This window comes from Mesorhizobium sp. M0139 (assembly GCF_040322455.1).
GTDB lineage: Bacteria > Pseudomonadota > Alphaproteobacteria > Rhizobiales > Rhizobiaceae > Mesorhizobium.
Map to the genome: position 1 here is coordinate 52,999 of NZ_JAMYTN010000016.1, position 54,949 is coordinate 107,947.

The window sequence follows — 54,949 nt, forward strand, 5'->3', positions numbered from 1 at the left end:
ATCGGCTTTACCGGGGCCGACCTTGCGCGCGACGGGCTGAAGACGGCGCTCGGCACCGATCCGGTGGTGTTTTGTCCGGGCGGCCATGACGTGCACGGCAATGCGGCCAAGCTCGATCTGTCGGGGCTGGAAGCAGCACTCCCTGAACTCGGCGCCTCGGTGTCGGGCTTTGCCGTGTGCGCCTATTTCGCCACCCGCAACCCGGCGCATGAACTCGCCGCGCGCGACCTCATCCGCGAAAAGACCGGCCTGCCGGTGACCGCCAGCCATGAATTGTCGGCCAAGCTCGGCGGTCCGCGTCGCGCGCTCACCACCTTGCTCAACGCCAGGCTGATCTCGATGATCGACCGGCTGGTGGCGGCAACCGAAGGATTTTTGGAAGCCCGCAACATCGCAGCGCCCCTGATGGTGGTGCGCGGCGATGGCGCGCTGGTTTCGGCGGCCTTTGCCCGCCAGCGGCCGATCGAGACCATCCTCTCCGGCCCGGCCGCCAGCCTGGTCGGCGCCCGCCACATGACGGGCCTGGACAACGCCATGGTGTCCGACATTGGCGGCACCACCACCGATGTCGCCGTGCTCGACGGCGGCCGTCCCCGGCTCGATCCCGAAGGCGCCACCGTCGGCGGCTTCCGCACCATGGTCGAGGCGGTCGCCATGCGCACCTTCGGCCTCGGCGGCGATTCCGAAGTGGCGCTGGAAGATGGCGCGCTCAACCCGAAAATCCTGCTCGGGCCGCGCCGCCTGGTGCCACTGGCGCTGGCCGGCATGATGCATGGTGTTTCCGTGACATCGGAGCTCGAGCGCCAGCTCAGGGCGCCCAATCCCGGCCGCATGGACGGCCGCTTTGCGTTGCGCACCGGCGTGCCGGACAGGCTCGCCGCCGGCCTGACCGCGCCCGAGGCGAAACTGTATGAACTCATTGGTGCCGTGCCGCTCGCCATCGACAGGCTGCTCACCTCGAACGCCCAGAACGCCACGCTGAACCGGCTGGTCTCGCGCGGTCTTGTGCATATCTCGGGCTTCACCCCTTCGGACGCCGCCCATGTGCTCGGCAAGCAGGCCAACTGGGACCCGCTTGCGGCCCGGCTCGGCGCCGAACTGTTTGCCCGCAAGCGTGATGGGCGAGGCCAGTACATCGCGCCGTCTCCGGAGGTGATTTCCGAACGGGTGCTGCTGACGCTGACGCGCTGGTCGGCCGAATACATTCTGGAGACCGCCTTTGCCGAAGACGGGCTGGATGGCGCCGCCACCGTCGCGCATGCGCTGGTGCAGCGCGCCGTCGATTCCCATCCCGGCATCGCAAGGCTCAGCGTCGCGCTCGATCGTCCGGTCATCGGCCTCGGCGCCTCGGCGCCGCTGCACTATGCCGGCTTGGCCGAGCTGGTCGGTAATGAGTGCGTGGTGCCGGAGGATACCGACGTCGCCAACGCACTCGGCGCCGTCGTCGGCCAGGTCCGCGTCTCGGCCGAAGCCCGCGTCAGCCAGCCTAAGGAAGGTTTGTTTCGTATGGCGTCGGGGCAAACGGTGCGCGACTTCACGGACGAGGCCAAGGCGATCGCGGCAGCGGAGGCTGATGTGCGGGCGATCGTAGCCGAGCGGGCGAAGGATGCCGGCACGGATAATGCCGAGATCGACGTTTCGACCGAGTTCAAGGTGTCTACCGTTGAGGCCCAACGGATGTTTATCGAAGCGCATGTGGTGGCGGTTGCATCGGGTCGGCCGAGGATTGCGGTTTAGGTAATCTCCCCCCTTGGGGTCCCCTTGGGGGGAGATCAGCAGCTTCAAAATCCCCGCCTTCACCCTAAGCTGAATTGACCCTTCACCCCTGACATGCCAAAGGCCGCAAAGCCTTTCATCTGGAGAAGCCCTGATGACCGATCGCGTCGAGATCGCCGGATTGCGGATTGCCCGCGAACTGCATGACTTTGTCGGCGAAGCGCTGCCGGGTACCGGTATTGCCGCCGACGCCTTCTGGAACGGCTTTTCGTCCATCGTCCATGATCTCGCGCCGAAGAACCGGGCGCTGTTGGCCAAACGCGACGCCATGCAGGAACAGATCGACGCCTGGTACCGCGCCAATGGCGCGCCCATCGACATGGAGGCCTACAAAACCTTCTTGCGTGAGATCGGCTATCTCGTGCCCGAAGGGCTGGCCTTCTCCGTGTCGACCGACAATGTCGACCCCGAGATCGCCAGCGTTGCCGGGCCGCAGCTGGTGGTGCCGGTGATGAATGCGCGTTATGCGATCAACGCCGCCAATGCCCGCTGGGGCTCGCTCTACGATGCGCTCTACGGCACCGACGCCATTGCCGAGACCGGTGGCGCCGAGAAGGGTAAAAGCTTCAACCCCGTGCGCGGCGCCAAGGTGGTTGCCTGGGCGAGGAGTTTTCTGGACGAGTCCGTGCCGCTCACCTCGGGCAAATGGGCCGGCGTGAACGGGCTGACGGTTTCGGGTGGCACCTTGCGGCTCGGCGCCGGCGCCGGCGGCACCACGCTGGCCAACCCGAAACAATTTGCCGGCTATCGCGGCGACGGTGCCAACCCGGAAGCCATCCTGCTGGTCCAGAACGGCCTGCACATCGAGATCCTCATCGACCGCACCAACCAGATCGGCCGCACCGACCCGGCCGGCATTGCCGACGTGATCCTGGAATCGGCGCTGACCACCATCCAGGACTGCGAGGATTCGGTCGCGGCGGTGGATGCCGAGGACAAGGTCATCGTCTACCGCAACTGGCTCGGCCTGATGAAGGGCGATCTGGCGGAGGAAATCAGCAAGGGCGGCAAAACCTTCACGCGCAAGCTCAATCCGGACCGCGCCTGGACCGCGCCCAGTGGTGGCGCGCTGAGGTTGCCTGGCCGCTCGCTGATGCTGGTGCGAAACGTCGGTCACCTCATGACCAATCCGGCCATCCTCGACCGCGATGGCAACGAGGTGCCGGAAGGCATCTTGGATGCGGCGATGACGGCGCTGATCGCGCTGCACGATGTCGGCGCCAACGGGCGTCGGATGAATTCCCGCGCGGGCTCGATGTATGTGGTGAAGCCGAAGATGCATGGGCCGGAGGAAGTCGCCTTCGCAGTCGAGATTTTCGACCGCGTCGAAGCGCTGCTCGGTATGGCGGCAAACACCATCAAGATGGGCATCATGGACGAGGAGCGGCGCACCACCGTCAACCTCAAGGAGGCGATCCGCGCCGCCAGGGAACGCGTCGTGTTCATCAACACCGGCTTCCTCGACCGCACCGGCGACGAGATCCACACCTCGATGGAAGCCGGCCCGATGATCCGCAAGGGCGACATGAAGCAGGCCGCCTGGATTTCCGCCTATGAGGCGTGGAATGTCGACGCCGGGCTCGAATGCGGGCTGGCCGGTCATGCCCAGATCGGCAAGGGCATGTGGGCGATGCCCGATCTGATGGCGGCGATGCTGGAACAGAAGATCGCACATCCCAAGGCCGGCGCCAACACCGCCTGGGTGCCGTCGCCGACGGCGGCGACGTTGCACGCCACGCACTATCACAAGGTCGATGTCCATGCCGTCCAGGCGGCGCTCAAGAGCCGGCCGAAGGCGAAGCTCGATGATATATTGTCGGTGCCGGTGGCGGTGCGGCCGAACTGGACCCCCGACGAGATCCAGCGCGAGCTCGACAACAATGCGCAAGGCATTCTGGGCTATGTCGTGCGCTGGATCGACCAGGGCGTCGGCTGCTCGAAAGTGCCCGACATCAACGATGTCGGCCTGATGGAAGACCGCGCCACGCTGCGCATCTCCTCGCAACACATCGCCAACTGGCTGCACCACAAGGTTTGCTCCGAAATTCAGGTGATGGATTCGCTGCGGCGCATGGCGGCGATCGTCGACCTCCAAAATGTCGGCGACCCGCTCTACCGCCCGATGGCCGCCGATTTCGACAATTCCATCGCCTTCCAGGCCGCCTGCGACCTGGTGTTCAAGGGCCGCGAGCAGCCGAACGGCTATACGGAGCCGGTGCTGCACGCGCGGAGGCTGGAGCTGAAGGCGAAAGAGCGGGCGAATTAGCGCCTGCATTTCCCTCCCCCTTGAGGGGAGGGTGGCCCGAAGGGCCGGGTGGGGTCCTGCGTGAAGTGCGGCGACTCCCTTCGGACGACACTACAAGCAATGTCATTGCAGAGGCCCTTTCTCGGCTCGGCTCCAAAAAGATCGACCATTCTTCGGCGACCCCCACCCTGCCGCTTCGGGGCCACCTTCCCCTCAAGGAGGAGCGTTACGCCGCCTGCGCCACCCGCTCCGACATCATGCGGTAGGAAATCGCCTCGGCCAGGTGAATGCGGCCGACGGTTTCGCTGGCGTCGAGGTCGGCCAGTGTGCGCGCCACTTTAAGCACGCGGTGATAGGCGCGCGCAGAAAAGCCGAGTTTCTCGCTGGCGTCTTTCAGCAGCGACAGGCCGGCTGCGTCCGGCGCGGCGATGTCCTCGATGACAGAAGGCGAGCAATGGGCGTTGGTGGTGGCGCTGGTGACGCCCAGCCGCTCGAAACGTTCGCGCTGGATGGTGCGGGCGCGCGCCACGCGCTGGGCGACGGCTGCACTTTTCTCCGCCCGGTCGGGCCGGATCAGGTCGGCGGCCGAGACCGCCGGCACTTCGATCCTGAGATCGATGCGGTCGAGCAGCGGGCCGGAGATGCGCGCCTGGTAGTCGGTGCGGCAGCGCTCGCCGCGCAGGCAGCGATAGCCGGGCTCGCCGGCCATGCCGCAACGGCACGGGTTCATCGCCGCCACCAGCTGGATGCGCGCTGGATAGGTGACGCGGTGGTTGGCGCGCGCGATCATGCAGTCGCCGGTCTCCAGCGGCTGGCGCAGCGCATCCAAGGTCTGCGGCGTGAATTCGGGAAACTCGTCGAGGAACAGGACGCCGTTATGGGCAAGCGATACTTCGCCCGGCCGCGCCCTGATGCCGCCGCCGACCATTGCCGCCATCGAAGCCGAATGGTGCGGTGCGCGGAACGGCCGCCGGTCGGTGAGCTTGCCTTCGCCGAGCTCGCCGGCCACCGAGGCGATCATCGAGACTTCAAGAAGTTCCTTGGGCGCCAGTGGTGGCAGAATTGAAGGCAGCCTCTGCGCCAGCATCGATTTTCCCGAGCCGGGAGGCCCGACCATCAACAGATTGTGGCCGCCGGCCGCCGCCACTTCCAGCGCCCGCTTGGCGCTTTCCTGGCCCTTGATGTCGGAAAGGTCGGGCAGGTCGCGCGCCGAGACATGGATGCCGGGCTCGGGCCGCGACAGCACCTGCGTGCCGCGAAAATGATTGGCGATGGCAATCAGGCTGCGCGGCGCCAATATGTCGAAATCCTTGCCCGCCCAGGCCGCTTCCGGCCCGCAGCCGAACGGGCAGATCAGGCCTTTTCCCTCGGCATTGGCGCCGATCGCCGCCGGCAGCGCACCGGCGACCGTGGCAATGGTGCCGTCGAGCGACAATTCTCCGAGCACGACATAGGAGGCCAGCATGTCGCCCGGAATGGCGCCGAGTGCAGCCATCAGGCCGAGCGCGATCGGCAGATCGTAATGGCTGCCTTCCTTGGGAAGATCGGCAGGCGCCAGGTTGACCGTCACCTTCTTCGACGGCATCGACAGCCCCGACGCATGCAGTGCCGCCTGCACGCGCTCGCGGCTTTCGGCCACCGCCTTGTCGGCCAGCCCGACGATCTGCATGCCGACCTTGCCCGGCGCGATCATCACCTGGACATCGACCGGCACGGCCTCGATGCCCTGGAAAGCTACCGTGCGAACCCGCGCCACCATCTTGCTCTGCCCCCGGATACCGGCTCGCCTCGGCCTTGTGGTTCAGACCGCGAGCGACGTCAGGACAAGACAACCATAGATTTTAGGCCAAGGCAAGAACATTACAGGAACATGCATTCGTGGTGGTTGCAGCGCGCTGTGCCGGTTGCAAAAACGGAAGATGGTTAAGCAAAATGGAACGGCTGCTCCGCCTCCTCGACCGCGTTTAACAAGGGCGACTAGGCCCTTCGGCAATCTGAGGGTGTTGCTTCTAAGCGGTGATGAAGGCATCGACCGAACCTGAAAGCGATCGATCGATCGCGACCTGTGGTGGAAGCCACTCCATGACAGGATATCTGAAAGGCCAAGGCAGGGCGATCCGGCGCGAAGAGCCGCTCTCCAGAAAAATCTCGTTTACAAGGTCTATGAACCGCCCGCGGTCTCGTTCGATTCGTTTCAAAGTTTGCGAACGAATGTAATCCCGGGGAATTCGTCGCTCCTTCAGCGCTAAGACAGCCTCCGCGATGGATCGAGGATCGGGTGGAACTGTAAGCGAATAGTCATCATCCAGATAAAGGTCTCGGCCGCCATGGTTCGGCGTCGTGACCACTGGAAGCCCCGCGAGAAGATATTCCGTGCTTGCGAACATTGGTCCTTCCAGGTGAGAGAGACAGATTCCCACGGCTGCACGATTTAGATGCGTGTTCACCTGAGCCGGTGCCAATCGGACAGGCTTGCCGGTGCCGTCAAACTCGTTGATAAAGACGTGATGCGGCGCGAGCTCCCTATGCCGATTTATTCGCGCTCTTTCCGACTCCGTCGTGGAGGATCCGCTTGAATCTCGATAGAAGACAAATGCGCAACGCTGGATGCCAAGCGACAAGTCATGGCGCTTCCACGGAGCCAGCTGCGCATTGTAGATTGCATCAAATTCTACAGGGACGTCATCGAGAGGCCTGAATATGTGTTCGGAGGTTGTTGACGTCTTGTTGTGCAGGACGGCGGCCTCGCCGGACTGGTTCAACAGATCAGCCTCTGCCTGAGTGTTGGATAGGAAGATTAGCGAGTGACGGGGGTTCTTGAGTCTATGCAGAACGGCATAGGTCCGGATGGTTTTGACGCTAGCACTGTTTTCGATGGACCAGGTTGGCGAGATGAGAAACCAGGCGCGGTGGCTGCGTGGACGGAAAGGCATATGACTTGCTAATCCGAGCGGCGTACCGGACATTCCCGAATAGGATATGAACGGATCGTCCGACAGCAAACTGGCCTGAAGAGCAGGTTGCGACTTCGCGGAAGGGTGCCCTTTTCTGAGGTTGTGGCCATGACGCAGCATGGCTCTGACAATCTCGAATTTGGTAGGAGGGCGATACCCGTGCTGTAGGGTCAACATGCGGCAATTGCGATCTTGAGTGCGGAGAAAAACTCGCTTCGATAGAGAGAAATTTGGCAAAGAAACACCGCCATCTGATCGACGGAATATCTCAGGCGATCAAATCTGGTGTACGGAGAAGCGCCTCTTGAAAGAAAACATCGTCCCAAGCGGAGCTGGTTCTCACATCGCGCTACCAACCGTATCCGTTTGCGTAGGCTGTTTCAATCAAGAGGCATTCATCGACACTGCGATCCGATCCGTAGCGGCGCAGACATACACTGCGTTCGAATGCGTGGTGGTCGATGATTTTTCGACCGACGGTTCCCGCCGAAGGATTGAAGAGTGTCTGTCCCAGCTTGGCGACAGTCGTTTCCGCTTTCTGCCCCGACTGCAAAATGGCGGGCAGTTGACAGCAATGATGACCGGGCTTGACGCGACAGCCGGGCCCCTGATCTCCTTTCTTGACGGTGACGATGCTTGGCATCCTAACTTCATAGAATGCCATGTGAGAGCGCATCTCAGCCAAACCCGTATCGCGGCAATGTCGAGCTCCGATGAGGTGGTGATAGATACGGGCGGCAACCTGCTTGCGGGCGGTCATCCCGTATTCCACCTGAACGACCCGCGATCGATGCCGAAAATGAGCGGCTACCTGCATGTCGACACCGAAGCTGACCCGACATTATTATTTATTGATCGGGGTACCGTGGGTTGGTTTTGGTCAACCACATCGGGGATGATGTTTCGTCGAGCTCCGCTTGAAATCATGCGTCCATCCGATCCGGACGAAATAAGGATATGTGCCGATGGTTATATGGCTCGTGCCGCCCATATGATCGGCGGAACCGTGAGGATTGGGCGGGCTCTTGGCAGTTATCGGCTTCACGGCGGCAATGGCTGGGCGGACGGGCGCATCCTGGGTACCGGAGTTGGCCTCGGCAGGATGTCGCCTGATACTGAAATAGCGATACGGCGGGCACTGGCCAATCGTTGGTGCGAAGTGGCGCCGGGACTGGCGCATTTAATCTCCCGCCACTCAATGCGCAGGACCTTGGTCGACCTGATCGGACTGTCTGCGGCTTTTGCATTGCTGGAAAAGAACTCCGATGCGGGTTTTCTGCTGAAAGACTGGGCAACACCACAGCGAAAATTGCAGACCAGACTTATCGGTCTCCTTCCTCCGAAACTGAGGCCTCGGCGCTTCCGGGACATAGTTTGATTTGATGAGCCGCTTGCTCGGCAGTCTTACCCGATAAAGAGCATCTTTCGATGCTTCTCTGGACCCACCAAAGTCCTCCGTAGCAACGCACACTACGCGGCCAAATTCCGCCGCTTCGCCTCTACCGCGTCCCAGAACAGGCTGGCGATATCCGCGCCACCAAAGCGTTGCACTTCGCGCACGCCGGTTGGCGAGGTCACGTTGATCTCGGTCATATAGTCGCCGATCACGTCGATGCCGACCAGGATGAAGCCGCGCTCTTTCAGCGACGGGCCGATGCGGGCGCAAATCTCGCGTTCGCGCTCCGTCAGCTCGGTCTTTTCGGCGCGGCCGCCGACATGCATGTTGGAGCGGGAATCGTGGTCGGCCGGCACGCGGTTGATGGCGCCGACCGCCTCGCCGTCGATCAGGATGATGCGCTTGTCGCCCTTGCGCACATCCTTCAGATAGCGCTGGACGATATACGGCTCGCGTGACAGCTGGGCGAACATTTCGAGCAGTGAGGCGAGGTTGCGATCGTCTCCCTTGAGATGGAAGATGCCGGCGCCGCCATTGCCATAGAGCGGCTTGACGATGATGTCGCCGAATTCCTTGCGGAAGGCCGCGACCTCCTGGGGATCCTTGGTGATCAGCGTTTCGGGCATCAGATCGGGGAATTCGGTGACGAAGATCTTTTCCGGGCTGTTGCGCACCCAGGCCGGGTCGTTGACGACCAGTGTCTTCGGGTGAATGCGCTCCAGAATGTGCGTGGTGGTGATGTAATTCATGTCGAAGGGCGGATCCTGGCGCAGCAGGATCACATCCATCTCCGACAGGTCGGTGCGCACCTTGTCGCCCAGCGTATAATGATTGCCCTTCTCGTCGCGGAGCTTCATCTCTTCGATGCGGGCAAACACCTTGCCGCCCAGCATCGACAGCCGGTCGGGCGTGTAGTGGAACAATTGGTGGCCGCGCCGCTGCGCCTCCAGCGACAGCGCAAAAGACGTGTCGCCGGCAATCGAGACGGTGGAGACATGGTCCATCTGGACGGCGATCTTCAGGGTCATCTTTTGGTCTCCAGCGGGTCGAGCAAGTCCAGGAAAAGTGCGTAGCGGTTTTCCGTCCGGAATTGCGGCAAGGCAAGTCGCCGATATACGGAACTTGGCGGCTTCTGCCAATCGCGCTTGCTTGGCCCAGACCTTTACCGGTCGAAGACCAGCCGGGAGTAACCGAGGAAGGACAGCGCCACGGCGACCAGCGAGGCGACGGCAAGTGCCGCCAGCGGCGGCATTGCCGGCAGCGCGAACAGGATGGCGCAGTAGACGAGATAGTTGACAATGCTGGTGGCGATGCCGACGCCGCCATAGCGCGCGCCCTCCTGCGCCACGCCGCGGCTCGACGGCGAAAAGGTCAGGTGCCGGTTGATCTGCCAGGTGACGCACAGCGCAAAGCCGATCGACAGGACACGGGCGACGAAGGGACCGAGCGGCGTCACCGCCAAGAGCAGCCAGAGCACCGCGGCATCGGCGACGAAACCAACGCCGCCGGCCAGGACGAAGCGGGCGAGCCGGCTCACGGCCTCAGGCGGCCCGGGGCGTCTTGCCCGGTTCGGCCTTCGCTGTTTCGCTCGTGCGTTCGCGCCGTTCGACCCGGCCCGACGGAACCGAGAGATAGAAAATGCGTTTCTGCTCGGCGCGTCCGCGCGATACCGAATCGAGGATCAGTCCGGTCACCATCGCAAGCATCGAGAGCAGCAGCAGGCCGACCGACAGCACCCAGGTCGGCATGCGCGGCACGAGGCCGGTCTGGGCGAATTCGATCAGCACCGGCGTCATCAGGGCAAGGCTCGACGCCAGGAAGAAAATCGCGAAGGCGCCGAAGAAGCGCAGCGGCTGCGTTTCCTTCATCAGCATGGCGAACATCCACAGGATCCTGGCGCCGTCGCGATAGGTCGACAGCTTCGACGACGATCCCTCAGGCCGGCGGCCATAATCGAGCGCGATCTCGCTCACCGGCAGTTTGAGCTGCGAGGCATGCACCGACATTTCGGTCTCGATCTCGAAGCCGCCGGAAACCGCGGGAAAGCTCTTGACGAAACGCCTCGAGAAGACGCGGTAGCCGGAGAAGATGTCGGTGAAGTCGGCGCCGAACAGCCGCTTGTAGAGGCTGTTGAAGATGCGGTTGCCGAAGGCATGGCCGGAACGGCCGGCATCGTCGGTGACGCCGCGCCTGGTGCCAACCACCATGTCGCAGCGCTCGGTCTGCAGGATGTTGATCAGCAGCGAGGCATCTTCCGGCGCATAGGTGCCGTCGCCATCGGCCATCAGATAGATGTCCGCATCGATGTCGGCGAACATGCGCCGCACGACATTGCCCTTGCCCTGGCGCGGCTCGCGGACGACGATGGCGCCCGCTGCGCGCGCCTTGAGCGCGGTCAAATCCCTGGAATTGTTGTCATAGACATAGATCTCGGCCGATGGCAGCGTCTCGCGAAAGCGCCGCACCACCTCGGCGATGGTCAGTTCCTCATTGTAGCAAGGCAGGAGCACGGCAATGGCCGGCTCATGGCGGACTTCGTGCGGCATTTCCGTCTCCCGACACCCGGCGGAGCCTCCGGCCGCGCTCATATGCGGCCTCGCTCAGGCGACTTTACTATTTATTGAAGCTGTTAAGGCTAGGTTTAAGGCCGCAGTCTTTCCGACGAAGGTCATGATGATGAACGCAGCCAAGGCGGGTGCTTCCTCCTGGAAGTCCGATATGACGCTGGCGCTGCTTGCCATGCTGGTGGTGCTGGCCGTCAATGCCGCCACGGGCTTTCGCGAATTGAGCAATGCCGGCGGCGACAATGACAGCCTGCTGCGGCTGGTCGAGGTTCGCGACATGCTGGCCGGCCAGGGCTGGTTCGACCTGCATCAGTACAGGATGGGGCCGGAAGGCGGTTTCGTCATGCACTGGTCGCGGCTGGTCGACGCACCGCTCGCCGCCATCATCCTCGCCGCCTCGGCGCTGACCGGCAGCATGGCCATGGCCGAAGTGATCGCACAGGTGCTGTGGCCGTCGCTGCTGTTTTGCCTGGCGGTGTTTTTTACAGCCCGTGCGGCACGCAGCTTCGCCGGCGTCGGCGCCGTGCTGCCCGCTATCGTCATCGGCGCGGCGGCGCTGCATTTCATCGGCATTTTCTTGCCGGGTGCGCTCGATCATCACAATGTCCAGCTGACGCTGACCATGGCCAGCCTCAGCCTGCTGCTCGAGGCGCCGACGCGTCGCTGGGCGACCCTGACTTCCGGCCTGTGCGCGGCCCTGACGCTGGCCGTCGGCATGGAAACCGCGCCCTATGTCGCCACCATCGGCGCCTGCATCGCTTTGCTGTTCGTCGTCGATCCCGGCGGCGAACGCCGGATCGCCAGGGATTTCGGTCTCGGCTTTGCCGGGGTTTCAGCCCTCGTCTTCGTCACCACCATCCCGCCATCGGCCATGGGCCAGCCGCAGTGCGATGCCTTCTCGGCTGTGCAGTTCGTGGTGGCGGCAATCGCCGGACTGGGGCTTGCCGCCGTGACGTCGCTCACGGTGTCCAATGGCACGGCCAGCCGCCGCCTGATCTCGCTTAGCCTGCTCGCGCTTGGGCTGGGCGTCGTCATCGTGGCGCTGTTTCCGCAATGCCTTGCGGCTCCCTACGCAAACCTCGATCCGCGCCTCAAGGAATTGTGGCTCGATCACATCGACGAGGCGCAGTCGCTGTTCAGTATTGCCGTCAATGAGCCGGCGTCGCTGGCGGCGCGCTATGTCACGCCGCTGGTGGCGATCGCGCTGATGGCGCTTCGCCTGCGCGGACCATGGCGCCGCCAGGACATCCTCGTCGGCGCCTTGCTGGTCGGCGCCTTCATCGTCAGCGCCTGGCAGGTCCGCGGCTCGACATTCTCGATCGCCTTTGCCGTCATCCCGCTGTCGGCCTGGATCGCAAGCTGGCGCGAACGGGCGAGGATCAGCCCTGCGCGCAGCGTATCGCTGCGCATGGCGGCGGTCTGGCTGGTGTCGGTGAATGCCGTCTGGGCCGGCGCTGCCGCCGCGACGTCGAACGTATTCGAGGCCAGCAAGGTCTCGGTCGAGGCACAGGACACCGACAGCGATCCGTCCTGCGAGCGCAAGGCCTCCTTCGCGGCGTTGGCCCGGCTGCCGGACACCACGGTGCTTGCCATTTCCAATCTCGGCTCGCCCATCCTTGCATATTCCGGGCACCGCGTCTTTGCCGGCCCCTATCATCGCAACATCGCCGGCGATCTGCTTGCGCTCGATGCCTTCCTCGGATCGGCGGACCAGGCGGGGACGATCGCAGCGGCTCATCACGTCGGCCTGGTGGCGCTGTGCCGCGGCAGCGCCGAAAGCAAGGTGCTCGCCGCCAAGGCGCCGCAAGGCTTCCTGGCCGGGCTGATGCAGGGAAGCGTCCCCGATTGGCTCGAACCGATGGCCGAAACGCGCGGAGACCCGATCGAACTCTACCGCGTCCGCTAAAGCATCATTCGCCAGCGAAAAATCGATTTCGCGATACGCTTCCTAAACGCTTTGCTGCCAGTCTCAGCCTAAATTTCGGGCGTCACAAACAGGGATACCGATGCAAACGACGTTTGGCACCGGGCAGGCAAGCAGGGAAAACTCGGATCTGGCGTTCACCGATGCGCTGACCGGGCTTGGCAACCATCGCCGCTTCTTCGACAAGGTCGATCGCCTGATCAGCGACCGTGCGGACGATCCCGCGCCGTTCACGGTCGGCATTCTCGACCTCGACGGCTTCAAGCCGATCAACGATCTGTTCGGCCACAAGGCCGGCGACGACATCTTGATCCAGGTGGCAATGCGGCTGCGCGCTTCGATGGACAGCCACTCCACCGTTTGCCGCATCGGCGCCGACGAATTCGCCTTCCTGTATCCGATGGTGTTCTCGGAGGAAGCGGCGGCCGAGAAGTCGCGCATGATGATCGAAATCCTGTCGGCGCCCTACGATGTCGGCGAACGCACCGCCAGGCTTTCGGCCTCGGTCGGCTGCTCGCTCTTTTATTCCGGCGACGAAACCACGGAAATCCTCGTCAACAAGGCCGAAACGGCGCTCTACCACGCCAAGCGTTCGGGCCGTGGCCGGGTCGTCGTCTACACCCGCGAAATGGAAGAGGCGGCCAAGCGCGTCACCCGCATCGAACAGGCGCTGCGCCGTGCCGTCTCGGCCGGTGAGGTCGAACCGCATTTCCAGCCCATCGTCGATTTGACCACCCGCCGCACCATCGGCTTCGAGACGCTGGCGCGCTGGACCGATCGCGACCTCGGCGTGGTGCCGCCGACCGTGTTCATCCCGATCGCCGAAGAGCGCGGCATCATCGGCCCGCTATCGCAGCTGGTGCTGCGCAAGGCGACCGAAGCGGCGCGCAGCTGGCCGAAGGACCTGTTCCTGTCCTTCAACCTGTCGCCCTCGCAGCTCGTCGACCAGAACACTGGCCTGCACATATTGTCGATCCTCGACCGCACCGGCTTCGATCCGCGACGGCTGGAGATCGAGATCACCGAAACCGGCCTGATGAACGATCCGGCCTCGGCCGAGAAGATCGTCGAGGACCTGCGTCGCGTCGGCATCCGAGTCTCGCTCGACGATTTCGGCACCGGCCAGTCCTCGCTCGGCCGCTTGCGCGAATTCCATTTCGACAAGCTCAAGATCGACCGCGCCTTCGTCTCCTCGATCCTCGACGACCGACCGTCGGAACACATCATCCGCGCCATTCTGGCCATGTGTGAAGGGCTCGGCATGGATGTCGTCGCCGAAGGCATCGAGGAGGAGGCGCAGGCCGACCGCCTCGTTCAGTTCGGCTGCGCCGGCGGCCAGGGCTATCTCTTCGGCAAACCGGTCGATGCCGACGCCACGCTCGGCTACCTCCGCGATTCCTATCGCGGCGCCCTCTACGCCAAGGCAGTCTGACCGGCGGTCTGGCCTGCGTCGAGCAAGTCAGCGGCGCGAGCCAAGATCGACTGTGGCCGCCATCTTGCGGCCTTTTGTCTGACATAAGCCAATCAAATCGCCGTTTTCGCCCTTGCTCCCCGGACTTGGCTGGATAGGATGCGCGCCGACCGGACCGGGAGATGAAGATATGATGCCATCGGCGGATTTTGCCGACCTCAGGGGAGCCTCGGTGCTGATCACCGGCGGCGGTTCCGGAATTGGTGCGGCACTGACCGAGGGCTTCGTTCGCCAGGGCGCCCATGTCGCCTTCATCGACATCGCCGATGGCCCAAGCACGCTGCTTGCCGACCGCGTCGAAAAAGAACTTGGCCGGCGACCGCTCTACCTCAAGACCGATTTGCGCGACGTCGAGGCGTTGCGCGCTTCGGCCGCCAAAGCGGCTGAGGCACATGGCGACGTCACCGTGCTGGTCAACAATGCCGCCTGGGACGAACGCCACGACGTCGCTGACGTTACCGTCGAGTTCTGGGACAACAATCTCGCCGTCAATCTGCGCCCGCATTTCTTCACCGCACAGGCGGTGGCGCCGGGCATGAAGCGGGCCGGCGGCGGTTCGATCATCAACTTCACCTCAACCTCCTATCTCATCAACCACCCCGATATGCCGGCCTACACCGCCGCCAAGGCCGGCATACTCGGCCTCACCAAAGGTCTCGCCGGCAAGCTTGGGGTCGATGGCATCCGCGTCAATGCGATTGCGCCGGGCTGGGTGATCACCGAGCGGCAGCGGGAACTCTGGGTCACCGAGCAGGGGCTCGCCGCCCATGTCGCCAAGCAAAGCATCAAGCAGGTCATGCAGCCCGACGACATCGTCGGCACGGTGCTGTTCCTGGCCTCCGACGCCTCGCGTATGCTGACGGCGCAGATGTTGATCGTCGACGGGGGTTTCCTGTGAGCCCGGTGAATCAAAATCCGGCAAAAGGCACGCCGGCAGTCGCCGCCGTCGACTGGGGCACGACCCGCATGCGGGTCTGGCTGGTCGACGAGGCGGGCGGGGTGCTTGCCGAGCGTCGCGGCGATGATGGGCTGATCACCGCGCAGCAAAAAGGCTTTTCGACCATCCTCGAAGGCCATCTCGCGGCGCTCGGCGCGCCTGACACACTGCCAGTCATCATCTGCGGCATGGCCGGCTCGCGCCAGGGTTGGCTGGAAGCGCCTTACATCACCGTGCCGGCGCCGCTCAGTGCCATCCTCGCGGGGGCCGCCCGCATTCCCGGCCAGAGCCGCGACATCCGCATCGTGCCTGGCCTGGCGCAGCGCCTGGAAGATGCGCCGGATGTAATGCGCGGCGAGGAAACCCAGCTTGCCGGCGCCGGTTTGCCGGCAAAAGGTCGCCATCTCGTCTGCATGCCCGGCACCCATTCGAAATGGGTTCTGGTCGAAGACGGCGCGGTCGACGGCTTCTGCACCTGGCCGACCGGCGAGCTGTTTTCGGTGCTGGCCACTCACTCGATCCTGCGCCATTCGCTGGGCGAGAGCCCGAAGCCGGTCATTCCGGACAATCCCTCCTTCCAGGAATGGTGCCGCAAGGCTTTGGCTGAGGGCGGCGATGTCACCTCGCGGCTGTTCTCGATCCGCGCCGCCGGCCTGCTGCAGGACCTCAAGGCCGACGATGCCGCCGCTTGCCTGTCCGGCCTGCTGATCGGCGGCGAGATCGCCTCGGCGGGCCGCCGCTATGGCGAAAGCACCACTGCAATCGTGCTGGTCGCCTCGGGGTCGCTAGCAGCCCTCTACCGCCAGGCGCTCGACCTTGCAGCGCTTGCCGTCAGGACGGTCGACGCCGACGAGGCGGTGCGTGCCGGCCTTATCGAGGCGGCGCGAGAAAATGGCATGATCGCCAAATGACTCACCAGAGTGGAGTGATAGCGTGACCCAGACCGCACCCTTCCCGAAGCTCAAGCGTGGTCTTGTCGCCATTCTGCGCGGCCTCAAACCCAGCGAGGCGGTTGCCATCGGCCAGGCGCTGTTTGACGCCGGCATCGAAGCCATCGAGGTGCCGCTCAATTCGCCGGAACCGTTTTCATCGATCGCCAGCATTGTCACCGCTTTGCCCAAGACAGCGCTGGTCGGCGCCGGCACGGTGCTGACTTCAGCCGATGTCGACACCTTGGCCAAGGCCGGCGGGCGCTTGCTGGTCAGCCCCAACATCGATGCCGACGTCATGGCCCGCGCCATGCACCATGGCATGGTGACGATGCCAGGCGTGTTCACCCCCACCGAAGCTTTTCAGGCGATTAGGCTTGGGGCTTCGGCGCTCAAATTCTTCCCGGCAAGCGTGCTCGGGCCTAGCGGCATTTCGGCGATGCGGGCCGTGCTGCCGGCCGATACCGTGGTCGGCGCCGTCGGCGGCGTTTCCGACAAAGACTTTGCCGGCTACAAAGCCGCTGGGGTGACTGCTTTTGGTCTTGGCTCCAGCCTGTTCAAACCCGGCATGAGCGTCGACGAGGTGGCCTCGCGCGCGCAGGCGGCGGTGACGGCCTGGGATGCGGCCTTCGGCGGAGCGGCATGATGGAAAACGTTTCGGTTTTCTCGGACCATGTCTGCGAACTCGGCGAGGGGCCGAGCTACGATCCCGCCACCGATACGCTGTTCTGGTTCGACATCGTCAACGGCCTTCTGCTGGAGCAGGGCGTCGCTTCCGGCGCGCTGAAGGTCCACGACCTCGGCCAGATGGCCAGCGCCATCGCCATCATCGACGACCATCGCCAGCTCATCGCCACCGAGACCGGCCTGCATGTCCGCGACGTCTCGACCGGCAAGCTGACGCTGCATACGCCCATCGAGGCCGACAATGCGCTGACCCGCTCCAACGATTCGCGCGTCCACCCTTGTGGCGCCTTCTGGGTCGGCACGATGGGCAAGGGTGAGGAGAAGGGCGCGGGCGCCATCTACTGGTTCTTCAAGGGCGAATTGCGCACGCTTTACACCGGCATCACCGTGTCGAACTCGATCTGTTTCTCGCAGGATGGAACGATCGCCTACTACACCGATACCGCGACCGGCCTGTTGATGCGCGTCGCCTGCGATCCGGCGACGGGCCTGCCGGTCGGCGAGTCCAAAGTGTTCGTCGACCATCGCTCGTCGCGGGGCTATGTCGACGGCTCGGTTGTCGACCGTGACGGCGTGCTGTGGAACGCGGTCTGGGGCGGCAAGGCAGTGAAGGCTTATGCGCCGGACGGCACATTGTTGCGCGAGATTGCCGTGCCGGCGGGGCAGTCCTCGTGCCCGGCCTTTGTCGGCGCCAAGGCCGATCGGCTGGCGGTGACCTCGGCCTGGAAAGGCAAGGACGACAAGCAGCGCAAGCTCGACCCACAGGCCGGCATGACCTTCCTGCTCGACATCCCCGTCAACGGCCGCTTCGAGCCGCGCGTGCTGATCGCCTGAGCGTACCGGTTGTCGTGCAGGCGGCGGGCGCGGGTCGATTTCGCGCAAGCCGATCGCATTGGCCGTGCGATGGTGTGGCTGCATCACCGAGAAGCTTTGACCCATGCCGCGCCCGACCTTGATCCTCGTCTACGAGCCTGAAAAGGCCTGTTTCGACAGGCTGGCCGCCGATGGTTTTCCTGCCGAGCGTGCCTTGGAAATCTCGTCCTATCTGGCGCAATCGACCGATCTCGCGCCCGAATTCGATGAAATCACCGCCGCTTGCGGGCGGCGCGGCCTCGCCTTCATGCCGGTTGCACTCGACGATGCGTCAAGCGCGCTGGCGAAGGCCGATCCCGCAACCACGCTTGTCTGGACGCTGACCGACGGCATTGCCTATTTCCGCGGTGCTGCAGCGCCCGCACTTGCCAGGCTGAATGGGCTTAGAACCATCGGAGCCGACGATGCGCTGTTCGCGCTTTGCCAGGACAAGTTCCGCTCCGGCGCCGTGCTTTGCGCGCTCGGCCTGCCGGCGCCGCAGGCAGGCCTGGCCCGCGACGGCCGCTGGCTGGCCGCCCCGCCAGCTTCGGAAGCCGGCTGGTTCGTCAAGCCGAACCGGCTCGGCTCTAAGGTAGGCATCTGGCCGGATTCACGCTGCAACGACCTGGCCCATGCGCTGGAGCTTAGCCGGCGGGTCTATGCCGCTTATCGCGACGATGTCGTCGTCCAGCCCTATGTCGGCGGTCGCAATGTCCGCGCCAGCTTCCTTGGGCTGCAAACGGATGCCGGGGCGGAAGCGCTCGGCATTGCGTTCGTCGACTCCGGCGGCGATTTCCAGACCATGGCGGACTCGATGGCGCTTTACGGCGACACCGGCGAGGCCGCCAAGGCGGCTGGACTATACAGCGAGCCGGTGCTGGAGGCGGTTGCCGACACCCAGCCGGCAGCCGCGGCAACCATCCGCCGCATCGCCGAGCGGCTGGTCAGCGGACTTGGCCTGCGCGACGTGTTTTCCATCGATTTCAGGGTCGAGGCCACCGATCATGCCCACCTCATCGAGTTCGAAGTCTGTCCCGGCCTGCCCTGCTTCGATTTCCGCGCCTATTGCCGGCTGCAATGGAGCATGACGCTGGCCGATGCGGTTGCCGAGACGGCGGCGAACCGACTGAACCGACAGGCGATCTGAAAGGCCGCGGGGACCGGCACGACCTACCGCGCCTTGACGGCTTTTGCTCCACCTTTAGTGTCGCGGGACAGTCCTCAGGCAAGGCCGCGCGATGAGCACACCAGCAAGCTCCCTCCATCATCACATAAGGCGCATGGCCGGGCGCGATCCGCATGAGGCGCATCGCGTCGCCACGCCGCTCGAGCTGCTGTTCGATCTGACCTTCGTCACCGCCTTCAGCCTTGCCTCGTCGCAACTGGCGCATGCCTTGGCCGAGGGCCACTACGCGGCGGCGCTGATCGGCTTCGGCTTTGCCAGCTTCGCGATCTGCTGGGCGTGGATCAATTTCTCCTGGTTTTCCTCCGCCTATGACACCGACGATTGGATCTTCCGCCTCGTCACCATGGTGCAGATGATCGGCGTGCTGGTGCTGGCCATCGGCCTGCCGCGCATGTTCGCCTCGATCGAGCATGGCGAACACCTCAACAATTCGGTGATGGTGCTGGGCTACGTCATCATGCGCGTCGCCATGATCTTCCAATGGCTGCGCGCGGCGCGGCAGGACCCTGGGCGGCGGCGTGCCTGTCTCACCTATGCCATCGCCATCGCGATCGCCCAGATCGGCTGGGTGGTGCAGATCCTGGTCGATTTCTCGCTGGCGACGAGCCTGGCTTTCGGCGCGGTCCTGCTTCTCATCGAGCTTGCCGGACCGGTCATCGCCGAACGCCGGGATGGCGGCACGCCCTGGCACGCGCATCACGTCGCCGAGCGCTACAGCCTCTTCGCCATCATCGCGCTGGGCGAAGGGGTGGTCGGCACGCTGGCGACGCTGTCGGCCGTGGTCGAGGAGCAGGGCTGGAACCTCGATGCCGCCTTGATCGGCATTGCCGGAATGGGTCTCACCTTCGGCATGTGGTGGGTCTATTACATGCTGCCCTCGGGGACAGTGCTGCACCAGCACCGCAATCGCTCTTTTGTCTGGGGCTATGGCCAGATGCTGATCGTGGCGGCCATCGTCGCCACCGGCGCCGGGCTGCATGTCGCGGCCTATTTCATCGAGCACAAGGCCCATATCGGCCCGGTAGCGACCCTGCTCTCGGTCGCCATTCCGCTAGGCGTGTTCCTGGGGGCGATCTACGCGCTGTATTATTATCTCGTCCAGCGCTTCGATCCCCTCCATGTCTGGCTGCTGGCGGGAACGGCTGCGGTCGTCGCACTTGCCATCATCGCCGCCCTTGCCGGCGTCGACATGGCGGTCTGCCTCATCTTACTCACGCTAGCGCCGGCCGTCACCGTTGTCGGCTATGAGCTGTCGGGGCACCGCCATCAACTGGAGGTGCTGGCGCAGGAGGAAGCGCCGCACTGAGCAGAGCAGCTTCGCGCGTCAGATACCCTCGACCAGCACGATCTCGCCATCGGCTACTTTCTGACGGATGGCCACGGCGCGCTGGTACTCCGGCGAGTGGTAGCAATCGTGCGCCGCGCTGAGCGATTCGAACTCGATAATGACATTGCGGGCGCGGCCAGGCCCCTCGGCCTTTTCATGCTCACCGCCACGGGCAAGGAACTTCACGTCGAAACGGTCGAAAGCGAGCTTGGCGGCAGCGACATAGTCCTTGTAGCCTTCGGCGTCGCGCACATCGACGCGGGCTATCCAGTATCCCTTGGGCATTTTCTTCTCCTCGTTACGCGGCGCGCATCTCTTCCAGTATGGCTTCCGCCGCCGCGCGCCTGTCGCTTGCCGCCACGATTGGCCGGCCCACAACAAGATGGCTGGAGCCGTTGCGGATCGCCTGGCCGGGCGTCACCACGCGTTTCTGGTCGCCATGGTCGCTGCCCTTGGGCCGTATCCCCGGTGTCACCACCGCCAGGTCGGGTCCGACGATGCGGCGCACCGCTTCCGCCTCCTCGGCCGAGCAGACGACGCCGCCCATGCCGGCATGCAACGCCTGTTCGGCGCGTCTCAGCACCAGCGTGTGAGGGTCGTATTCATAGCCGGCGTCGATCACGTCCTGCTCGTCCATCGAGGTCAGCACGCTGACCGCCAGCAGGCAGAGGTCGCTGCCCCTGGCGGCCTCCACCGCGGCTCGCATCGCCTTGGGATAGGCGTGGATGGTCAGCATGGTCATGCCCATGCGCACGATGTTCTCGACACCCTTCGCCACCGTGTGGTCGATGTCGAGCAGCTTCATGTCGAGGAAGATTTTCGTGCCGCCGCTGGCCAACTCCCTGGCGAAGTCGAGCCCGCCGGCGAAGGCCAGCTGATAGCCGATCTTGTAGAAGGAGACGACGCCGTCGAGCTCCTGCACCGCCTGTTCGGCCTCTTTCACCGTCGGCACGTCGAGGCCGACGATCAGCCTTTCTCTCATGGTATGGGCCTGCATGGCTGTGGAAATCATGCCCCGGTCCGGGTCGACAGCATGCGCGAGGTTTCGATCAGCGTGCGGCATAGGTGCTCCATCGATTTGGTCAGTCTCTCATCCCTGAAATTGCCGTCGCCGTCGAAGGCACTGCCGCCATCGGATACCGAGCATTCCGGCGTCACCATCTCCAACTGGCAGCGCACCAGCACGGCGCGCAGATGGTTGATGCAGCGGATCCCGGCGAAATGTCCGTTGGAAGACGAGCACAGGCCGGCGACCTTGCCGACAAGCGGCCTCACCGGCCAGCCGCCATCGAGGCGCACCCGGCTTACCCAGTCGATCGTGTTCTTGAGCAGTGGCGGGATCGAGCCATTATATTCCGGCGTCGCGATCAGTAGCCCGTCATGGGCGGCGATCAGCCGGCCGAGCTTCACGGCGTTGTCGGGAACGCCTTTTTCCTTTTCGAGGTCCTCGTCGATGATCGGCAGCGGATAGTCGGCCAGCGAAATGCGCGTCACCTCGGCGCCTTGCATGGCCAGCTCCTTCTGCGCCACATCGGCGGTCCTGCCGCTGAAGGCGCCGCTGCGCACCGAGCCGGCGAAGACGAGGATTTTCGCGATCACAGCCATTGGCCACTCTTGTTCCCGGACAGGTACAGCCAGAGGCTGCGCAAATCAACGCACTGGCTCAAAAAACGGAAACGATCGGGGGGCAGGCGCGCGAAGGTGTGCCGAGCAGCTGGGCTATTGCTAGTGGGTGACCGCAATTCTTGCACTCAGCGCGATGAGTGCAACTCCGAGCAAGGCATCTATCGGCCTGCGGACGCTGCCATATACCGACCGAACCCTTCTTGTGGAGAACATTAGCGCGACAAGCCCAAACCACGCCATCGCGACCAGCCCGATTATGGCCAGCGACACTGCCTGGACCCAGATCGGAGCCTGCATCGGCAATACCGATATGAACAGGCTCGCGAAGAACGCGGCCGTCTTCGGATTTGTAATTCCGACAACGAATCCGCTTCGCCAAGGAGCCGTGGTCTCTGCGCCACCGACGGCCAGCGGTGGCCGCGCCTGCCAAGCCGACAAAAGGATCTTGCTGCCCAGGTAACCGAGATACACGGCACCGGCGATCCGGACGGCAAGGTGAGCCCATGCAATCTGCGTCAGTACGAGGCCCAGGCCACACATCGCGAGAGCCGCCCACACCATGATCGCTGCGGCAATGCCAAGCGCCACATGGAACCCCGCGCGACGGCTGATCAGCGCATGGGAAGTCACGGCTACAAAATCGGGTCCTGGGCTCATGGCGCCGAGCAGGAAGACCGAAGCAAGGGTCAGGAATTGCGGAAGGTAGCTCATGCGATACTCCAGTTTCAGTCTCGTCGTACCGCACGCCTGCATGCCGGAGAGGCCAGGAAAGCCGCTCGCCGATTTCGAGGGTCGTTTCCCTCACCTTCACAAAACCTACAGCGCTCTTTAATATGAGCGAAATGAAAGATATTTCGGCAGCCATGAACAAAGCTAATATCAACATCACGATGGTGCGCGTCCTGACATCGCTCAGCGAGACGCGCAGCTTCACCAAAACCGCCGAGCGGCTCTGTCTTTCTCAATCGGCCATAAGCCATGCAATGAAGGCGCTGGAGGAGATCGTTGGCGCGCCCCTCGTCATACGTGATCGGCGCGGTGTCGCTTTCACCGCAACCGGCGAGGCGGCTTTGGACGCGGCGCGCGCCGCTTTGCATGCTTTAGGCCGTCTTGTCGGCCTACGGGAACACTCCATCAAAGGCAGAGTACGGCTCGCGCTGGTCAGCAGCGCCTCGGTAAAGATTGCTCCATATGCGTTGAACATTACTTCCGTCCGGCACCCGGAGCTTGCTGTCGAACTGCTCTTGGGCACGGATACCGAGGTGGCGGAGTGGGTCGATCGCGGTGCCGCCGATATTGGACTGTCCTACATCGCCGGCAATTGCCAAGCCGAGGAACTTGTCGACGACGAACTCTTTGTGGCGTCATCGCAAAAGAACTCAGTCCAAGGCGGGTCATTTCCGATCCGCGCTCTCGACGGCCAGCCATTCATTATGTCGAGCGGCGGCTGCGGACCAATGCTTGCCGAATTGTTCCAGGATTTTGGCGTTGCGCCAGTTGTCATCCTGTCGGCGAGCGATATGGCGGCGCTGCTTGCTCTGGTTGGGGCCGGGCGCGGTTTGTCGATTGCGCCAGGCCTGGCGTTTCCGGCCGATTGGCAGCGAACCGTCGCGAGGCGTCCTCTTGAGCCGCGTGCGCGTCGGCCTCTGCTGCTTCTGTTCTCCAGCAGCGCCGAAGCAACGGCCGTGCGGGCCATGTGCGCGGCGATCAGAGAGGTCGCCACGAGTTTGCGAGGCGGATAACAGTCAAGGATGTGGATCGACCCTCAATCGAGCTTCCTTCGGGAGACGTCGATCCTTTACAAGGCGCCAGAGACTTCTCCCGCCCCCAATACCAGCTAATGCGCTTCGCGCCGGTAGATCCACAGCTGCGTCGGCGGGATGTTGCGGAAGATGAAGTCGAAATGCTTGACCGTGTAATTGCCGCGGCCGGGCGGGATCGGCGACAACGGCCCATAGGTCAGCTGCACGATCGGCCGTCCAACCGGGATGCGGTCTAGCAGGCTTTCAATATAGGCGATCCGCTGTGCGACCGGAAAATTGAGCAGCGGCACGCCGGAGACGACGGAATCGAAAATCATCCCGCTCTTCTCCCCAAGCGTGGCGTTGAGATTGAAGGCATCACCCTCGATGACGTTGACGCCGGGATAGAGCTGGCGCAGATGGCGCACGAAATCGGTGGAATATTCGACCGCGTAGAGGTTTTCGGGCTTAACGCCCTGGGCGAGGATTGCACGCGTGATGACGCCTGTGCCGGGGCCGACTTCAAGCACCGGCAGGCCAGACTTCGGATTGACGATGGAAGCCATCTTGCGGGCGGTGACGGAGCTTGTCGGCACGATCGAACCGACCGACTTCGGCTTGTCGATCCAGCCTTTGAAGAATTTGAGTTCGTCGTCGAACTTTTCCGCCAGCGCCTTCCGCAATCCCGGACCACGTGCCATGCAAGTTCTCCTCAACACTCCCCGAACGCTACTTAGCAGCTAACAGGTCCAAGGCAAGGCGCGATCTGGCATAAGATGTTGATGACGTTCGGGAAGCGTGGCGGCCTTGGTTTGGGTTCAGTGCTCGCCGAAGGATTCGAAAAAGTCCTTCATGCGGGCGAAAAAGCCGCTCGACTGGGGCGAATTGTCCTTCGACGACAGCTGCTCGAACTCTTCCAGCAGCTCGCGCTGGCGGCGCGACAGGTTTTGCGGCGTTTCGACCGCGGTCTGGATGTAGAGGTCGCCGACATTGGGCTGGCGCAGCACCGGCATGCCCTTGCCCTTGAGGCGGAACTGGCGGCCGTTCTGCGTGCCTTCGGTCACTTTCACCTTGGTCTGGCTGCCGTCCAGCGTCGTCACCTCGAACGAGCCGCCAAGGGCGGCCGTCGTCATCGATATCGGCACCTTGCAGTAGAGATCGGCGCCATCGCGCTGGAAGAATTCATGCGGCTTCACCGCCAGAAAAATATAGAGGTCGCCCGATGGGCCGCCGCGCAGGCCCGCCTCGCCCTCATTGGCAAGCCGGATGCGGGTGCCATCCTCGATGCCGGCCGGGATATTGACCGACAGCGAGCGTTCCTCAGTGACGCGGCCCTGGCCGGCGCATTTCGGGCACGGGTCCTTGATCGTCTGCCCGCGGCCTTGGCATTGCGGGCAGGTACGCTCGATCGAGAAGAAGCCTTGCGTCGCCCGTACCTTGCCGTGGCCATGGCACATCGAGCAGGTCACCGGCTGGGTGCCGGGCTTGGCGCCGGTCCCGGAGCATTCCGTGCATGAGATCGAGGCCGGCACGCGGATTTGCGCGGTCTTGCCGGCAAACGCTTCTTCCAGCGTGATTTCCATATTGTAGCGCAAATCGGCGCCGCGTTCGCGGCCGCCCGACGAGCGGCGCTGGCGCCCGCCCATCATGTCGCCGAAAATATCTTCGAAAATGTCGGCGAAGCCGCCGGCGCCAAAACCTTGCGCGCCGCCATTCATGCCGCCCTGCTCGAAGGCGGCGTGACCGAAACGGTCATAGGCCGCGCGCTTCTGCGGGTCCTTCAGCGTTTCGTAGGCTTCGTTGATTTCCTTGAACTTATGCTCGCATGAGTGATCGCCGGGATTGCGGTCGGGATGGAACTGCATGGCCAGCTTGCGGAAAGCGCTCTTGAGCTCCTTCTCGTCGGCGCCCTTTTGCACGCCCAGCGTCTCGTAGAAATCAGCTTTCATCTTTTCCCGCAGTCCGGATGCTCAACGTCTTGATGCATGTTGCGTCGTTTGCCGGCACGTTGTCTCGATTTAGGAGCGGTGCTGCCCGGATGCTAGGGCCGGCGCGCTTGTGCCTGTGTTTTTCAGTGACTTTTTCGGCAAGGCCCGCACTTTTTCAGCGAGGGTTGCAAAAAAGCCCGGCTTTGCGCCGGGCTTTCCGCTTTATTTGCCGTCAACCGGTCAGGCCGACTTCTTCTTCTCGTCGTTTTCGTCGATTTCCTCGAAATCGGCGTCGACCACATCGCTATCCTTGGCCGCGTCCGCCTTGGCGTCGGCTTCCGCCGCTTCCTTCTGCGAAGCTTCGTACATGGCCTGGCCGAGCTTCATGGATGCTTCGGCAAGCGTCTGCGACTTGGCCTCGATGTCGGCGGCATCGTCGCCTTCGGCAGCAGCCTTCAGCGCCGTGATAGCCTCCGATATCGCCGTGCGCTCGGTTTCCGAAACCTTGTCGCCATATTCTTTCAGCGACTTCTCGGAGGAGTGCACCAGCGCCTCGGCCTGGTTGCGGGCCTCGACCAAGGCGCGCCGCTGCTTGTCGGTCTCGGCATTGGCTTCGGCGTCCTTGACCATCTTCTCGATGTCGGCGTCCGAAAGGCCACCAGAGGCCTGGATGCGGATCTGGTGCTCCTTGCCGGTGCCCTTGTCCTTGGCCGAAACGTTGACGATGCCGTTGGCGTCGATGTCGAAAGTGACCTCGATCTGCGGCACGCCGCGCGGCGCCGGCGGAATGCCGACCAGGTCGAACTGGCCGAGCGCCTTGTTGTCGGCAGCCATTTCACGCTCGCCCTGGAAGACGCGGATGGTCACGGCCGACTGACTGTCTTCAGCGGTCGAGAACACCTGGCTCTTCTTGGTCGGGATGGTCGTGTTGCGTTCGATCAGGCGGGTAAACACGCCACCCAGCGTCTCGATGCCGAGCGACAGCGGCGTCACGTCGAGCAGCAGCACGTCCTTCACGTCGCCCTGCAGCACGCCGGCCTGGATTGCGGCGCCGAGTGCGACGACCTCATCCGGGTTGACGCCCTTGTGCGGCTCCTTGCCGAAGAACTGCTTCACGATCTCCTGGATCTTGGGCATGCGGGTCATGCCGCCGACCAGGACCACTTCGTCGATCTCGCCAGCCTTCAGCCCGGCATCCTTGAGCGCTGCCTTGCAGGGCTCGATGGTGCGCTGGACGAGATCGTCGACCAGCTGCTCGAACTTGGCACGGGTCAGCTTCAGTGTCAGGTGCTTGGGGCCGGTCGCGTCGGCGGTGATGAAGGGCAGGTTGATTTCGGTCTGCGTCGTCGACGACAGCTCGATTTTGGCCTTTTCAGCCGCCTCCTTGAGGCGCTGCAGCGCAAGCTTGTCGTTCTTCAGGTCGATGCCCTGTTCCTTCTTGAACTCGGCCGCCAGGTATTCGACGAGACGCATGTCGAAATCCTCGCCGCCGAGGAAGGTGTCGCCATTGGTCGACTTCACTTCGAACACGCCGTCGCCGATTTCGAGCACCGAAATGTCGAACGTGCCGCCGCCAAGGTCATAGACGGCAATGGTCTTGCCATCCTTCTTGTCGAGGCCGTAGGCAAGTGCTGCAGCCGTCGGCTCGTTGATGATGCGCAGCACCTCAAGGCCGGCGATCTTGCCGGCGTCCTTGGTGGCCTGGCGCTGGGCGTCATTGAAATAGGCCGGAACGGTGATGACCGCCTTCTCGACCTTCTCGCCGAGATAGGCCTCCGCCGTTTCCTTCATCTTCTGCAGGATCATGGCCGAGATCTGGCTGGGCGACTGCTTCTTGCCGCCGGCCTCGACCCAGGCATCGCCATTGTCGCCCTTGACGATCTTGTAGGGGACAAGCTTCTTGTCCTTCTCCGTCACCGGGTCGTCATAGCGGCGGCCGATCAGGCGCTTGACCGCGAAGATGGTGTTTTCAGGATTGGTGACCGCCTGGCGCTTGGCCGGCTGGCCGACGAGACGTTCGCCGTCGCCCGAGATGGCGACGATGGAAGGCGTCGTGCGCGCGCCTTCCGCATTTTCAATGACCTTGGGCTCCTTGCCATCCATGATGGCGATGCAGGAGTTGGTGGTGCCGAGATCGATACCGATTACTTTTGCCATTTTTCTAGTCTCTCCGCTAAGCAGGCTCTCAGGACCCGTAAGGCGTTCCGACGAAAGCCCCTGTTCACAAGAAATTCCGCTCCGGCAACCGGCATTCCGGCACTGGGCGGCTTGGCGCGTATATAAGAACAGGCGGCATCGGGCGCAAGCATTCTGCGCATGGCATCCACCGCGCCGCGCTTGGCGCCCTTGAACAGCCGCCCGGCGGCCCGGATGTGCTCAAACCGCGCTCAAAGCCCCAGGATCTGCGCGATCCCCCGGCGAAGCGCCCAGTCAGGGCTTCGAAACCACAAGAAAACGTCACCTATGCGTGAGAGAGGCGGCTCCTGGCTGAGGAAGGCGCCTGCCCACAGCAGACACAGGCAAAAGCGTCACGCGGCCTGCGACAGCGATTTATGCGCCTCGGCCAGGATTTCGAACGAGCGCACGCGTGCCGCATGGTCGAAGATCTGCGCGGTCACCATCAGCTCGTCTGCGCCGGTGCGGCGCACGAACGCGTCTATGCCTTGCCGGACGGTTTCGGGAGAGCCGACGACGGCGCAGGACAGCGCCTGCGAAATCATGGTTTTTGCCATCGGCTCGAGCGTCTGGTCATAGCCCTCGACCGGCGGCGGCAGGCGGCCGGCCCGCCCCGTGCGCAGATTGACGAAGGCCTGCTGCAGCGAGGTGAACAGCAGTTTGGCCTCAGAGTCGGTCGGTGCGGCGAAAACGTTGAGGCCGAGCATGACATAGGGCTTGTCCAGCTGTTCCGAGGGCTGGAAGCGCGAACGGTAGATCTCCAGCGCATGGTCCAGTTCGGCCGGCGCGAAATGCGAGGCGAAGGCATAGGGCAGGCCGAGCATGGCGGCGAGCTGCGCGCCATAGAGGCTGGAACCGAGGATCCAGACCGGCACCTTCTGGCCTTCGCCGGGCACGGCGTGGATACGCTGGCCTTCCGCGGCCGGCTGGAAATAGCCCATCAGCTCGACGACATCCTGGGGGAAATTGTCTGACGCCTCGAGATTGCGGCGCAGCGCGCGCGCTGTTCCCATATCGGTGCCGGGCGCGCGGCCGAGGCCGAGGTCGATGCGGCCGGGGTGCAGTGCCGCCAGCGTGCCGAACTGCTCGGCAATCACCAGCGGCGCATGGTTGGGCAGCATGATGCCACCGGCGCCGACGCGGATCGTCTTGGTGCCGCCGGCGACATGGGCGATGACCACGGCGGTCGCCGCGCTTGCGATGCCCGGCATGTTGTGGTGCTCGGCCAGCCAGTAGCGCCTGTAGCCGAGCCGCTCGGCATGGCGGGCCAGGTCGAGCGAATTTGCCAGCGATTGCGAGGCGTCGCTGCCTTCGACGATCGGCGACAGGTCGAGAACGGAAAGTGCGGTCATGGGCTTCAAGCCTTTACGATGTTCAACTGCCTGACCCTAGTTTCGAAGGCGCGGGCGGGAATGACGATGTCGAGCTGGTGCCAAGCAACGGGTCCAGATTCTCGAACGGGATCGCCTGCGGATGCTGGCGATGCAGCGCGCTCAGCTTGTCGAGCGACGCATCGATCGGACCGCGATAGCCAATGCGGTCGACATAGGAATCGAGGTCGAAGGAGGCATCGTTCATCGCAGGGTCCGGCTTGACCGGCTCGATATAGGCACTCCGCCTGAAGACAACAAATGCGCGATGACGGACAGGCGCGGCAAGCTTATGCCGCTGCCTTTCCGTTCTCTTCGGCCGCTTCCTCCTCCACCACGGCCGTCTGCTGTGCGGCGAGAAAATTGCCGACATGGCTGAGGCCATCGAAATGATCGCAGAACACTTTGACGACGACCAGCAGCGGCACCGCCATCAGCGCGCCGACAAAGCCCCAAAGCCAGGACCAGAAGGCGATGGCGATGAAGATCGCCACGGCGTTGATCTCGAGGCGTCGGCCGACAACCATTGGCGTAACGAACTGGCCTTCGACGATGTCGCACAAAAGCACGAAGCCCGGCGCCAAAAGGGCGTAGGTGATCGAGTCGAAGCTGATCATCGCAATGACGCTGACCAGCACGATGGTGATCAGCGCGCCGACATAGGGCAGGAAGTTGAGCAGCGCCGCCATGGTTCCCCAGACCAGCGGGTTGGGCATGCCGAGCGCCCACAGGCCAAGGCCGATAACCGCGCCGAGACCGGCATTGATGACGGTGACGGTGAGCAGATAATGCGAGATTTCGCGCTCGACGTCATAGACGACGCGCAAGGCCCGCTTCTTCTCGCTGAGGCTGGCGAAGGACTGGATGATCTTCTCATAGAACATCGTGCCCGACGCCAGCAGGAACAGCGACAGCACGAAGATGATGGTCAGGCTTGTCCCCGCCGACAGGACGTTGCTGGCGGCGGCCGACAGGACGCCGGACTGCGCCATCGCCACCTTCTGGATGCCCGGCTCCTGCGAGGTCTCCGTCATCTGCTCGATCTGATGCGAGATCTGCATGATCCTCTCGAGCGGACGCCGCAATTGCGCCAGCCGCTCGGTGAGTTGTTGGCCGATCGACGAGGTGTTGTTGAGAAGATCGATGACCGGGCCGCTGAGCAGATAGCCGGCAACGCCGAAGACGCAGATCGACAGCACGACCAACATTGTCGCCGAAATCACTTCCGGAATGCCGCGCTTGCGCAGGAAGCGCACGATCGGTGTCAGCGTCAGCGTCAGCAGGAAGGCGAGGATGACCGGCATGAAGAAAGCACGCGCAAAATACAGCGCGTAGATGGCCATGAACAGGAAGATCCCGATGAGCAGCGAACGCATCAGATGCGTGTCGGCACGCGCCACAACTCTCGCCTCTTCGGTCTCGGCAAGGCCAGCACCCAAAGCGGCGGGTTCGGCTTTCATGATTTTCCCTCAGCGGCGCACCGCAATTGGTGCATTCCCCTGACGGAAACGCCTCTGCAAGCCCAAGGTTCCGTTAGCCGGCAAGGCCCTCAATCCGGGCCGCCCGTCGCTCAGGCGGCTGGCGCTGCGACGGCGACGCCGGGCTTGGCGGTCTCCTTGCGCACGATCGGCGCCACCTTGGTGCCGTAGAGTTCGATCGCCTTCATGATCTTGGCGTGCGGCAGGGCGCCGATCGCCATCTGCAGCAGGAAGCGGTCATTGTTGAAGATCTTGTGCTGGGCGACGATCTTTTCCGCCACCTGCTCCGGATTACCGACGAACAGCGCGCCGTTCGGACCACGCGACTGATCGAAATGCGCCCGCGAGGTCGGGCCCCAGCCGCGCTCGCGGCCGATGCGGTTCATCACTTCGGCCTGCGGGCCGTAGAAATCGTCGGCCGCCTGTTCAGTGGTCCCGGCGATGAAGCCGTGCACATTGATGGTGGTGGCAAGGCCCGAGGGGTCGGTACCGGCCCGCCTGGCGGCATCGCGATAAATGTCGAACAGCGGTGCAAACCGCGCCGGCTCACCGCCGATGATGGCCAGCGCCAGCGGCAGGCCGAGCACCCCCGCGCGGGCAGCAGACTGCGGCGTTCCACCTATTGCGATCCAGATCGGCAATTTGTCCTGCAGCGGCCGCGGATAGACGCCGCGGTCGTTGATCGGCGCGCGCAGATTGCCGGACCAGGTAACTTTGACGCTGTCGCGTATAGCCAGCAGCAAATCGAGCTTTTCGGCGAACAGCTCGTCATAGTCCTCGAGATTGTAGCCGAACAGCGGGAAGGATTCGATGAACGAGCCGCGCCCGGCCATGATCTCGGCCCGGCCGCCCGACAAAAGGTCGAGCGTTCCGAACTGCTGGAAGACGCGAACCGGATCGTCGGAGGACAGCACGGTGACCGCGCTGGTCAGCTTGATGCGCTTGGTGCGTTCGGCGGCAGCGGCCAGCGCCAGCGCGGACGCGGCATAGTCGGGGCGGTGATGTTCGCCCAGACCAAAGACGTCGAGGCCGACCTGGTCGGCCAGATCGACCTCCTCGATCAGATTGCGTAGTCGCTGATGCGGGGCGATCGCGCCGGGGCCGGGCTCCGGGCTGACGTCGGCGAAAGTGTAGAGACCGAGTTCCATGGCATGTCATCCAAATGTTCTGATTTGCCGCTAGAGGTAGCGGCGAGCCGCCCCGGCCGCCAGAGGGGCGGGTAGTGAACAGTGCATGTCGGTTTCGACCGGCTTTGTTTCAGGGAAAACGCGTCTCCCGGCTGCAACAGCATAAACTTTCATGGCTGGCATACCGTTTTGGCGCTTGAACTCTCGGTTTTCGCGCGTATGTAAGCGTCGCGAATTGACTTCAGGGAAGTGGACTTGGCTATCTACAGGGAAAAAGACATTTTCGAGCGGCGCAATGCCGCGAACGAGGCAAAGAAGGCGCTTCTGGAGCGCTTCAAGTCAAAGCCGGCGGCTGATGATCCTGCGGTTCTGGCCAAACAGGCCGAACGCAAGGCGATTCTTGAGGCTCGCGAAATACGCGAGGCCGAAAAGGCCAGGCTGAAGCAGGAAAAGCTGGCACGCGAGGCGGTCGAGAAGGCCGAGCGCGAGGCAGCAGCCGAAGCGGCGCGTATTGCGGCCGAAGAGGCAGCGCAGGCTGAAGCGAAGATCAAGGAAGCCGAAGAAAACGAGCGCATTGCCCGTTTGCTGGCAGACGAAGCCGAACGCAAGGCCAAGCGCGACGCACGCTATGCGGCGCGCAAGCAGCGTACCGGCAGGACGCCTCCGGGCTTCTCCGCCCGCTAACGCTTCGATCGAAACGATTGGACATCAGGGTCGCCTTCCAGCGGCCCTGAATGTGTTTGTGCGTCGATTTCCTTGGTTGCTTTGCTCAGGCGGCGAGCTTCAGCCCCATAATGCCGCAGACGATAAGCGCAATGCAGGCGAGCCGGATGGCCGTCGCAGGCTCGCCCAGCAGCCAGATGCCAAGAAGCGCCGTGCCGACCGTGCCGATGCCGGTCCACACCGCATAGGCCGTCCCGACAGGCAGCGTCTTGAGCGCCAGGCCGAGCAACCCGAGGCTGATGATCATCGAGGCGACAGTGAGCACCGTCGGCAGCGGCTTCGAGAAGCCGTCAGTGTATTTGAGGCCGATCGCCCAGCCGATTTCGAACAGACCGGCGAAGAACAGAAAAATCCACGACATCGGGATGCACTCCTTCCACGAGGATGGCGGGTCGTCCCGGCCGGATTTTTGAGAAAGGCACGAGGTCGTCCTCGCCGCCTCGAAATAAGCGGCTGCGTCGGTCCGATCAACAAAACACCGGCAGCATCGTTCATGCCGCCGGTGTCAAATCTGCGCCGAAACGGTTTGCCCGGGTTTCAACCGTCCCAAGATCTTGACGATCCAAGGCGGGATTACTTTTCCTTGAGCCTCATCGCCTTGACGGGCGGCGCCTTCAGCGCCGGAGTTGCGGCGGGCTTCTTGGCGTCTTTCTTCGGCTTCCGAGCTTCCTTGCCCGCCTTCATCGCACCTTTAGCCATGATTCGTTCCTCCAGTTGCTGGGAGGCCAAGTGAAACAAGAGAAACGCCGGACTGCAAGAGGGCTGGCGTCTGTCGCCGGCGCCGGCGGGCCGCTTTCAACCGGTTTCTAATTTGCTCGTAAACCATTGCGGTCCGTGCCATGGTTGTCTTCGCACTGCAGCATCGGCCATGCCTTCGCCCGGCGATGATCAGGCGGTGCGGTCAGGACGACAATGCGAATCCACATCGGCAGCGAGATGAGTTTCGATTTTCCGCAGGAAACGCCGCTGATCGCGATGCTCAATGTCCACTACTCCAGGGCCTCCGATCTCGAGCGCCCGGATTTCCTGACCTCCAACCCGCCGGTGCCGATCCAGAGCTACCGCGACAGTTTCGGCAATTGGTGCAACCGTTTCGTCGCCCCGCCCGGGCGCTTCACCTTCGGCACCGATTCGGTAATCCGCGACCCCGGTACCTTCGAGATGGGCGACCTGATGGCCTGGCAGCATGAGGTGCGCGACCTGCCGTCGGACACATTGCTGTTCCTGTTGCCGAGCCGCTTTTGCGAGAGCGATCTGCTGGCCAGCGAAGCCTGGCGGCTGTTCGGGCATACGCCGCTTGGCATTGCGCGCGTCCAGGCGGTCTGCGACTTGGTCCACAACCACATCGTCTTCAGCTACGGCAATGCGCGGCCGACCCGCACCGCGGCGGAAGCCTATCGCGAGCAAAGCGGCGTCTGCCGCGACTTTGCCCACCTTGCGGTCACCTTCTGCCGTGCGCTCAATATCCCGACCCGCTACTGCACCGGCTACATCAGCGACATCGGCCTGCCCAAACCTTGGGCGAGCATGGATTTCGCAGCCTGGATGGAGGTCTATCTCGGTGGCCGCTGGCATGTCTTCGATCCGCGGAACAATTCGCCACGCATCGGCCGCATCCTGATCGCGTCGGGTCGCGACGCCGCCGACGTGCCGCTGACCCACATCTTCGGACCGGGCACGCTGGCTGGTTTCAAGGTGTGGACGGACGAGATCATCGAATAGGGGCGTCTTTCCGCAAGCTGGCCTACAAGACCCTGAACGACCGGGCGATTCGTGCGTTGTGATGCCTGTGGAGCTCAGGGGCGTTACATCAGGTTCCTTGGAGGGACAGCATGGCAGCACATGGCGGGTCGAAGACGGTCATCTACGCGGCGCTCGCCGGTAATCTCGCTATTGCTGTGACCAAATTCGTCGCCGCCTTCTTCACCGGCAGCTCGGCGATGCTGTCGGAAGGCGTGCACTCGCTGGTGGATACCGGCAATGGCGGGCTGCTGCTTTACGGCATGCACCGCGCCGCCCGTCCGCCGGACCGCACCCATCCGCTCGGCCATGGCCGCGAGCTCTATTTCTGGAGCTTCATTGTCGCCCTGCTCGTCTTTGCGCTCGGCGCCGGCGTGTCCTTCTATGAAGGCGTCGTCCACATCATGGCGCCTGAGCCGGTCGCCAATCCCAAAATCAACTACATCGTGCTTGGCCTCTCGATGCTGTTCGAGGGCAGCTCCTGGTACGTGGCGCTGAAGGAGTTCCGCCAGCAGAAGGGCAAGCAAGGCTGGCTGCAGGCCGTGCAATCGAGCAAGGATCCGAGCGTCTACACGATCCTGTTCGAGGACAGCGCCGCCCTGCTCGGTCTGTTCGTCGCCTTCGCCGGCATATTGGCGGCCGAACTCCTCGACATGCCCGAACTCGACGGCGTCGCCTCGATCGGCATCGCGATGATCCTCGGCGCCACCGCCATCTTTCTGGCGCGCGAAAGCAAGGGATTGCTCATCGGTGAGCCCGCCTCGCCGGAAGTGCAGGCCAAGGTGCTGGCCAGCGCCCAGCAGGATCCGGCAGTGCAGCGGGCCAACGGCGTTCTCACCGTCCATCTCGGCCCGCAACAGATCGTCGCTGGGCTGAGCATCGAATTCGAGGACCATCTGGCGGCGCCTGAGATCGAAGCCTGTGTCGAGCGAATCGAGGCGCTCTTGAAAAAAGAAATGCCGGAGATCACCAGACTGTTCGTCAAGCCGCAGACGACCGGAACGTGGGAGCACCGGCGCAAGCAGGTCGAGGCGGCGTCGGACTAGTTCTGGACCAGCAGTGCACCGTTGGCCCCATCGCCTGGTCCCGCTAAGATCACCCGACGGATTTCGGAGAATCAACCATGAAAATCGATGGTGGGTGCCATTGCGGCGCCATAACTTATGAAGCAGACGTCGACCCGGAAAAGACCTCTATCTGTCATTGCACCGACTGCCAGCAACTGACCGGTACCGCCTTTCGTGTCACTGTTCCCGCGCCTGAGGATCATTATAGGATCACAAAGGGCACACCGAAGGTTTATATCAAGACGGGATCGAGCGGCGCCAAGCGTGCCCAGGCGTTCTGCGGCGAATGCGGTTCGCATCTTTACGCAACGTCGGTTGGCGACGGGCCGAAGGTCTATGGGATCAGGGCGGGGACCGCGCGGCAACGCGAGGATCTCGTTCCGACCCAACAGAAATGGCACCGATCGGCCCTGCACTGGCTTCCGGAATTCGAGGGCGTAAGCATCGTAGAGGCGCAGTAGCACCTGCCTCCCGGTTAAACGCGGCCCAAACCAGACAATATGTGCTAGGCTCGCCATCAAACGGATGGCGGGGGATAGCAATGTCGGAAACGGACAAGGTGTTTGCCGGCTCGATTCCGGAAAACTACGACCGCTACATGGTGCCGTTGATCTTCGAGCCGTTCGCCGCGGATTTGGCACGACGGGCAGCGTCCTTGTCGCCCGGCGCCGTCCTGGAAGTCGCCGCCGGCACCGGCGTTGTTACCCGCGCATTCGCGCCAAAACTGTCCCCTGGCGCAAGCTATGTCGTGACCGACCTCAACCAGCCTATGCTCGACTACGCGGCCTCGCGACAAGCTCCCGACAGTCGCATACAATGGCGTCAGGCGGATGCTCTGGCGCTCCCGTTCGAAGATGCGGCTTTCGATCTCGTTTGCTGTCAGTTCGGCGCGATGTTCTTTCCCGACCGAGCCGCTGGCTATCGCGAAGCAAAGCGGGTCCTGAAGACCGGCGGCCATTTCCTGTTCAACGTGTGGGATCGCATTGAAGAGAATGTATTCGCCAATGATGTGACGAATGCTCTTGCGGAGATTTTTCCGAACGATCCGCCCCGCTTTCTCGCCCGCACGCCGCACGGCTACAATGACATTGCATTGATCCGCGGCGAGTTGGAAGCCGCAGGTTTCTCCCGTGTGGTGATCGACACGAGGGCCGAACAAAGCCGTGCCTCCTCGCCGCGCCTTCCGGCGGTTGCCTATTGCCAGGGAACTCCGCTTCGCAATGAAATCGAGGCCCGAGGAAAATTGGAAGCCGCAACCGATCACGCCGCGTCCGTGATTGCAGCCAGACACGGCAGCGGCGAGGTTGCGGCCAAGATCCAGGCACACGTGATCGTGGCTACGGTCTAATGCATGGCGCCAGAAGTGTGCCGCGGTTCTGGGGCAACGACATGCATCAAAACAAAGACTTAAGGCGCGTCGTATGAATCCGTTTCAGCGCGACGCGCTTTAATCGTCGCCTTCGACGACACGTAGCCTGAGCTGCCCCGTCTTGGAATCCGCCACCCGCACCCCTGCTTCGGCCTTGGCGGGTCCGCCACCGCGCACTTCGGCTTCGCTTTCGCCAAACTCCAGCGCTTCGATCTTTTGGCCGCGCTTGGTCACCTTCGACGTCGACACCAGTATCTCGTCGATATCCTTGGCCGACTGGCCAAAATGCGTCTGCAACCGGCGCACGCGTTCGTCGACGCGCGCGACGTCCTCCATCAGCCGGATCACCTCGCCCTGGATCAGATGCGCCTGTTCGCGCATGCGGGCGTCCTTGAGGATGGCCTGGATGACCTGGATCGACAGCATCAAAAGCGACGGCGAGACGATGATGACACGCGCCCGGTGCGCCTTCTGGACCACGGCGTCGAAATTCTCGTGGATTTCGGCGAACACCGATTCGGACGGCACGAACATGAAGGCCGTGTCCTGCGTCTCGCCCTGGATCAGGTATTTTTCCGAGATATCGCGGACGTGAATTTCGATGTCGCGGCGGAAAGCCTGGGCCGCGATCTTCTGTTGTTCGGCGCCATCGGCGGCGCGGATGGCGTTCCAGGCTTCCAGCGGAAACTTGGCGTCGATGGCAAGCTGCGGCGCACCGTTCGGCATCCTGACCAGGCAGTCGGGACGGCTGCCGTTTGACAGCGTTGCCTGGAACTCGTAGGCGCCCATCGGAAGGCCGTCGGCGACGATCGCCTCCATGCGCGACTGGCCGAAGGCGCCGCGCGTCTGCTTGTTGGACAGGATCGCCTGCAATTGCACGACCTGGCCGGCCAGCGACTGGATGTTGCCTTGCGCGGTGTCGATGACCGCCAGCCGTTCCTGCAGTTTGGCGAGGCTCTCATGCGTCGATTTTGTCTGTTCGGTCATGGTTTGACCGAGCCGGCCGGTCATGGCGTCGAGGCGCTGGCCGATCGACTGGTTGAGTTCGGCCTGCCTTGCGCCGAACACGTCGGCGATGGCGCCCATGCGGCCCTGCATCTCGGCCTGGCTTTGCAAAATGCCGGCCATCCGCGCCTCGGCGTCGCGGGCGTGGTCGGCGGCTTCCGCCGCGGCGATGGTGCGCGCCTTGGCCGATCGCCACAGCGCCACGACAAGCGCCAGGAACAGGCCGAGAAACACCAGCGCGCCGAGGGCCAGTGCATGGCCGAGCGTGATCGTCGTGGCGCCAAGCCGGGCAACGGGTTCGGAAAGGATGGTGCTCAGGTCGTTCATCCCGCCAGCATAGCCGATTCGCAGACCTGGCACAGATCAAAACGTGAACGAGACCGATTCGCACCGGTTGACGCTTCTCCTGCGACGTTTTAGGTGAGGCGCCATGTCGATCAAGCCGCTCATCATCCTTCCCGATCCTATCCTGCGCCAGGTTTCCAAACCGGTCGAACGCGTCGACGCGCCTTTGCGCAAACTGGCCGACGACATGCTGGCGACGATGTATGATGCGCCGGGCATCGGCTTGGCCGCAATCCAGATCGGCGAGCCGCTGCGCATGCTGGTCATCGACCTCGCCAAGGAAGACGAGCCGCCGGCGCCGCATGTCTTCATCAATCCCGAAATCCTCGAAAGCGCCGACGCTCGCTCGGTCTACGAGGAAGGCTGCCTGTCGATCCCGGACTATTACGCCGAGGTCGAGCGTCCCGCCTCGGTGCGCGTGAAATATCTCGACCGCGACGGCAAGCTGCAGGAGATCGAGGCCGAAGGCCTGATGGCGACCTGCCTGCAGCACGAGATCGACCATCTCAACGGTGTGCTGTTCATCGACCACATCTCGAAGCTGAAGCGCGACATGGTGGTCAAGAAGTTCAAGAAGCTCGCCAAGGACAAGGCGCCGGGCAAGCTGGTGGGATAGGCCCTGCTTTCGGCGACTCGCACAAAATCCCGTCTCGACCCGCCCCTATTGAGAGACGCTTCCTGGCGTGATATCATTGATATCAGACTGGAGACTCAGATGGGCGATATGTTGATCAGAGATATTCCCGAGCCGTTGAAGCGTGAAATCGAGCATGCGGCACGCAAGGGCGGCCAAAGCCTCTCGATCAAGGCGATCGATTTATTGCGAAAAGGCATGGTTGCGGAAAAAGAAGGCAAGGCCGAGCCTGGACTCACGGCTTGGGATGCGATTCGCGCTGCCTTCGCCTCGGAAAATGCAATCAGCGACGAATTTGCGCAGATGATGGATGAGATCGAAGCGGAACGGAAACGCGACTTTGGCCGCACCATTGAGAATTTCGAGTGATAATCCTCGATACCAATGTCGTCTCGGAAGCGAGCCGGCCCGCGCCCGATCCAAACGTCGCTAAGTGGTTTCGCAGACAGGACCTGCTCGACCTCTATCTCTGCGGTCCTGTTGTCATGGAGCAGTCCTTTGGAGCCGAAAGGTTTCTCAACAAGACCGGCTCGGACCGCCACGTCCGTGCACTTGACCACCTGGTTTCGAAGCAGTTTTCGGGACGTGTCGTCGAATTTGCCGGTCCCATTCCCCGTCTGGCGGGCAAGCTCCGGGCAATGCGGGAAACTATCGGCCGGCCGATCAGCCTTTCCGATGCCATGATCGCTGCCATCTGCCTGTCGCACGACGCTATGCTGGCGACGCGCAATATTAAGGACTTCGAAGAGCTTGACCTCAAGATCGTAAACCCGTTTGAAGCAGACGCTTGAGCGGACTGCCGCGCGCAGAACAGGATACTGGACGAAAAATGCCGCTTCGCGTCATCTTCATGGGCACGCCGGAGTTTTCGGTGCCGGTGCTGCGCGCGATTGCCGAGGCCGGGCACGAGATAGCAGCCGTCTACACCCAGCCGCCGCGCGCCGCGGGCCGCCGCGGGCTGGAGCTGACACCGTCGCCGGTGCAGCGCGAGGCTGAGCGGCTGGGCATCGAAGTGCGCACGCCGCTGTCGCTGAAGGGCGAGGCCGAGCAAGCTGCTTTCTATGCGTTGCGTGCCGATGTCGCGGTCGTCGTCGCGTATGGTTTGCTGTTGCCGAAGGGTATTTTGGAGGCTCCGCGCCTCGGCTGCCTCAACGGCCACGCCTCGCTTTTGCCGCGTTGGCGTGGTGCAGCTCCCATCCAGCGCGCCATTATGGCCGGCGACGTCGAAACCGGCATGATGGTGATGCGCATGGAAGAGGGCCTGGACACCGGTCCGGTGGCACTGGTTGAAAAATGCGCCATAGAGCCCGACATGACCGCCGGCGATCTGCACGACCGCTTGATGAATATTGCTGCCACGCTGATGGTGGAAGCGCTGTCCCGATTGGAGACAAATACCCTGGCATCGACTTTGCAGGCGGCTGACAGGGTGACCTACGCCAGGAAAATCGATAAGTCGGAGACACGTGTGGACTGGACGCGCCCGGCTGCGGAGGTCCACAATCACATTCGCGGCCTGTCGCCATTCCCGGGCGCCTGGTGCGAGGCCGACATCGGCGGCCGCACGGAACGGCTGAAACTGCTTCGCTCGACCCTTTCTGAAGGTACGCTTTCTAAAAGCATGGGCGAGTCGGGAGGAATTCTCGATGACCGGCTGACGGTCGCCTGCGGGTCGGGCGCGGTCAGGCTGGTCGAAGTTCAACGGGCGGGCGGAAAGCCTGCTGCCGCGCAGGAGTTTCTGCGCGGGGCCAAGATCGAAAAGGGAATGAAGTTCTCATGAGCATGATGTCGATACGCGGCGCGACGCCGCGGGACCGCGAGGCTATACGCCTCGTCGAGGAACACGCATTCGGCCAGCAGGCGGAGGCCGGGCTGGTCGACGCTCTGGTCACCGGCGGCGACGCCGTTGTCGAACTGGTGGCGGAAGAAGACGGCCAGGTGGTCGGCCACATCCTGTTTTCCAGGCTGTTCGTTCAGAACGGCGGCAAGCAGTTTGCAGCCGTGGCGCTGGCGCCGTTGGCGGTGGAACCTTCGTTCCACGGCTCGGGCATTGGCGGTGCGCTGATCCGCGAGGCGCATATCCGCCTCAGGGATGCCGGCGAGACGCTCGCCGTTGTGTTGGGCGATCCGGCCTATTACGGCCGCTTCGGCTACAATCATGCGCGGGCCGAAAAGTTCGAGAGCGAATATCAGGGCGAAGCGCTGCAGGCGCTGGCCTGGGGTGACGCACCCGAAAAAGGCAAACTGGTCTACGCCCAGGCCTTTACCGCACTCGCCGCCTGAACGAAGGGTGTATGCCGCGTTTTCGTCTCGATATCGAATATGACGGCAGCCTCTTCGCCGGCTGGCAACACCAGGCGGATCAGCCTTCGGTGCAGCAGGCGATAGAGCAGGCGATCGAGAAATTCTGCGGTGAGGCGGTGCGGATACGCGCCGCCGGCCGCACCGACGCCGGGGTGCATGCGACCGCCCAGGTGGCGCATGTCGACCTCGCCAAGGCATGGCCAAACGACAAGGTGCGCGACGCCGTCAACGCGCACCTGCAGGCGGCGGGCGCGCGCATCGCCATCCTGCAGGCGACGGTTGTCCTCAATGAGTTCGACGCCCGTTTCTCGGCCAGCGGACGGCACTATCTCTACCGCATCCTCAACCGGCGCGCGCCTGCAGCGATGGAAAAGGGCAAGGTCTGGTGGGTGCCGAAGCGGCTCGATGCGGACGCCATGCACGAAGCGGCGAAAGTCCTGCTCGGCCGACATGACTTTACCACCTTCCGCTCGACGCAATGCCAGGCCAACAGTCCGGTGCGGACGCTGGAGCTGCTCGATGTAAGCCGCCAGGGCGACCTGATCGAAGTCAGGGCCTCGGCGCGCTCTTTCCTGCACAACCAGGTGCGCTCCATGGTCGGTTCGCTGAAACGCGTCGGCGACGGCGGCTGGACCGCCGCCGACCTCAAGGCCGCGCTCGCGGCGCAAGACCGCGCCGCCTGCGGCCAGGTGGCGCCGCCCGACGGGCTTTTTCTCGTCGGTGTAGACTATCCGGAAAAGTTCTAAGCCGGAGCGGCGGTTGGCACAGTGATGCCGAGCAGCGCCACCAGGCCGAACAAGACGGCCAGAGACACCACCAACATGCCTGCGAACACGGCGCTGCCGACAGCCGCGCCCTTGCCGATCGTGGCGTTGGTCATCCGCCAGGAGAGTACCAGCGAAAGCACCACCAGAACCAGCCACACCAATTCGGCAACCGGGTTGCCGGACGGCAGGAAAAGCCTGATCAGCGCTGAAGGCAGCAGCATCCAGGCGGTGATCGCTGACGCCCAGTTGCTGGCGACGACATAGTGGACGAAGCGGTCGCCGATGCCGGCGCGCGATGCGACCAGGGCAAGCACAACCAGGGGCAGCAGCCACGAGCCGAGGTCGACGGTCGCCAGGCGAACCAACATGCCCAGCCGACCTGCGAACGCATTGGGATCGCCGATCTCGTTGGCCGTGCCGACCCAGCCGACGATCATCGCCGGCGCGGCGACGACGATGGCGAAGAAGGAATTCCAGAAGCCGTCCGCCGAAAGGTCGAGCAGCCGCAAGCCGTCGGCCTTTCCGAGCATCAGCCGCCAGGCGCCGTTAAGCGATGAAGAGGTCTCGTCAACCGAAAGCATGATCAGCCCTGCTCGAACCAGTCATCGATGAAGCGCTGGTAGATTTGGGTCAGCGTCTCGAGGTCGGCCAGTGCGACGCGCTCGTCGACCATGTGCATGGTCTTGCCGACGAGGCCGAACTCGACCACCGGGCAATAGTCCTTGATGAAACGCGCATCCGAGGTTCCGCCCGAGGTGGACAGCGCCGGCTCCTTGCCGACCGTCGCCTTGATCGACCCGCGCAGCGTCCCGATCAGCTTGTCGTCGCGCGTCAGGAAGACATGGCTCGGCCGGTCGCGCCAGATCAACTCGTAGTCGACCGGCGTCTTGCCGGTCCGGTATTTCTTGCGCTTCGCCGCCTGGTCGAGGCGGTTATGGATCTCGGCCTGCACCGTCTCGGCAGTCCATGTGTCGTTGAAGCGGATGTTGAAGGTGGCTGTCGCCTTGGCCGGAATAACATTGGTCGCCGGGTTGCCGACATCAATCGAGGTCACTTCCAGATTGGTCGGCTGAAAATCCTTCGTGCCCTTGTCGAAGACGGGCGACAGCAAGGCGTCGACCAGGCTGATCAGGCCGCGCACCGGATTGTCGGCGAGCAATGGATAGGCGACATGGCCCTGGCGGCCGTTGACCGTGACACTGCCCGACATCGAGCCACGCCGGCCGATCTTGATCATGTCGCCGAGCGTGTCCGGATTGGTCGGCTCGCCGACGATCGCGGCGTCCCATCTCTCGCCCCTGGCCGCCGCCCAGTCGAGCAGTTTTGTCGTCCCGTTGATGGCCGGCCCCTCCTCGTCGCCGGTAATCAGCAGCGAGACCGAGCCTTTCGGACCACCCTTGTTCTCGACATGGCGCGCCACGGCAGCGATGAAACAGGCAATGCCGCCCTTCATGTCGACGGCGCCGCGGCCGTACATCTCGCCCTTGGCGATCTCAGCGGCAAAGGGCGGATGCGTCCACGACGCCTCGTCGCCCGCCGGCACCACGTCGGTATGGCCGGCAAACATCAGATGCGGCCCATTACCGGAGCGGCGCGCGTAGAGGTTCTCGATGTCGGGGGTGCCGTGTTCGGAAAACACCGGGCGTTCGACGGAAAAGCCGAACGGCTTCAGCATGCCTTCCAGGGCAGCCAGCGCGCCGCCCTCGGCGGGCGTTACGGAGGCGCAGCGTATGAGGGTCGCGAGGTTGGCGGCGGGATCGGTCGGCAGTTTCATGGGCAAAGCGATAATCGAAAGCGAAAGGCCTGTCACGGCCAGAGATGATGACCGGTCTGCAGCCGACATTATGGTTTTCATGTCGTATAGTGCAGGCCAACACGAGATAATCGCATGGCCAACGCCGAAAAGACCATCGTCATTGCCGGCGCCGGCAGCATCGGCTGCTATGTCGGCGGTTGCCTGGCGCTGGCCGGACGCAAGGTGGTGTTTTTGGCGCGGCCAGGCATCGCGACGGCCTTGCTGGACGGTGGCCTGCGCATCACCGATCTTGATGGTCGCGACCGATCCATCCGGCCGGAGTCCGTCACCACCGATCCCGCCGCTGCCCTGGCCAGCGCCGACGTGGTGCTGGTGACGGTCAAGAACGGCGCTACCGACGAGATGGCGTCGCTTGTTGCCGGACATGCGCGCGGCGAAGTCGTGGTGGTCAGCCTCCAGAACGGCGTCGGCAATGCCGACCGGTTACGCGCCGGGCTCGGTGGACGGACTGTGCTCGCCGGCATGGTGCCGTTCAATGTCGTCCAGTCGGCCATAGGCAATTTGCCGCTTCACGTGCATCGCGCCAGCAACGGCAAGGTCATGATCGAAGATGGCGTGACCGGCCTTGCCGGCCTTCTCGATGTCGAAGGGCTTGGCGTGGAAACCCATCCCGACATGAAAGCCGTTCAGTGGGGCAAGCTGCTGATCAACCTCAACAACGCGCTTGTCGCCTTGTCCGGCCTGCCGCTGGCGAGCGAACTTGCCGACCGCCGCTGGCGGCGGATCCTGGCCGGTCAGATCGACGAGGCCTTGGCGGCGATGAAGGCGTTACATATCGCGCCGGCGCGGATCGGCGGCTTGCGTCCCGGCCTGCTGCCGAAGCTGCTCCGGCTGTCGGACTGGCTGTTCCGGCTGGTCGCCCGCCGCATGCTCGCCATCGACCCGCAGGCGCGCTCGTCGATGTGGGACGACCTCCAGCGCGGTCGGCCGACCGAGATCGGTGACCTGCAGGGGGCCGTCCTGAGCCTCGCCGAAAAGGCCGGCACGCCGGCGCCTCTGCTGAAGCGGGTCACCGCGCTGGTGCGGCAGGCCGAGCGGGAAACGCGCGGCTCACCCGGGCTGACGCCGGAAGCCGTCACTGGATAGTCTACTTGCCGCGAGCCTCGGGCCTTGGCCCGCATAGCCCGAAAACAGGCGCGTGGGCCCGCCGCGTCACAGCTTTGGTGCGCGCCTCGGAGCCGGCGCTTTGCTTGCCGGGCCTGGCGCCGGCACGGGCTGCGCCGCCGGGTGGTTCTCGATCAGCGTGATCTTCTGCCAGATCTTGCGCGACAGGTTGGACGCCAGGTTCTCGACGTCGTTGACGCCGTCGATGACCACATCGTCATTGACGGACTGCGCAAACAGCGCCGCGATCTTGCCGGTGATCGACAGCATTTCCGAGCAATAGTCGAGGTAGCGCGCCAGGTCGGCGGCATTGGTGATGCGAGCCGGCGAATGCGCGGTCGGCCTGAAATTGGCGGACAATGCTGCCGGATCCTTGGTCAGCTGGTGCATGTCGATGACATGGATCAGCGATCTCAACCCATGCAGCTGGCGAAACACCCGCTTGCGCTTGATGCGCTCCTCGGTGCGGATCAGCGCCAGCAGGCCGAGCACGGCAAGGATCATCATGTTGATCGTGGCTTCGATGCCTTGCACCGACTGCACCGCATCGTCGGCCTGCGAGATATGGATGAGCGGCAGGATGGTGCCGACGAATAGGAAGGTCAGCGCGCCGGCGGCAACAGCGGCGACGATGGCGCCGCGCAGCCACCAGATCGGCGCTTCCAGCGCCTGCGCCGCCTTGGCCAGGTCGCGCGACAGCGACACCAGTTCGGCGGCGACGCCGCGCAGGCCGGCATCGGGAAAACGCTCGGCGACGCGCTCTTCCAGCCGCTCGGCGGTGTCGATGATCAGTTTCGGATCAAGCGTGCGGTAGCGCATGGCGAGATATCCGGTCGGCGCTCATGGTTCAGCCGGCGCGTTGCTGCGTTTGCCGTAGCGGTTCGGACCGGGGTCACCCCGGAAACACGCTAGAACGATGAGAAGAATGGGGCCGATGACAAGAGAGATCAACGCGTAATAAGTCGGCTTGCCGAAATCATGAAACCGCTTTGCGGTTACCGCAAAGCTCGACCATGTCGAGATGAGCAAAACGACCCAGAACACAAGTGCCCAGTTCTGGCTGGTTGCGGTGCCGGGTTCCAGTCTCGACAACTGGTAGAGCGGGAAAAACTGTGCAAGCACCAGCAGCAGCCCGGCGAGCACGTAGGCACTTGGGCTGACGCGCCCTGAGAGGCTGAAGAAAAGCCAGGGAAGTGGTGGTGTGTTGGGCAATCTGGAGCGCTCTGGTTGCTCGGACAGGATCAATCACGCAGCAGTTCGTTGATCGAGGTTTTCGACCGGGTCTTGGCATCGACGCGCTTGACGATGACGGCGCAGTAGAGGCCAGGGCCCGGCTCGTTGTTCGGAAAGGCCTTGCCCGGCATCGAGCCGGCGACGACGACCGAATTCGGCGGCACCTCGCCATAAAACACTTCGCCGGTGGCGCGGTCGACGATCTTGGTCGACTGGCCGATGAACACACCCATTCCGAGCACCGAGCCTTCGCGCACGATGCAGCCCTCGACCACTTCGGAGCGCGCGCCGATGAAGCAATTGTCCTCGATGATGGTCGGGCCGGCCTGCATCGGCTCCAGCACCCCGCCGATGCCGACGCCGCCCGAGAGGTGCACATTCTTGCCGATCTGGGCGCAGGAGCCGACCGAGGCCCAGGTGTCGACCATGGTGCCGCTATCGACATAGGCGCCGACATTGACGAAGGACGGCATCAGCACCGCGCCCGGCGCGACATAGGCCGAGCGGCGCACGATCGAAGACGGCACGGCGCGGAAGCCTGCCTTCTCGAAATCGACCGCGCTCCAGCCGTCGAACTTCGACGCCACCTTGTCCCACCAGACCGCCTGGCCGGGGCCGCCCTTGATGATCTCCATCGGATAGAGCCGGAACGAGAGCAGCACCGCCTTCTTCAGCCATTGGTTGACATGCCATTTGCCATCGGCCTGGCGCTCGGCAACGCGCACGGTGCCACGGTCGAGCAGGTCGAGTGAGGACTGGATGGCGTCGCGCGTTTCGCCCCGGGTCGCGGTCGAAATCGTGTCGCGCTCCTCGAAGGCCTTCTCGATCGTCTTTTCGAGGCTGGCCAGATCAGGCTTCGACATGAATTCGCTCCGTTACCACGCTGTTAAGGCCGTCGGCCTTAACCTTGTTTTGAAAGTCGCGCGGACCCTATGTTAAGGCGTATTGGGGGTCAATCGCGCGTGCGCCATGGGACGGCGCAAGTGAACTGTTGGGACGGGTAGAAAGCATATGACTCCTATGGAAAAGGCGGGATGGACGCCGCTGCCGCATTCGGACGAGGATCTGGAGCGCTCGAAAAGCGTTCCCGACACGCCGCAGACGCGCGCCGAAACCTACCGGCTGGCCTGGAACGATCCCGACTTCATGACGCGCCGGGAATTGCGCGCTGTGCGCTTGCAGCTTGAGCTCTTGAAACCCGAAATGATCCTGGCCGAGCGCGGCATCCGCTCGACGGTCATCCTGTTCGGCGGCGCGCGTATTCCCGAGCCCGGCGGCGAGGCCTGGGCCGCCAAGAACGAGACGCAGAAGAAAAACCTCGAGGAAAACAGCAAATATTACGAGGAGGCGCGCAAATTCGCCCGCCTCTGCTCACAGCAATCGGCCACGTCCTACTACCGCGAATTCGTCGTCGTCACCGGTGGCGGCCCAGGCGTGATGGAGGCGGGAAATCGCGGCGCCGACGATGTCGGCGCGCCGTCGATCGGCCTCAACATCGTCCTGCCGCACGAGCAGGCGCCGAACGCCTATGTGACCCCGGAGCTGTGCTTCAACTTCCACTATTTCGCCATCCGCAAAATGCATTTCGTGATGCGCGCCAAGGCCGTCGCGGTGTTTCCGGGCGGCTTCGGCACCATGGACGAGTTCTTCGAGACGCTGACGTTGATCCAGACCGGCCGCATGGAACGCGTGCCGGTGATCCTGTTCGGCAAGGCGTTCTGGCAGCGCGCGATCGACCTCGATTTCCTGGCCGAACAAGGCACCATCACGCCCGGCGACCAGGATATCATCGACTTTGTCGACACCGCCGACGAGGCCTGGGGGATCATCAGCCGCTTCTACAAGTTGGGGGAGTAGGGGAACCGGGAATTGAGGAACTGAAGAATTGAGGAAAAGGAGGTCCGGATCGGTCTTCCTTTCACCAGTTCTTCAATTCTTCAGCTCCTCAATTCCTCCACCCCCTCCACTATCCCCGTCAGAAACGTCGCCAGATCGTCGGTGACGAAATCGACGTCGTCCTCATTGGCCGGATCGCGTTCCCAGATTTCGGCAAAGGTCGGCTCGAAATTGCGCGGCACCACCAGCACCGTGGTCATGCCCAGTGATTTCGGCACCTCGAGGTTGCGGGCGAGATCCTCGAACATCACCGCATTGTGTCCGGTGACGGCGTGCAGTTCGGCAAACTTCTCATAGGTCTGCCGCGACGGCTTCGGCGTCAGTCCGGCGGCGACGATATCGAAAATGTCGTCGAAATGGTCGAGTATGCCGAGCTGGCGCGCGGTGCGCTCGGCGTGCCTGCGGTCGCCATTGGTGAAGATGAACTTGCGGCCGGGCAGCTGGCGGATAGCGGTGCCCAGCACCGGATCCGGCACCAGCCACGAATAGTCGATATCATGCACCTTTTCGAGAAAATCGTCGGGGTCGATGCCGTGACGCGTCATCAGCCCGTTCAGCGTCGTGCCATATTCGAGATAGAGTTCCTTCTGCAGCTTGCGCGCTTCCTCGCGCGGCAGCGTGAGCAGTTCTCCGACATAGGCCGTCATCTTGACGTCGATCTGCGAAAACAGATTCGAATGGTGCGGATAAAGCGTGTTGTCGAGGTCGAACACCCAGTCGGTGACATGGGCGAAGCGGGCGGGATCGGGCAGCGTGGTCATGGCGTCCTTATGGCATGAAATATCTGCCGTTCGAACCCCTTTCTGATGTAGAGCTTATCCACAACCTATGTGCATCTAGAGTTGTAAAAATGGGCTCACCATTCAAATTTTAGCCATCACGGAAAGGTGGCCTTCAGGGCTTGCTGGCACAGAGACGGTTCAGTGGGAGCCAGCGATGAGTCGCATAGTCTTAAAGTCCGCCGCGGTCGCATTCGGCTCGGTAGCCATCTCGCTTTTGCTGACGCTGATCATCGTTCCCGCCATGGGTTTTCCGGTCGACCGCACTGTCTGGCTGACATCGACGGTGTGCCCGCTGGCGCTCGCCTGGATCGCCTGCGCCAGCACCTTCTGGCAGAGCGACCGACTGAAAAACGCGCATCGCGATCTCGCCCGCGCGCATGCCCAGCTCGCCGCCGCGCATCGGCGCCTGTCGGCGAAGGCGAGCCGCGACGACATGACCGGCATGCTCAACCGCGAGAGCTTCTTTGCCGCGTTGGACGGCTCGCGGCGCAAATCCGATCGCGGCGCGCTGCTGATCATCGACGCCGACCATTTCAAGGCGATCAACGACAGTTTCGGCCATCTGACCGGCGATGACGCACTGGTGTTGATCGCCAGCGCCATCGAGCGCGGCGTCCGCAGCGGCGACGTGCTCCGCCGCATTGGCGGTGAGGAGTTCGGCGCCTTCCTGGTCGGCGCTACGGAAGCCGAAGCCCGGCGCGTGGCCGAGCGCATCCGCCGTGAAGTCGAGCTGGTCCGCTTTCGTCCGGTCGACGAGCGCACGGTGCCGCTGACCGTCTCGATCGGCGGCATCACCTGTGCGCAAGATGCCGATGTCTCGGACCTGATGCGCGCCGCCGACCGCCGGCTCTACGAGGCCAAGCACCGCGGCCGCAATTTGTCGATCCTCGACCGGGACATTTCCGAAGCTGCGTGAGGTGTTGGTGGTGGGGCTGTTAACGGTTCGCCAACATTGTTTCCACGCAACTGCGCCGTTTACCGGGTTGTAACTCGTTTACAGGCAAGGCTTGGCACGGGAATGGCATGTCTGGCCGGTACGTGTGCCGTTCAGGGAACGCCATGCGTGGATCGAAGCCCCCATCCAGAGACGTGTCATGAGTTTGTTCATCAGGAAAATGTCGCGCCGCACCATCGTGCAGGCGCTGATTGCGATGCCGGCGCTACAGCTTTTTCGCAAGCTGCCTGACAGCGACCGCCCCCCGGCCGATCCCGACGAGATCGTCGTGGTCAATGGCTGGATCCTGAAGCGGAGCGACCTGGCATGATCTTCGACTGCTATGAGGCGTTTCGAGCCTCGGATTTCAAGCCCAAGGTCTGCATTCTCGGCTCCGGGCCGGCCGGCACCACCATTGCCAGAAAGCTCGGCGCCGCCGGCATTCCGGTCGTGGTGCTGGAGGCCGGCGCACGCGAATTCAGCGACGAGTCGCAGGATTTCTACCGCGGCTCCACGGTCGGCGATCAATATTTCGATCTCGACATCACCCGGCTGCGCTTCATGGGCGGGTCGTCGAACCACTGGGCCGGCTGGTGCCGCGTGCTCGACAAGCAGGACTTTGAGCCCAAGGCATGGGCGCCGGACACCGGCTGGCCAATCGCCCGGACCGACATCGAGCCCTATCTGTCCGAGGTGCACGACATACTCGAGCTTCCCGACTTCAAGCCCGATGTGCCGATTTCAGACGACATACGCTGGGTGCAGCTGATCAAGAGCCCGGCCGTGCGCTTTGGCGAGAAATTCTCCGACGAGCTCGACAAGAGCAAGAACATAGCGCTCGTGCTCAACACCTATGCCACCGAACTTGCCGGGGACGGCAAACGAGTGACCGGCGCCAGGCTGTGGTCGAACGGCAAGGATGCCGGCGCCTTCAGCGCCGATTATTTCATCGTCTGCGCCGGCGGGCTGGAGAATTCGCGGCTGCTTCTATGGTCGAACCAGCGCTCGAATGGCGGCGTGGTGCCGAACGCCACGGCACTTGGCCGCTACTGGATGGAGCACCCGACCTTCGAGGGCGGCAATGCCATCCTGGCCGATTACAGGAAGTTCGAGGTTGATGCCGTCAACGAGGCGTTCTTCTCGCCGACGCTCGCCGCCATGGAGCGGCTGCAGATCATGAATTTCGGCATACGCCTGATCGAGACGCCCTATGCCGGCGTCAAGAGCCTGATTGCCGACCTCGCCTGCACCGCGCCCGAGGCCGCCGAATGGATCGCCTACCAGCTCAGCCAGAACCTGCGCTGCGCCGCCCAGCTCTACGTCGCCTGGGAACAGGCGCCGCTGGCCTCGAACCATATCGAATTGTCGAAGACCGATGTCGACCGTGCCGGCGTGCCGCGCATCGAGCTGCACTGGAAGAAGTCGCCGTTGGAGCGCCGCACCATCCTCGAGGGGCTCAAGCTGTTCGGAACGACGCTGATCGAGAAGGACCTCGGCCGCGTCCGCATCATGGACTGGCTGACCAATCGCGAGGACTACCCGACGGATGAGGAACTGGCCGGCCACCATCATATGGGCGGCACGCGCATGGGCACCGATGTCACCAAGAGCGTGGTCGACGCCAACTGCAAGGTGCACGGCATGGACAATCTCTATGTCGGCGGTTCCTCGGTATTCTGCACGTCGGGCGAATGCAACCCGACGACGACGATCACCGCACTTGCCTGCCGGCTAGGCGACCATCTGACCAAAGTAATCACGGTGTGACGAAGTCATCCCCCCGGTGTGACGAAGTCATCACCGTCTGATTGTCAAAAAAGCGAACGGCGCGACAGGATTTCTACCGGCGCTACCCATGCCTTGGTGTCGAAACCCTCGGAAATCAGCGCCAACGAGATCTCCCTCCCCCTTGTGGGGAGGATTAAGGGTGGGGATAGGTGCCGCGCAAACCCTTCAGGATTTGCTAAACCGTCGCTGGATCCAGGGTCGGCTGCCCCTTGCGGCGGGCAACGATCGCCTTGAAATCGGCGGTCCGGAACGCATCGCGCAGCACGTCGAAGGACGGCAGCACGAAATAAGCGCGCTGGAACTTGTCGATCTCGTAACCGGTGCGCATTACCGTTTCGAGGTCGAAGGGCACGTGGTGCGCGTCCGGGCTCGCGACGGCGAACTGCAATTCGGTGAACGACGACATCAGCCCGGCGCCGAAAGCTTTCAGCTTCTGGCCCTCCTCCTGTATCAGCCCGTATTCGGCGGTGTACCAGTAGAGCCGGGTGATCATCTCGTCACCGCCCAGCGCAATCACGCTCTCGGCCTTTTCGCCATACATCTGCATGAAGTCGGCAAACACCGGCTGTGTCAGGATGGGCACATGGCCGAAGAAGTCGTGGAACATGTCGGGTTCGACGATGTAGTCGAGCTCGTCCTTGGTGCGCAGCCAGTTGGTCACCGGAAAGCGCCGGTTGGCGAGATGGTCGAAGAAGGGCGCGGCCGGGATGAGGCCAGGCACGGCGACGATTTCCCAGCCGGTCAGCTTGCGCAGCCTGTCTGAGACCGCGCCGAAATCCGGGATCTTGTCGAGCAGGCCGAGTGCGGCGACGCCATCGAGATAGGAATGGTGCGCCAGCTTCTGCGTCAGCTTGGTCTGCCGGTCGCACAGCGTGCGCCACACCGCTTGTTCGTCGGCGATGTAGTTGTAGCCCTGCGCCACGGTGAAGTCGGAACGGCACACCGAATAGTCGCCACGCAGGCCTTGCGCCGCGCAATCACGGGCATATTCGGCAACGCTCATCGTCGTCATGGTTCTTCTCCCCTGATCGTGACACTTGAATATGTCCGCAGAGTCTAGCGGCGGCCGGCGAGGCAATTCAGCTTTGATGATGGCTTGGGTCCATGATTTGAGGTAAAAATCACCAAGCAGAAGCTGAAAGAGAGTGAAAATGCCTCAGTTCGACGATTTCGAGATCAAGATGCTGGATGTTCTTCAGCGCGATGGACGCAAGCCCGTGTCCGAACTGGCGCAGGAGATCGGCCTGTCGACGACGCCTTGCGCCCGCCGCTTCGAGGCGCTGCAGGAGGCCGGCATCATCAAGGGCTTTGCCGCCGTGCTCAACCGCCGCGCCGTCGGCCTGATGGTCGAGGTGTTCATCCAGGTGCGCCTCACCAGCCACAGCGACGGTTCGCCCGAAACCTTCATCGCCGCCGTGCAACGCATGGACGAAGTGTCGTCATGCTGGACGATGACCGGCGACCACGATTTCCTGCTGCACGTCATGGTGCCGTCGGTCGACGAACTCAACGCCTTCGTCATGCACCGCCTGATGCGCCTTGCCGGCGTGCGCGACGTTCACACCCAGCTGGTGCTGCAGAACATCAAGGGCCCGGGCCACGTGCCGCTCGCCCACCTCAGGCGGTAGGACACGCATCGCCATTTCTGCGGAAAAGCTGCACGCAAACTGCTGAACGGAGCCCAAATGCGAAACTGAAACGCCGGCTACGCCATGCGGACCGTCGCTCAAAGGTCCGTCATGAACATCGTGCTGATCAATCCGCCGCACACCGCCATCGGCAGCCGCGTGCCCGATGACCATCTGCCACCGCTCGGCCTGCTGGCGCTGGGCGGCCCGCTTATCGACGCCGGCCATAAAGTCCGGCTGGTCGATGCCGAATTCGGGCCGATGCCGTTGGAAACGCTGGTGCGCGATGCGCTCAGCGGCCAGCCCGATTGCATCCTGATCGGCCATTCCGGCTCGACCTCGGCGCATCCCACCGCGCTCGCGATCGCCCGCATGGTCAAGGCGCTCGAGCCGGCGACGCTTGTGATCTATGGCGGCGTGTTCCCGACCTATCACTGGCGCGACATACTGGCGGCGAGCGATGTCTTCGACTTCATCGTGCGCGGCGAGGGCGAGGCAACCATCCTTGCCCTGGTCGTGGCACTGGACAATCGCCGGCCACTGGCCGATGTCGCGGGTATCGCCTATCGCGACGATCTCGGCCGCCCCTTCGCGACGCGGCCGGCCGGGACCACTGCCAATCTGGACGAGTACCGCGTCGGCTGGGAGCTGATCGATCACCGCCGCTACAGCTATTGGGGCGGCAAGCGCGCCGTGGTCATGCAGTTTTCGCGGGGCTGCCCGCATCTGTGCAACTATTGCGGCCAGCGCGGTTTCTGGACCCGCTGGCGGCACCGCGACCCCAAGAAATTTGCGCAGGAGATTGCCTGGCTGCACCGCCAGCACGGCGTCGAACTGATCAACCTCGCCGACGAAAACCCGACCGTATCGAAGAAGGTTTGGCGCGCCTTTCTCGATGCGCTGATCGCCGAGAACGTGCCGGTGCTGATCGTCGGCTCGACCCGGGCCGACGACATCGTGCGCGATGCCGACATCCTGCACCTCTATCGCAAGGCCGGCGTCATCCGCTGGCTGCTCGGCATGGAAAACACCGACGAGCAGACGCTTCAACTGATCCGCAAGGGCGGCAGCACCTCATCCGACCGCGAGGCGATCCGGCTGCTCCGCCAGCATGGCATACTGTCCATGGCGACCTGGGTGGCTGGGTTCGAGGATGAGACCTTTCGCGATCTGTGGCGCGGCTTTCGCCAGCTGCTTGCCTATGACCCCGACCAGATCCAGGCGCTCTATGTCACGCCGCACCGCTGGACGCCGTTCTTCCGCATCGCCAAGGACCGCAAGGTGATCCAGACGGATGCCCGGCTGTGGGACTACAAGCACCAGGTGCTGCAGATGACGCGGCTGAAACCGTGGATGCTGTTCTTCTCGGTCAAGCTGATCGAGGTCGCGGTGCAGTCGCGGCCGAAGGCGCTGGCGCGCATTCTCTTCCACCCCGATCCCGAACAGCGCCATTCGATGCGCTGGTACACGCAAATGGGCCGCCGCGTGTGGTTCCGCGAGGTCTGGGGTTTTCTGGCCCGCGACCGCCGCCTCAAGGATGGTCCGACGCTGGCTGAGTTCTGGGGCGCTCCGCAGGATGCCGATGAGGAATCCATGGTCGTCATGCGCCCGTCGCGCAAGCCGGCCGAAGCGGCTGTCGCGATCTCGGCCGGCGCCTGACAGGCTCGCTGCCATTCACAGATACGTACCGTATGCGTATTGACATACGCAGCGTATGTACCCACCTCATGCATACGGGACGTATGTGAGTGCCCCGGACAATGGAGTGAAAATGACCAAACGTGACGCGATCTTTCCTGCCGGCAGGCAGGCTCTCTACGAGATCAATCGCTATTCTGCTGCAATCCGATCGGGCGATCTTTTATTCGTCTCGGGCCAGGTCGGCAGCCGCGAGGACGGGTCGCCCGAACCTGTCTTCGAAAAGCAGGTCCAGCTTGCCTTCGACAATCTCGCGGCAGTGCTGAAAGCAGCGGGCGCCACGTTCGACGATGTAGTCGACGTGACCACCTTCCACACCGATCCGGCAGCGCAATGGCCCGTGATCGATGCCGTTCGGCTGAAGGTGTTCGGTGAACCGCCCTACACCAATTGGACGGCGGTCGGCGTCAACTGGTTAGCCG

57 protein-coding genes (2 of these 57 running past the window's edge) are annotated in these 54,949 nt (G+C 63.3%); 31 read left to right on the forward strand and 26 right to left on the reverse strand.

The window, feature by feature from the left end; genetic code table 11:
• Positions 1-1,737: the 3' portion of a hydantoinase/oxoprolinase N-terminal domain-containing protein gene (locus NKJ58_RS24975; protein ID WP_352519081.1), read on the forward strand. Its footprint begins 285 nt before the window's first position; only the last 1,737 of its 2,022 coding nucleotides appear in the window; the start codon falls outside the window, past its left edge; its stop codon occupies positions 1,735-1,737.
• Positions 1,738-1,870: 133 nt separating this feature from the next.
• On the forward strand, positions 1,871-4,042 hold the full coding sequence (locus tag NKJ58_RS24980) for a malate synthase G (RefSeq protein ID WP_352519080.1): 2,172 nt from the start codon (positions 1,871-1,873) through the stop codon (positions 4,040-4,042).
• A 205-nt stretch (positions 4,043-4,247) separates the two neighbouring features.
• Here NKJ58_RS24980 and NKJ58_RS24985 read toward each other — a convergent pair whose 3' ends face one another.
• Together NKJ58_RS24985 and NKJ58_RS24990 are read right to left on the reverse strand one after the other, a co-directional pair.
• On the reverse strand, positions 4,248-5,780 hold the full coding sequence (locus tag NKJ58_RS24985) for a YifB family Mg chelatase-like AAA ATPase (protein WP_023687500.1): 1,533 nt from the start codon (positions 5,778-5,780) through the stop codon (positions 4,248-4,250).
• 250 nt (positions 5,781-6,030) lie between these two features.
• A complete protein-coding gene (locus NKJ58_RS24990; RefSeq protein ID WP_155923791.1) occupies positions 6,031-7,095 on the reverse strand; it encodes a glycosyltransferase in 1,065 nt (354 codons plus the stop codon).
• Positions 7,096-7,279: 184 nt separating this feature from the next.
• Here NKJ58_RS24990 and NKJ58_RS24995 point away from each other — a divergent pair, with 184 nt between their 5' ends.
• Positions 7,280-8,353, forward strand: coding sequence for a glycosyltransferase family 2 protein (locus NKJ58_RS24995; protein ID WP_352854045.1), 1,074 nt, complete (start codon positions 7,280-7,282; stop codon positions 8,351-8,353).
• 92 nt (positions 8,354-8,445) lie between these two features.
• Here the strand turns inward: NKJ58_RS24995 and gshB are convergent, their stop codons facing one another.
• The 3 genes from gshB to NKJ58_RS25010 form a co-directional block, all read right to left on the reverse strand.
• Positions 8,446-9,399 carry a glutathione synthase gene (gshB, locus tag NKJ58_RS25000; RefSeq protein WP_023681307.1) on the reverse strand — a complete coding sequence of 318 codons (954 nt, stop codon included), beginning with the start codon at positions 9,397-9,399 and terminating at the stop codon, positions 8,446-8,448.
• 134 nt (positions 9,400-9,533) lie between these two features.
• The gene (locus NKJ58_RS25005; RefSeq protein WP_023696056.1) at positions 9,534-9,908 is read right to left on the reverse strand and encodes a GtrA family protein; all 375 of its coding nucleotides are present in this window, start codon (positions 9,906-9,908) and stop codon (positions 9,534-9,536) included.
• Positions 9,909-9,912: 4 nt separating this feature from the next.
• Entirely contained in the window at positions 9,913-10,917 is a 1,005-nt protein-coding gene (locus tag NKJ58_RS25010; RefSeq protein ID WP_023681309.1) for a glycosyltransferase, read from the reverse strand.
• A 124-nt stretch (positions 10,918-11,041) separates the two neighbouring features.
• Here NKJ58_RS25010 and NKJ58_RS25015 point away from each other — a divergent pair, with 124 nt between their 5' ends.
• From NKJ58_RS25015 to NKJ58_RS25050, 8 genes are all read left to right on the forward strand, one after another.
• On the forward strand, positions 11,042-12,841 hold the full coding sequence (locus NKJ58_RS25015; RefSeq protein ID WP_023696055.1) for a hypothetical protein: 1,800 nt from the start codon (positions 11,042-11,044) through the stop codon (positions 12,839-12,841).
• 100 nt (positions 12,842-12,941) lie between these two features.
• Positions 12,942-14,291: a putative bifunctional diguanylate cyclase/phosphodiesterase gene (locus NKJ58_RS25020; RefSeq protein ID WP_023681311.1), complete on the forward strand. Its 1,350-nt coding sequence runs from the start codon at positions 12,942-12,944 to the stop codon at positions 14,289-14,291.
• Positions 14,292-14,460: 169 nt separating this feature from the next.
• The gene (locus tag NKJ58_RS25025) at positions 14,461-15,228 is read left to right on the forward strand and encodes an SDR family NAD(P)-dependent oxidoreductase (RefSeq protein ID WP_023755348.1); all 768 of its coding nucleotides are present in this window, start codon (positions 14,461-14,463) and stop codon (positions 15,226-15,228) included.
• A 5-nt stretch (positions 15,229-15,233) separates the two neighbouring features.
• On the forward strand, positions 15,234-16,178 hold the full coding sequence (locus NKJ58_RS25030) for a 2-dehydro-3-deoxygalactonokinase (RefSeq protein WP_027049049.1): 945 nt from the start codon (positions 15,234-15,236) through the stop codon (positions 16,176-16,178).
• A 22-nt stretch (positions 16,179-16,200) separates the two neighbouring features.
• Positions 16,201-16,842, forward strand: coding sequence for a 2-dehydro-3-deoxy-6-phosphogalactonate aldolase (locus NKJ58_RS25035; RefSeq protein ID WP_023755350.1), 642 nt, complete (start codon positions 16,201-16,203; stop codon positions 16,840-16,842).
• A complete protein-coding gene (locus NKJ58_RS25040) occupies positions 16,842-17,717 on the forward strand; it encodes an SMP-30/gluconolactonase/LRE family protein (protein WP_196814867.1) in 876 nt (291 codons plus the stop codon). Before NKJ58_RS25035 ends, NKJ58_RS25040 begins: the two co-directional genes overlap by 1 nt.
• Positions 17,718-17,820: 103 nt before the next feature.
• Positions 17,821-18,882: a D-alanine--D-alanine ligase family protein gene (locus tag NKJ58_RS25045; protein ID WP_352854049.1), complete on the forward strand. Its 1,062-nt coding sequence runs from the start codon at positions 17,821-17,823 to the stop codon at positions 18,880-18,882.
• A gap of 91 nt (positions 18,883-18,973) precedes the next feature.
• Positions 18,974-20,227 carry a low temperature requirement protein A gene (locus tag NKJ58_RS25050; RefSeq protein ID WP_027049051.1) on the forward strand — a complete coding sequence of 418 codons (1,254 nt, stop codon included), beginning with the start codon at positions 18,974-18,976 and terminating at the stop codon, positions 20,225-20,227.
• A gap of 18 nt (positions 20,228-20,245) precedes the next feature.
• Here NKJ58_RS25050 and NKJ58_RS25055 read toward each other — a convergent pair whose 3' ends face one another.
• From NKJ58_RS25055 to NKJ58_RS25070, 4 genes are all read right to left on the reverse strand, one after another.
• Positions 20,246-20,533 carry a DUF1330 domain-containing protein gene (locus tag NKJ58_RS25055; protein WP_023681317.1) on the reverse strand — a complete coding sequence of 96 codons (288 nt, stop codon included), beginning with the start codon at positions 20,531-20,533 and terminating at the stop codon, positions 20,246-20,248.
• Between the two features lie 13 nt (positions 20,534-20,546).
• Positions 20,547-21,260, reverse strand: a complete 714-nt coding sequence (gene pyrF, locus NKJ58_RS25060) for an orotidine-5'-phosphate decarboxylase (RefSeq protein ID WP_023755354.1) — start codon at positions 21,258-21,260, stop codon at positions 20,547-20,549.
• Entirely contained in the window at positions 21,257-21,853 is a 597-nt protein-coding gene (locus NKJ58_RS25065) for an NADPH-dependent FMN reductase (protein WP_023673195.1), read from the reverse strand. Before NKJ58_RS25065 ends, pyrF begins: the two co-directional genes overlap by 4 nt.
• 120 nt (positions 21,854-21,973) lie before the next feature.
• Complete coding sequence (locus tag NKJ58_RS25070) at positions 21,974-22,585, reverse strand: LysE family translocator (protein ID WP_023687486.1); 612 nt, start codon at positions 22,583-22,585, stop codon at positions 21,974-21,976.
• Between the two features lie 122 nt (positions 22,586-22,707).
• Here NKJ58_RS25070 and NKJ58_RS25075 point away from each other — a divergent pair, with 122 nt between their 5' ends.
• The gene (locus NKJ58_RS25075; protein ID WP_023681320.1) at positions 22,708-23,616 is read left to right on the forward strand and encodes a LysR family transcriptional regulator; all 909 of its coding nucleotides are present in this window, start codon (positions 22,708-22,710) and stop codon (positions 23,614-23,616) included.
• A gap of 95 nt (positions 23,617-23,711) precedes the next feature.
• Here the strand turns inward: NKJ58_RS25075 and pmtA are convergent, their stop codons facing one another.
• The 7 genes from pmtA to NKJ58_RS25110 form a co-directional block, all read right to left on the reverse strand.
• Positions 23,712-24,317 carry a phospholipid N-methyltransferase PmtA gene (gene pmtA, locus NKJ58_RS25080; RefSeq protein ID WP_023725310.1) on the reverse strand — a complete coding sequence of 202 codons (606 nt, stop codon included), beginning with the start codon at positions 24,315-24,317 and terminating at the stop codon, positions 23,712-23,714.
• A gap of 117 nt (positions 24,318-24,434) precedes the next feature.
• The gene (gene dnaJ, locus NKJ58_RS25085) at positions 24,435-25,565 is read right to left on the reverse strand and encodes a molecular chaperone DnaJ (protein ID WP_023681322.1); all 1,131 of its coding nucleotides are present in this window, start codon (positions 25,563-25,565) and stop codon (positions 24,435-24,437) included.
• Between the two features lie 219 nt (positions 25,566-25,784).
• Positions 25,785-27,701 (reverse strand): molecular chaperone DnaK, encoded by a 1,917-nt coding sequence (gene dnaK / locus NKJ58_RS25090; RefSeq protein WP_023673200.1) that lies wholly within the window; start codon positions 27,699-27,701, stop codon positions 25,785-25,787.
• A 371-nt stretch (positions 27,702-28,072) separates the two neighbouring features.
• Complete coding sequence (locus NKJ58_RS25095; protein ID WP_352519069.1) at positions 28,073-29,071, reverse strand: LLM class flavin-dependent oxidoreductase; 999 nt, start codon at positions 29,069-29,071, stop codon at positions 28,073-28,075.
• A gap of 22 nt (positions 29,072-29,093) precedes the next feature.
• Positions 29,094-29,297, reverse strand: a complete 204-nt coding sequence (locus NKJ58_RS25100) for an arylamine N-acetyltransferase (protein ID WP_352519068.1) — start codon at positions 29,295-29,297, stop codon at positions 29,094-29,096.
• A gap of 82 nt (positions 29,298-29,379) precedes the next feature.
• Positions 29,380-30,549, reverse strand: a complete 1,170-nt coding sequence (locus NKJ58_RS25105) for an AI-2E family transporter (protein WP_352519067.1) — start codon at positions 30,547-30,549, stop codon at positions 29,380-29,382.
• Between the two features lie 110 nt (positions 30,550-30,659).
• Positions 30,660-31,715 carry an LLM class flavin-dependent oxidoreductase gene (locus NKJ58_RS25110; protein ID WP_352854056.1) on the reverse strand — a complete coding sequence of 352 codons (1,056 nt, stop codon included), beginning with the start codon at positions 31,713-31,715 and terminating at the stop codon, positions 30,660-30,662.
• Between the two features lie 234 nt (positions 31,716-31,949).
• Between NKJ58_RS25110 and NKJ58_RS25115 the strand changes: the two genes are divergently transcribed.
• A complete protein-coding gene (locus tag NKJ58_RS25115) occupies positions 31,950-32,378 on the forward strand; it encodes a DUF6481 family protein (RefSeq protein ID WP_023673205.1) in 429 nt (142 codons plus the stop codon).
• Positions 32,379-32,463: 85 nt separating this feature from the next.
• Here the strand turns inward: NKJ58_RS25115 and sugE are convergent, their stop codons facing one another.
• Both sugE and NKJ58_RS25125 read right to left on the reverse strand, forming a co-directional pair.
• Positions 32,464-32,778, reverse strand: a complete 315-nt coding sequence (gene sugE / locus NKJ58_RS25120; RefSeq protein WP_023681326.1) for a quaternary ammonium compound efflux SMR transporter SugE — start codon at positions 32,776-32,778, stop codon at positions 32,464-32,466.
• Between the two features lie 212 nt (positions 32,779-32,990).
• A complete protein-coding gene (locus NKJ58_RS25125; protein WP_023681327.1) occupies positions 32,991-33,116 on the reverse strand; it encodes a hypothetical protein in 126 nt (41 codons plus the stop codon).
• Between the two features lie 213 nt (positions 33,117-33,329).
• Between NKJ58_RS25125 and NKJ58_RS25130 the strand changes: the two genes are divergently transcribed.
• The 4 genes from NKJ58_RS25130 to NKJ58_RS25145 all read left to right on the forward strand — a co-directional run bounded on the left by NKJ58_RS25130 (position 33,330) and on the right by NKJ58_RS25145 (position 36,572).
• A complete protein-coding gene (locus NKJ58_RS25130; protein ID WP_023681328.1) occupies positions 33,330-34,139 on the forward strand; it encodes a transglutaminase-like domain-containing protein in 810 nt (269 codons plus the stop codon).
• Positions 34,140-34,249: 110 nt separating this feature from the next.
• Positions 34,250-35,203 carry a cation diffusion facilitator family transporter gene (locus NKJ58_RS25135; RefSeq protein ID WP_023681329.1) on the forward strand — a complete coding sequence of 318 codons (954 nt, stop codon included), beginning with the start codon at positions 34,250-34,252 and terminating at the stop codon, positions 35,201-35,203.
• Between the two features lie 77 nt (positions 35,204-35,280).
• Positions 35,281-35,685, forward strand: coding sequence for a GFA family protein (locus tag NKJ58_RS25140; protein WP_023681330.1), 405 nt, complete (start codon positions 35,281-35,283; stop codon positions 35,683-35,685).
• 80 nt (positions 35,686-35,765) lie between these two features.
• Positions 35,766-36,572, forward strand: coding sequence for a class I SAM-dependent methyltransferase (locus NKJ58_RS25145; protein ID WP_023681331.1), 807 nt, complete (start codon positions 35,766-35,768; stop codon positions 36,570-36,572).
• A 99-nt stretch (positions 36,573-36,671) separates the two neighbouring features.
• Here NKJ58_RS25145 and NKJ58_RS25150 read toward each other — a convergent pair whose 3' ends face one another.
• Positions 36,672-37,925 carry a DNA recombination protein RmuC gene (locus NKJ58_RS25150; RefSeq protein ID WP_023692996.1) on the reverse strand — a complete coding sequence of 418 codons (1,254 nt, stop codon included), beginning with the start codon at positions 37,923-37,925 and terminating at the stop codon, positions 36,672-36,674.
• A gap of 103 nt (positions 37,926-38,028) precedes the next feature.
• Here NKJ58_RS25150 and def point away from each other — a divergent pair, with 103 nt between their 5' ends.
• The 6 genes from def (at position 38,029) to truA (ending at position 41,627) form a co-directional block, all read left to right on the forward strand.
• Entirely contained in the window at positions 38,029-38,559 is a 531-nt protein-coding gene (gene def, locus NKJ58_RS25155; protein WP_023673213.1) for a peptide deformylase, read from the forward strand.
• Positions 38,560-38,658: 99 nt separating this feature from the next.
• Complete coding sequence (locus NKJ58_RS25160) at positions 38,659-38,946, forward strand: hypothetical protein (protein WP_023696043.1); 288 nt, start codon at positions 38,659-38,661, stop codon at positions 38,944-38,946.
• Positions 38,943-39,368 (forward strand): type II toxin-antitoxin system VapC family toxin, encoded by a 426-nt coding sequence (locus tag NKJ58_RS25165; RefSeq protein WP_023732763.1) that lies wholly within the window; start codon positions 38,943-38,945, stop codon positions 39,366-39,368. The genes NKJ58_RS25160 and NKJ58_RS25165 overlap by 4 nt, the downstream gene beginning before the upstream one ends.
• 38 nt (positions 39,369-39,406) lie before the next feature.
• A complete protein-coding gene (gene fmt, locus NKJ58_RS25170; RefSeq protein WP_352519107.1) occupies positions 39,407-40,357 on the forward strand; it encodes a methionyl-tRNA formyltransferase in 951 nt (316 codons plus the stop codon).
• A complete protein-coding gene (locus NKJ58_RS25175; protein WP_023728813.1) occupies positions 40,354-40,860 on the forward strand; it encodes a GNAT family N-acetyltransferase in 507 nt (168 codons plus the stop codon). The genes fmt and NKJ58_RS25175 overlap by 4 nt, the downstream gene beginning before the upstream one ends.
• Before the next feature lie 11 nt (positions 40,861-40,871).
• Positions 40,872-41,627: a tRNA pseudouridine(38-40) synthase TruA gene (gene truA, locus NKJ58_RS25180; protein WP_023821724.1), complete on the forward strand. Its 756-nt coding sequence runs from the start codon at positions 40,872-40,874 to the stop codon at positions 41,625-41,627.
• Here the strand turns inward: truA and NKJ58_RS25185 are convergent.
• Entirely contained in the window at positions 41,624-42,229 is a 606-nt protein-coding gene (locus tag NKJ58_RS25185; protein ID WP_023821725.1) for a hypothetical protein, read from the reverse strand. The genes truA and NKJ58_RS25185 overlap by 4 nt on opposite strands.
• A gap of 2 nt (positions 42,230-42,231) precedes the next feature.
• Positions 42,232-43,422: a succinyl-diaminopimelate desuccinylase gene (gene dapE / locus NKJ58_RS25190; protein WP_352519065.1), complete on the reverse strand. Its 1,191-nt coding sequence runs from the start codon at positions 43,420-43,422 to the stop codon at positions 42,232-42,234.
• A 114-nt stretch (positions 43,423-43,536) separates the two neighbouring features.
• Here dapE and NKJ58_RS25195 point away from each other — a divergent pair, with 114 nt between their 5' ends.
• Positions 43,537-44,550 carry a 2-dehydropantoate 2-reductase gene (locus NKJ58_RS25195; RefSeq protein WP_352519064.1) on the forward strand — a complete coding sequence of 338 codons (1,014 nt, stop codon included), beginning with the start codon at positions 43,537-43,539 and terminating at the stop codon, positions 44,548-44,550.
• Between the two features lie 66 nt (positions 44,551-44,616).
• Here the strand turns inward: NKJ58_RS25195 and NKJ58_RS25200 are convergent, their stop codons facing one another.
• The 3 genes from NKJ58_RS25200 to dapD are packed head-to-tail and all read right to left on the reverse strand — an operon-like array spanning position 44,617 to position 46,664.
• Positions 44,617-45,387 (reverse strand): hypothetical protein, encoded by a 771-nt coding sequence (locus tag NKJ58_RS25200; protein ID WP_023703796.1) that lies wholly within the window; start codon positions 45,385-45,387, stop codon positions 44,617-44,619.
• Positions 45,388-45,408: 21 nt separating this feature from the next.
• Positions 45,409-45,813: a DUF805 domain-containing protein gene (locus NKJ58_RS25205; protein ID WP_084013651.1), complete on the reverse strand. Its 405-nt coding sequence runs from the start codon at positions 45,811-45,813 to the stop codon at positions 45,409-45,411.
• Positions 45,810-46,664, reverse strand: a complete 855-nt coding sequence (gene dapD / locus NKJ58_RS25210; protein WP_023673222.1) for a 2,3,4,5-tetrahydropyridine-2,6-dicarboxylate N-succinyltransferase — start codon at positions 46,662-46,664, stop codon at positions 45,810-45,812. Before dapD ends, NKJ58_RS25205 begins: the two co-directional genes overlap by 4 nt.
• 148 nt (positions 46,665-46,812) lie before the next feature.
• Here dapD and NKJ58_RS25215 point away from each other — a divergent pair, with 148 nt between their 5' ends.
• Positions 46,813-47,658 (forward strand): LOG family protein, encoded by an 846-nt coding sequence (locus NKJ58_RS25215; RefSeq protein ID WP_023681343.1) that lies wholly within the window; start codon positions 46,813-46,815, stop codon positions 47,656-47,658.
• Positions 47,659-47,738: 80 nt separating this feature from the next.
• Here NKJ58_RS25215 and NKJ58_RS25220 read toward each other — a convergent pair whose 3' ends face one another.
• Positions 47,739-48,458, reverse strand: coding sequence for a pyrimidine 5'-nucleotidase (locus tag NKJ58_RS25220; RefSeq protein WP_023687469.1), 720 nt, complete (start codon positions 48,456-48,458; stop codon positions 47,739-47,741).
• A gap of 175 nt (positions 48,459-48,633) precedes the next feature.
• Here NKJ58_RS25220 and NKJ58_RS25225 point away from each other — a divergent pair, with 175 nt between their 5' ends.
• The 3 genes from NKJ58_RS25225 (at position 48,634) to NKJ58_RS25235 (ending at position 51,180) form a co-directional block, all read left to right on the forward strand.
• Positions 48,634-49,395 (forward strand): GGDEF domain-containing protein, encoded by a 762-nt coding sequence (locus NKJ58_RS25225; RefSeq protein ID WP_352854063.1) that lies wholly within the window; start codon positions 48,634-48,636, stop codon positions 49,393-49,395.
• 178 nt (positions 49,396-49,573) lie between these two features.
• Positions 49,574-49,744: a hypothetical protein gene (locus NKJ58_RS25230; RefSeq protein ID WP_023819248.1), complete on the forward strand. Its 171-nt coding sequence runs from the start codon at positions 49,574-49,576 to the stop codon at positions 49,742-49,744.
• A complete protein-coding gene (locus NKJ58_RS25235; protein WP_352519063.1) occupies positions 49,741-51,180 on the forward strand; it encodes a GMC oxidoreductase in 1,440 nt (479 codons plus the stop codon). The genes NKJ58_RS25230 and NKJ58_RS25235 overlap by 4 nt, the downstream gene beginning before the upstream one ends.
• A gap of 196 nt (positions 51,181-51,376) precedes the next feature.
• On the opposite strand, the gene phhA is transcribed toward NKJ58_RS25235, so the two are convergent.
• On the reverse strand, positions 51,377-52,213 hold the full coding sequence (gene phhA / locus NKJ58_RS25240) for a phenylalanine 4-monooxygenase (protein ID WP_352519062.1): 837 nt from the start codon (positions 52,211-52,213) through the stop codon (positions 51,377-51,379).
• A gap of 139 nt (positions 52,214-52,352) precedes the next feature.
• Between phhA and NKJ58_RS25245 the strand changes: the two genes are divergently transcribed.
• The 3 genes from NKJ58_RS25245 to NKJ58_RS25255 all read left to right on the forward strand — a co-directional run.
• A complete protein-coding gene (locus tag NKJ58_RS25245) occupies positions 52,353-52,829 on the forward strand; it encodes an Lrp/AsnC family transcriptional regulator (RefSeq protein WP_023687465.1) in 477 nt (158 codons plus the stop codon).
• Positions 52,830-52,940: 111 nt separating this feature from the next.
• Entirely contained in the window at positions 52,941-54,488 is a 1,548-nt protein-coding gene (bchE, locus tag NKJ58_RS25250) for a magnesium-protoporphyrin IX monomethyl ester anaerobic oxidative cyclase (RefSeq protein WP_023681350.1), read from the forward strand.
• Positions 54,489-54,600: 112 nt separating this feature from the next.
• On the forward strand, positions 54,601-54,949 hold the 5' portion of the coding sequence (locus NKJ58_RS25255; RefSeq protein ID WP_023681351.1) for a RidA family protein. Its footprint extends 50 nt past the window's final position; 349 of the gene's 399 nt are visible here — the first part of the coding sequence; its start codon is at positions 54,601-54,603; its stop codon lies off the right edge, out of view.

Bases quoted from the DNA above. Each gene is read 5' to 3' on its own strand.
- NKJ58_RS24980 (WP_352519080.1), top strand. From the start codon at position 1,871: ATGACCGATCGCGTCGAGATCGCCGGATTGCGGATTGCCCGCGAACTG.
- NKJ58_RS24985 (WP_023687500.1), bottom strand. From the start codon at position 5,780: ATGGTGGCGCGGGTTCGCACGGTAGCTTTCCAGGGCATCGAGGCCGTG.
- NKJ58_RS24990 (WP_155923791.1), bottom strand. From the start codon at position 7,095: ATGCTGCGTCATGGCCACAACCTCAGAAAAGGGCACCCTTCCGCGAAG.
- gshB (WP_023681307.1), bottom strand. From the start codon at position 9,399: ATGACCCTGAAGATCGCCGTCCAGATGGACCATGTCTCCACCGTCTCG.
- NKJ58_RS25010 (WP_023681309.1), bottom strand. From the start codon at position 10,917: ATGCCGCACGAAGTCCGCCATGAGCCGGCCATTGCCGTGCTCCTGCCT.
- NKJ58_RS25015 (WP_023696055.1), top strand. From the start codon at position 11,042: ATGATGATGAACGCAGCCAAGGCGGGTGCTTCCTCCTGGAAGTCCGAT.
- NKJ58_RS25020 (WP_023681311.1), top strand. From the start codon at position 12,942: ATGCAAACGACGTTTGGCACCGGGCAGGCAAGCAGGGAAAACTCGGAT.
- NKJ58_RS25025 (WP_023755348.1), top strand. From the start codon at position 14,461: ATGATGCCATCGGCGGATTTTGCCGACCTCAGGGGAGCCTCGGTGCTG.
- NKJ58_RS25040 (WP_196814867.1), top strand. From the start codon at position 16,842: ATGGAAAACGTTTCGGTTTTCTCGGACCATGTCTGCGAACTCGGCGAG.
- NKJ58_RS25045 (WP_352854049.1), top strand. From the start codon at position 17,821: ATGCCGCGCCCGACCTTGATCCTCGTCTACGAGCCTGAAAAGGCCTGT.
- NKJ58_RS25050 (WP_027049051.1), top strand. From the start codon at position 18,974: ATGAGCACACCAGCAAGCTCCCTCCATCATCACATAAGGCGCATGGCC.
- NKJ58_RS25055 (WP_023681317.1), bottom strand. From the start codon at position 20,533: ATGCCCAAGGGATACTGGATAGCCCGCGTCGATGTGCGCGACGCCGAA.
- pyrF (WP_023755354.1), bottom strand. From the start codon at position 21,260: ATGATTTCCACAGCCATGCAGGCCCATACCATGAGAGAAAGGCTGATC.
- NKJ58_RS25065 (WP_023673195.1), bottom strand. From the start codon at position 21,853: ATGGCTGTGATCGCGAAAATCCTCGTCTTCGCCGGCTCGGTGCGCAGC.
- NKJ58_RS25070 (WP_023687486.1), bottom strand. From the start codon at position 22,585: ATGAGCTACCTTCCGCAATTCCTGACCCTTGCTTCGGTCTTCCTGCTC.
- NKJ58_RS25075 (WP_023681320.1), top strand. From the start codon at position 22,708: ATGAGCGAAATGAAAGATATTTCGGCAGCCATGAACAAAGCTAATATC.
- pmtA (WP_023725310.1), bottom strand. From the start codon at position 24,317: ATGGCACGTGGTCCGGGATTGCGGAAGGCGCTGGCGGAAAAGTTCGAC.
- dnaJ (WP_023681322.1), bottom strand. From the start codon at position 25,565: ATGAAAGCTGATTTCTACGAGACGCTGGGCGTGCAAAAGGGCGCCGAC.
- dnaK (WP_023673200.1), bottom strand. From the start codon at position 27,701: ATGGCAAAAGTAATCGGTATCGATCTCGGCACCACCAACTCCTGCATC.
- NKJ58_RS25095 (WP_352519069.1), bottom strand. From the start codon at position 29,071: ATGACCGCACTTTCCGTTCTCGACCTGTCGCCGATCGTCGAAGGCAGC.
- NKJ58_RS25100 (WP_352519068.1), bottom strand. From the start codon at position 29,297: ATGAACGATGCCTCCTTCGACCTCGATTCCTATGTCGACCGCATTGGC.
- NKJ58_RS25105 (WP_352519067.1), bottom strand. From the start codon at position 30,549: ATGAAAGCCGAACCCGCCGCTTTGGGTGCTGGCCTTGCCGAGACCGAA.
- NKJ58_RS25110 (WP_352854056.1), bottom strand. From the start codon at position 31,715: ATGGAACTCGGTCTCTACACTTTCGCCGACGTCAGCCCGGAGCCCGGC.
- sugE (WP_023681326.1), bottom strand. From the start codon at position 32,778: ATGTCGTGGATTTTTCTGTTCTTCGCCGGTCTGTTCGAAATCGGCTGG.
- NKJ58_RS25125 (WP_023681327.1), bottom strand. From the start codon at position 33,116: ATGGCTAAAGGTGCGATGAAGGCGGGCAAGGAAGCTCGGAAGCCGAAG.
- NKJ58_RS25130 (WP_023681328.1), top strand. From the start codon at position 33,330: ATGCGAATCCACATCGGCAGCGAGATGAGTTTCGATTTTCCGCAGGAA.
- NKJ58_RS25135 (WP_023681329.1), top strand. From the start codon at position 34,250: ATGGCAGCACATGGCGGGTCGAAGACGGTCATCTACGCGGCGCTCGCC.
- NKJ58_RS25140 (WP_023681330.1), top strand. From the start codon at position 35,281: ATGAAAATCGATGGTGGGTGCCATTGCGGCGCCATAACTTATGAAGCA.
- NKJ58_RS25145 (WP_023681331.1), top strand. From the start codon at position 35,766: ATGTCGGAAACGGACAAGGTGTTTGCCGGCTCGATTCCGGAAAACTAC.
- NKJ58_RS25150 (WP_023692996.1), bottom strand. From the start codon at position 37,925: ATGAACGACCTGAGCACCATCCTTTCCGAACCCGTTGCCCGGCTTGGC.
- def (WP_023673213.1), top strand. From the start codon at position 38,029: ATGTCGATCAAGCCGCTCATCATCCTTCCCGATCCTATCCTGCGCCAG.
- NKJ58_RS25160 (WP_023696043.1), top strand. From the start codon at position 38,659: ATGGGCGATATGTTGATCAGAGATATTCCCGAGCCGTTGAAGCGTGAA.
- fmt (WP_352519107.1), top strand. From the start codon at position 39,407: ATGCCGCTTCGCGTCATCTTCATGGGCACGCCGGAGTTTTCGGTGCCG.
- NKJ58_RS25175 (WP_023728813.1), top strand. From the start codon at position 40,354: ATGAGCATGATGTCGATACGCGGCGCGACGCCGCGGGACCGCGAGGCT.
- truA (WP_023821724.1), top strand. From the start codon at position 40,872: ATGCCGCGTTTTCGTCTCGATATCGAATATGACGGCAGCCTCTTCGCC.
- NKJ58_RS25185 (WP_023821725.1), bottom strand. From the start codon at position 42,229: ATGCTTTCGGTTGACGAGACCTCTTCATCGCTTAACGGCGCCTGGCGG.
- dapE (WP_352519065.1), bottom strand. From the start codon at position 43,422: ATGAAACTGCCGACCGATCCCGCCGCCAACCTCGCGACCCTCATACGC.
- NKJ58_RS25195 (WP_352519064.1), top strand. From the start codon at position 43,537: ATGGCCAACGCCGAAAAGACCATCGTCATTGCCGGCGCCGGCAGCATC.
- NKJ58_RS25200 (WP_023703796.1), bottom strand. From the start codon at position 45,387: ATGCGCTACCGCACGCTTGATCCGAAACTGATCATCGACACCGCCGAG.
- dapD (WP_023673222.1), bottom strand. From the start codon at position 46,664: ATGTCGAAGCCTGATCTGGCCAGCCTCGAAAAGACGATCGAGAAGGCC.
- NKJ58_RS25215 (WP_023681343.1), top strand. From the start codon at position 46,813: ATGACTCCTATGGAAAAGGCGGGATGGACGCCGCTGCCGCATTCGGAC.
- NKJ58_RS25220 (WP_023687469.1), bottom strand. From the start codon at position 48,458: ATGACCACGCTGCCCGATCCCGCCCGCTTCGCCCATGTCACCGACTGG.
- NKJ58_RS25225 (WP_352854063.1), top strand. From the start codon at position 48,634: ATGAGTCGCATAGTCTTAAAGTCCGCCGCGGTCGCATTCGGCTCGGTA.
- NKJ58_RS25230 (WP_023819248.1), top strand. From the start codon at position 49,574: ATGAGTTTGTTCATCAGGAAAATGTCGCGCCGCACCATCGTGCAGGCG.
- NKJ58_RS25235 (WP_352519063.1), top strand. From the start codon at position 49,741: ATGATCTTCGACTGCTATGAGGCGTTTCGAGCCTCGGATTTCAAGCCC.
- phhA (WP_352519062.1), bottom strand. From the start codon at position 52,213: ATGACGACGATGAGCGTTGCCGAATATGCCCGTGATTGCGCGGCGCAA.
- NKJ58_RS25245 (WP_023687465.1), top strand. From the start codon at position 52,353: ATGCCTCAGTTCGACGATTTCGAGATCAAGATGCTGGATGTTCTTCAG.
- bchE (WP_023681350.1), top strand. From the start codon at position 52,941: ATGAACATCGTGCTGATCAATCCGCCGCACACCGCCATCGGCAGCCGC.